Genomic DNA, 57,671 nt, shown 5'->3' on the forward strand with positions numbered 1-57,671 from the left:
ATGGCAGGTAGGGAGTGGGGGTGCCTGCTCGCTGCTATAAGCTATTGACCATTAACCATGAACCATTAACATGCAGGGCATCATCCACATAGAACAATTGCGCAAGAGCTATTTTATGGGCCAACAGCAGCTCCAGGTGCTGAAAGGCGTGTCCCTCGACATCTTTAAAAATGAGTATGTGTCGCTCATGGGGCCTTCAGGTAGCGGCAAAAGCACGCTGATGAATATACTCGGCTGCCTCGACAGCCCTACAGCAGGCCGGTATGTTTTGAACGGACAGGACGTGAGCAAAATGACAGACAACTCATTAGCAGAAGTGAGAAATAAAGAGATCGGATTCGTGTTTCAGCAGTTCAACCTGCTTCCCCGGCTCACAGCCCTGGAGAATGTGGCCCTGCCGCTCATCTATGCAGGTATATCTAAAAGCCAGCGCAATGAAAAAGCAATGCATGTGCTGGAGAAAGTGAGTCTCACAGATCGCAGCCATCACAAGCCTAACGAGCTAAGCGGAGGTCAATGTCAGCGTGTCGCCATCGCCAGAGCCCTGGTGAACGATCCCTCCCTGATCCTTGCTGATGAGCCTACCGGAAACCTGGACACAAAGACGTCCTATGAGATCATGGATATCTTTGGTAAGATACATGCCAGCGGCAATACCGTCGTGCTGGTCACCCACGAAGAAGATATTGCGCGTCACTCCCATCGTATCGTGCGCTTGAGAGATGGCGTGATCGAAACAGATGAGAAAGTGGAGTCACCTACGATAGCTGGTGGGTGAGGAAAACAAGTCCGGGGTCGGAGGTCGGAAGTCCGGGGTCGGGGATGGAGGTCGAGGGTTGGAAGTGTGACTAAAAGATCATGCCGTTTAAGTGGCCCATTGATTGATCCGGACCATACCATGATCAGACCGGATCAAAAGTTCAAATGTAAAATCTCAAATCCGATGTCCTTCAAAATTTATACTAAAACCGGTGATAAAGGAGCCACGTCTCTGATCGGGGGCGTCAAAGTGTCAAAGGCGGACCTTCGCATTGAAGCTTACGGAACCGTGGACGAATTGAATGCGCATATCGGTTTGTGTAAAGATCTGCTGACCGACGAACATTCGCAGCAGACGCTGCTGACTATACAAGACCGGTTGTTTACCATCGGGGCTTTGCTGGCATTGAGCCCCGGAAAAGAAACGAAGATGTCCATCCCGGAGCTGGAAGACAAGGATGCCTTATTGCTTGAGGAGGAAATCGATCGCATGGATGCAACGCTTGAGCCCATGAAGTCTTTTATTTTACCGGGAGGCCACGCTACTATTTCCCATCTTCATATTGCCCGTTGTGTCTGCCGCCGTGCAGAACGTTGCTGTGTCCGCCTATCTGATATAGAACCTGTCGAAGACGCCATCATCATCTACCTGAACCGGCTCAGCGACTATTTATTCGTCCTGGCCAGGTACACGGGCGACTTATTGAAAGTGAAAGATATTCCCTGGAAGCCGAGAGTTGGGGAATAGTGAGTAATGAATAATAAGTGCGTGCGTATGCTTGATGCCCTATGTTGTACAGCACAAGAGTGTGACACAAGAGCGATGCCCTATATTCATCAGCTGGTTTCATTATTTACATTTTCTTAAAGCAAACGATTGCATAATCGGTGGGTAAATAATAAATAGTTCACTATATTAGCTTTTTTAAAACTATTTGCGATGTCATATCCTTTTCAGATAAAATCATTAGAGCAATATCACAAAGATTATAAGCGAAGCCTGGAAGATCCCGAAGGTTTTTGGAGCGAGGTTGCGGACCATTTTGAGTGGAAAAAGAAACAGCCATTCAGTAAGAAAGCGCTGGAGTGGAACTTTAAAGAACCTTCTGTAAAGTGGTTTGAAGGGGCGAAACTGAACATTACGGAAAATTGCCTGGACCGGCACCTGGAGGAAATCGGCGACCGCCCGGCGATCGTATGGGAACCCAACGATCCCAACGAAAAAACAAGAACACTAACTTACAAGATCCTGCATCGCAAAGTATGCGAGTTTGCACAGGTACTGCGCAATAACGGCGTTAAAAAAGGCGACCGCGTTTGTATTTACATGGGGATGATCCCTGAATTGCCGATCGCTGTGCTGGCCTGCGCCAGGATAGGCGCTATCCATTCAGTTATTTTCGGAGGGTTTTCAGCCCAAAGTATTGCCGACCGCCTGTATGATGCAGCAGCGGAATACATTATTACCTGTGACGGTGCGTATCGCGGCGCTAAAGATATCCCGCTGAAATCGATCATTGATGATGCGTTGATCGGCAACCGCACCGTTAAAAAAGTGATCGTCCATACACGCACGCGAACGCCGGTGAGTATGATCAAAGGGCGCGATGTGTGGTGGAGAGATGAGGTGGAGGAAGTGATCGAGAATATGAACGAAGAAGCGATGAAGGCGCCGGCCGAAGAAATGGACGCGGAAGATCCATTGTTCATTCTCTACACATCAGGAAGCACGGGCAAACCAAAAGGTGTTGTACACACCACCGCGGGCTACATGCTTTGGACCACCTACTCTTTTGTAAACGTATTCCAGTATCACCCGGGCGATGTATTTTTCTGTACAGCCGACATCGGCTGGATCACAGGGCACAGCTATATCGTGTACGGGCCTTTGCTGGCAGGCGCCACCTGTCTTATGTTTGAAGGCATCCCTACCTGGCCTGATGCCGGCCGTTTCTGGGATATCGTGGATAAACACAAGGTAAACACTTTGTATACCGCACCCACGGCGATCCGTTCTTTAATGAGTTACGGATTGGATCCATTGAGAGGTAAAGATCTTTCCTCTTTGAAAGTATTGGGCACCGTGGGTGAACCGATCAATGAAGAGGCATGGCATTGGTATGACGAACACATCGGTAAGAAAAAATGTCCGATTGTAGATACCTGGTGGCAGACAGAAACCGGAGGCATCCTGATATCCAATCTTGCGGGCATCACGCCAGCAAAACCAAGCTGGGCAACGCTTCCGCTACCAGGTGTGAAACCAATGCTCGTGGATGAAAAGGGTAATGAGGTAACAGAACTTACGGACACGCACTACTCGGGCAATCTTTGCCTGACGATGCCCTGGCCCGGCATCCTGCGTACAACCTGGGGCGATCACGAGCGTTGCCGCCAGACCTACTTCAGCACTTACGAAGACAAATATTTCACGGGCGACGGCGCTTTCAGGGATGAGGAAGGCAACTTCCGGATCACCGGCCGGGTGGACGATGTATTGAATGTAAGCGGCCACCGGTTGGGAACCGCAGAGGTGGAAAACGCTATTAACATGATGGCGGGCGTGGTAGAAAGCGCTGTAGTAGGCTATCCGCACGAATTGAAAGGACAGGGCATCTACGCTTATGTGGTGATGGACAGCAAGCACCATCGCGAAGAGGATGACCAATTGACCAAGCAGGATCTGCTGGCCACAGTTTCGCGCATCATCGGGCCGATCGCCAAACCTGATAAAATTCAATTTGTAAGCGCTTTACCGAAGACACGCAGTGGCAAGATCATGCGGCGTATCCTGCGGAAAGTTGCCGAAGGAGAGCTGGAAAATCTCGGCGATACCACCACCTTATTAGATCCAGCAGTAGTAGACGAGATCAAGGAAGGAAGATTGTAAGGTTTACTTACGCAGACATTTTGAAGGAACTATATATAAAAGTTTGATGAACGCGCTTCATCAAACTTTTTTTTTGGAAAAAGCGAAACAATGTATTAAAAATAAAATTAATTAGATAAAAACCTTACCTTCATCTCAACCAAACCTCATTACTAAATTTTTAAAACACCACAGTTATGAAAAAAATTCTTTATGGAGGTCTGCTCCTTTTATTAGCTGCATGTAACGACAATTCTGAAATGGAAAAAAAGCTCAGCGAAGAACACGCCGTGTTAGAGATAGAGCACCAGCAACTGGAGACGGAACATCAGAACGCAAAACAATTTCATGAACAGTTGGTTACCGAGCACCAGTCACTCGCGCCAGATGCATCCGCAGACAGTGAACACACAGCGATGGAGCAAAAGCACACGGAATGGATTGCGCAACACGACGAAATGATCAGGCAACATTCAGCGCTTATAGAAGAGCATAACAAGCTGGAAGAAGCGCATAAAAGCGGAGCGGACAAGGCCAGGCTGGAAGCGGATCACAAGAAATTCGCGGAAGACCATCAGAAAATGCGCGAGGAGCATGATCAAATGATGAGCCAACATCGTGAAATCGAGGAAGACCATAAAAAGATGAAAGAGGATCATAGTCAGAATTAATATCCGTGGCAATGCCCGCTTACCTAACAAAGATGCCCCGCTTTCGCTGGGGCATCTTCTATTCCTCTTAACCGACTTTACTAATAATCATCATTGAGCGCAAACACAGGCTTGCGGTACATCCACTCACCCCCTGTGAAATCCGGGAACTCGACCGTTTCGTTTCCAAGAGCGATCGATTGTTCGCTAAGCGGTGTAATCGCGCTCCAGGCGGCCGCGTCATACACGTCCATCTGTGTGGGCTTGTTCCTTTTTGCAGATTCAATGAAAGAGTTGATAACAAACCAGTCCATGCCGCCATGGCCCGCTCCTGCCGCATCATTGCCGTACTTTTTCCAAAGCGGGTGATCGTATTCGTCTAACCATTTTTTAGCATCATCCCATTTATGGGCTTCCGACTTTCCTTCGATATGAATGCCTTTGGCCACATCCATCCAGATGCCGTTGGTCCCCTGCACTCTAAAGCCTAGGGAGTACGGCCTCGGCAGGTTGGTATCATGTTGCAACAAGATCGTTTCTCCGTTCGCGCAGGCAATTTGCGTAGTCACTACATCGCCGAGCTTGAAACCCACTTTTGCGTTTTTGTGATTTTCTCCTCCTACTTCAACGATATAGTCGTGCAGACCGCGTGCTTTCGATGAGAAAGAGTTTAAAGAAATAAAACGGTTGCCGCGGTTCACGTTGATATAATGTGCAACCGGGCCGATGCCGTGCGTCGGATATAGATCACCATTGCGATGCACGGAATGATCCGTTCTCCAACGAGACTCTGAATAGCCGTCTTCATGGCCAAACTCGGCACCCTTGCCATAAGCGCTCTTGCCATCATTGAATTTAACACCGCGCAGATCATGCTGGTAGCCTCCCTGCAGGTGAATCAGCTCCCCGAACAGTCCCTGGCGCACCATGTTCAACACCGCCATCACATCTCTTCTGTAACAAACATTTTCCAGCATCATGACATGCGCCTGGTATCTTTCGGCCGCTTTAACCACATCCCAATGATCCTGCAGGTTGATGCCTAAAATCACTTCGGTCCCTACATATTTGATACCCGCTTCGAGTGAACCGATGATCATCGGCTTGTGCAGCTCCCAGGGAGTGGAAATAATGATCGCTTTTGTATCTTTTCTTTCCAACAGTTTCTTCCACGCGTCAGCTCCTTCACTATAGTATTGAGGTTGTTTCTTGCCTGCATCAGCAAACAGCTTTTTGGCGTCGTTAATCGTGCGCGGATCAATATCACAAATCGCATGCACTTCCACATCTTTTCTTCTGAGCAGCAATTTGAGGTGCTCAATACCTCTTGCGCCGATACCTATCATCGCCACTTTCAGCAGATCGGCCGTTGTCGGATTGCTGCTAAAAATCTGCTCTGTGGGAAATACCGACAAGCCTGCAACGGCCAGTCCTGTATTTTTTACAAACTCTTTTCTTTTCATTATCGTATGGAAAATTTGATCGTTGTATTTCTGAACTAATGTGGAAACACCACGAAAATATAAACTATGACTATTCAATCACGATACAAACGATTGCGCAAATTAATCGCCCCTTTGTAGCACACAGTTACAAGGGTCTGATCCAATAGCTGTAGCGGTACTGTCCGGGAGTGATCCAATATTTTTTCATCGGCATCGCGCCCCAGCTATCGATTCCCTGAACGCCCAACTGCAACAAGTCAATGTGCATAAAGATCTGATCCCTTTCGTTCAACTCACCGGAGTGAAACTGATGTTTCTCCGGCGCCGGATCGAGGTCATCAATATTATAAGGTAACGCAGATGCAGAAAGCAGGCTATCTGCAAAATCGATCCTGATGCCCTTGCCTCTTTTATCCGTCAGCGTCATCCAGCGTACATCTGTTTTATTGCCGCTTTCCTGGGGACGTGCATAAGGGAAGTACTGATCTGATAAAGTTTGTTTGTATACGCCCACTTCGCTGGCATACTTCCTGTCCCAATAGTTCTCCCACGGGCCACGGCCATACCATTGTATGTTATTGAACTGTTTGTTGACCTGCAGATTATTACCGATCCTCATTACGGTCCGGATATCCGCTTTGACGTTGAAGTCATTACTTACATAGATGCTGCCGTCGTTGTATAAGGTAAACACCTGGCTGGTTTGAGCCTTGCCACCTAAAATATTCCTGGTAAAGCTGACCTGGTAAGCCCCGTTATCGAGCTGCTGGCTTTTCATATCCACTGCGGCACTGCTTTCATACGCTTTGCGCCATTCCCTGAGGGATCTGTTAAGTCCGGCTCCGATATCGTTGTCGGTCGGCGCGCGATAGAATGATGGCCGGGGACCTTCTTCCAGCAGCGTTGTGCTGCCTGATTTATAACTGCTTAATACACCTTTCTGTGTGTCAAAAACAGCGGTGAAATTTTTACCGGTAAGTGTCAGGCTGTTGCCTGACTGATGAGCTTTGACTGTTCCCGAAGCGCCGCGGATACCGGCAGCTACAGGGGCTCCTGCAAAGGCGATCTGTTCATAAGCGATTTCATACCCTTTTTCTAAAAACGGCTCTTCTGATTTAAAACGATAGTGAACATTCAGAAAATATTCTTTTCCGTTTTGGGGCTTCGTCCGGATCGGCAAAGTGATATCGGCCGATGCGCGGGGCGCAACGTTCAACTCATTAATCGTTCCCTTTTCAATTATTTTCCCGTCTTCCATGATATCCCATGCCAGCATCATATTGCTGATATCACGGAAAAAATAGGTATTGGAAACCGTGATCACGTTGGAACCTTTGTAAGCCGTTTTGATAAACTGATGCACTTTCTTCAGCTGAACAGCCATGGGGGTTAGCTCCCTGTAAGCGGTCACTACGCCCTTCACGCAAAAATTATTATCGCTGAAGTCCTCATTTACCGGGCCTGTCAGCGGAAAATCGCCTCCGTAAGCCATGATATGACGACCGTTCTTCACTGTATCAAAAGCCTGATCGATCCATTCCCAAACATAGCCACCCTGCGCCCCTGGCGTAGACTCGATCGCGTCCCAATAATCCTTGAAGTTGCCCAGGCTATTGCCCATGATGTGGGCATATTCGCTCATGATCAACGGACGTGGGTCTTTCGAACTACCCCAACGCGCCACCCAATCGGGAGAAGGGTATTGCGGACAAAGTACATCCGTGTTATAATCCCTTTCCGCACGTTCATATTGAACCGGCCGGCTATCATTTTGTTTCAGCCAATCATAAGCTTCATACATATTGACACCGTTGCCGGCCTCGTTTCCTAATGACCAGGTGATAATGGAAGGATAGTTCTTATCGCGCTCATACATTCTGAAGATGCGCTCCAGATGCGCCCTACGCCAGTCTTTATCATTAGCAAACGTATACTCCAGGTCATAGCCGCGACCGTGAGACTCAATGTTGGCCTCATCAATCACATACAAGCCATACTCGTCGCAAAGCTCCATCCAGTATGGATCGGGGGGATAATGAGAGTGACGTACAGCATTTACATTCAGCTTCTTCATCATCTCCATATCCTTCCGCATATCTTCTTTGGTAAGCGTATGCCCGGTTTTCGGATTATGCTCATGCCGGTTTACGCCTTTGAAGAAAACGCGTTGACCATTGACCAACATATCACGTCCTTTGATTTCTACAGTTCTGAAACCTACACGAACGGGCACTACTTCCAACACTGCGCCGGTCTTGTCTTTCAGCGTCAGGTACAGTGTATATAAATAGGGCGTCTCCGCCGACCAGGCGTTGACATCAGCAAGTTGTTTTTCAAAGCGGATATCCGTTTTATAACGGCCCAGCACGGTCTGCACGCCGGTAGTGCGCTCCTGGTATACTTCTTTTCCTTTAGCATCGACCAACTGAACCTCTACTGAAAAGGTATCCGGACGGGAGTGCATGGTTTTAGTATCCATCTTATAGCTGTTCACTTCGACATCTATCTTCAACTGACCATCTTTATAATCGTTGGTAAGAAGGCTTTGCACTTTAAAATCGCGGAGGTCCAGTTTGGGAGTGGCATACAAATACACATCTCTTTCGATTCCTGAAATACGCCACATATCCTGGCATTCGAGATAGCTGGCATCGCTCCAGCGATACACCTGCAAAGCGATCAGGTTTTCACCCGGCTTTACATAGTCAGTGATGTCAAACTCTGCAGCCAGTTTACTGTCTTCGCTATAGCCCACTTTCTTTCCGTTTACCCAGATAAAGAACGCAGACTTCACAGCCCCCAGGTGAATAAAGACCTGGCTGCCGTCCCAATCGGAAGGAATGACTACTTTCTTACGGTAGGACCCCACAGGGTTGTTATCAACAGGTATATCAAACGGGGGATTTAATCTTCCTCCTCTGAACTTTGCGCCGGCAAATTCATAAGGCTGATTTACGTAGATGGGAAGACCGTAACCATTCAGTTCCCAGTTGGCCGGCACCGGAAAATATTTCCAGCTGCGGTCATCAAAATCTGTTTTGTAAAAATCCATCGGCCGGTCGGCAGGATCCTGCACCCAGTTGAATTTCCAGTTACCATTGAGTGATAAAAAACGCCCCGACTTTTCTTTACTTCTTTTCTCGGCAAGGCTCTTGTTTTCGAAAGCAAAACCATGAGCACGCATCGGCATCCGGTTCACGGAAACGATATCCGGTGTGAGGAGTTCTGATGGTAAATGCTGAGCGTTAACACTTGTAATGGCAATGGCAATAAAGGCAAACAGCCCGGTAAGAAACTTCATAAACTTTATAGTTAATGGTGTTTAAATACAAAGTTCAAAGAAACACCGAAAGTTCTTAACCGCAAAGTTTTTGTGCAAACGATTGTTCTTTAGCAGCCTTTTAAGGAGAACAATCATAACCTGTTATATTTGATATAATTACTTAATGCGCTTTCAATCGCCTGATTTCACCCTGAAGATCTTCCACTTTCTGCAGCAGGTGACTAATGGCTTCCAATCCTTCCATGTTGATCTCCAGATCATAGTGGAGGTGCATGTATTTTTCCAGTGCTCCCAGCTGGTCATGGCTGATAAAGTAAGATTCGTTGGTATACTCCAGCTCGACCAGACCCTGATCGTTGAGTGTTCTTACAAAAGAGGTTTCTATATGATAATACCTGCAACAATCCTCTATCAAAATTTTGTCTTCCTGTATCATAACTTATTTTTTAGAGGCTTCATCCGCCAGTTGTCGAAATAATTCTTTTTCTTTTTCGCTCAGATTCTTAGGTAGTTGTACCTGCCAGGTAATGTACAGGTCACCGAATTGTTGTTCGCTTTTGTATACCGGAAAACCTTTTCCTCTGAGCCGGATCCTGGTACCATTCTGCGTTTCAGGGGCCACGGTAAGTTTTACTTTTCCATCTAATGTTTCGATCGTCTCATCACCTCCTAAAACGGCCTTATACAAGCTTAGCGGCACATCCATGTACAGATCGTTCCCCTTGCGAATAAAGGCGGTGTCGTTAACAATTGAAAAAGTGATGAACAAGTCGCCGTCAGGCCCACCATTAACGCCGGGCCCGCCGTATCCCTTGATCTTAATTTCCTGTCCGTCTTCGATACCGGCTTGTACCGTGATCCGGATATTGCGGCCATTAACGGTAAAGGTCTGCTGATGGGTTTTATAAGCTTCTGTCAGCCGGAGTTTCACCTCAGCGCGGTAGTCTTGTCCCTTGTATTTTACGTTGGCCTGCGACCTGCCCCCGGCGGCGCCAAACATCTGCGAGAAGAAATCAGAAAAATCGCCTTCATTACTGTAAGAGAAATATTCTCCTCCTCCGAACGGATTTTGCTGTCCGCTCTCCTGGCTTCTTTGCTGTCGTGCCTGTTCAAACTGTTCCGCATGTTTCCAGTCGGCGCCGTATTGGTCATATTTTTTCCGCTTCTCCGGATCGCTCAACACTTCATGCGCTTCATTGATCTGTTGAAAGGTCTTGACCGCTTCCTGGTCGTTAGGATTCAGATCCGGGTGATGTTTGCGCGCGAGTTTACGATAAGCCTTTTTAATATCATCAGCGGATGCATTCTTTTCAACGCCCAATACTTTGTAATAATCTATATAATCCATCTTAGGTAAATGATTACAGCAATTTAATATTTTTTTAGAGAACAAGGCCATTGGCCGTGGATTGACGCCAGGGAAACTGCATCTTAAAGAAATCAACTTACGTGTTGGCAGCCCGCGTTAATCCCATATAGCGGCTGGAACCGGGTTAAATAGGCCGTGTCTACGGCACTCAACGATGATGAGACTGTTTTGACCGCGCTGAGCCATGGCCTTACTAAATCAAAATGAAGCTACGGCTTTGTCTATCCCTGTTGCTTTAAAAGCCGATTGTAAGACGCATGATCCGTCTTCAGACAAGGTTCTTTTCGACAGGCATGATCGCAGCAATCAACCACCCATTGGCGTATTAATGGCGTCCGTCTCAGGTTGTTACTTTTCCGATGCGTCGCTACCCGAGCATCGCAAATCGGCTGCTGGCTGCCATCGCCTGCATATTGATGCTTTGTTCCCCGATCCACGAACTATAAACTATTCCCGTCCTACTTCCGACCCCGGACTTCCCTCTTCTCCGACCCCCGACTTCGGACCTCCGACTTTACCTTTCACCCAAAAGCCTTATGTTTGAACTTTAATGAGTGGCCAATGAATGTACAAATAGAACCTTCCTGGAAAGAAGAATTGAAGGCTGAATTTGACAAGCCTTATTTCTCCAATATTGTCAATCATCTCAAAGCAGAAAAGCAACTTAATAAGACGATTTATCCGCCGGGATCGATGATCTTTAACGCGTTTAACTCCACACCGTTTGACAAGGTGAAAGTGTTGATCCTCGGCCAGGATCCGTATCATGGACCGCGCCAGGCGCATGGGCTCTGCTTTTCTGTTCAAAAAGGCGTGCCGCCGCCACCATCGCTGGTCAATATTTTTAAAGAGCTTCATACGGATATCGGCATGACGAAGCCCTCTCACGGGGACCTGAGCCAATGGGCCGCGGAAGGCGTTTTTTTATTGAATGCTTCGCTCACGGTCAGGGCCGCTGAGCCGATGAGCCATGCCAAGATCGGCTGGGCACAGTTTACGGACGCCGTGATCCAGACAATTGCCCAAAAGAAAGAGCACATTGTGTTTTTGCTATGGGGAAAATTCGCGCAGGAGAAAGCCTCTTTTATCGACGAGTCCAAGCACCTGGTGCTGAAAGCGGCGCATCCGTCGCCATTGTCTGCCCACAATGGATTCCTCGGCTGCCGCCATTTTTCAAAAACAAATGAATACCTGGTGCAACAGGGCTTAGCGCCGATCAATTGGCAACTGGACTAATTCTTATTAAGAATATTATAAACAAAGCAAGATGCTGCTTAAAAATATAAAGCTGGAACATAACCAGGTGTTGCTGCGGTCGATGGAAGAGATTGACTTCGAAGCCTTTCATCAACTGGCGATCCAGGACGAAAATATGTGGGAATTTTTTTCACTCAACCTGAGCGACGAAAACCAATTGAATCAATGGATGGAGGACGCTTTTGCTGACAATATCAAAAACACGAGAATACCTTTTACCATCATCGATAAAAAATCCGGAGCTATTGCCGGCAGCAGCAGCATCGGAAATATAGCCTGGCACGACAAGCGACTGGAGATCGGCTGGAGCTGGCTGGGACCGCGGTTCAGAAGCACGGGCATCAACCGGCAGGCTAAATACCTGATGATGCGTTACGCTTTTGAAGACATGGAGTTTGAACGCGTTGAATTCAAAACGGGTGTCCTGAACATCAGGGCAAGAAAAGGCCTGGAAAAAATAGGCGGTATCGAAGAAGGGACTTTGCGCAGTCATTCACTGTTATGGAACGGGTTGCGGCGTACCTCTGTTTTTTACAGTGTATTGCGGGATGAATGGCCGAAGTTGAAATCTACTATTTTTGCTGATCTTGGATAAGGATCCGGATACAATAAGTGAAGCCAGGAGTGGATCAGCAGCAAGGTAATGTCAGACTATCAATGAATATCTTTAAAGAAATAGCGGGACGCGTTTGGGCTGCCTGGGGACTCATTTCCTTTGTAGCAACTTTTTTAATCGTGTTGCCCATCTCACTGATCTCCTATCTGATCCCTGAGCCGGGAGGCACTGCTTATCTTATTCGCGTATCCAGGGTATGGATGCGCGTATGGATGTTCCTTATTGCCTGCCCGATACGGATCAAAGGAGCAGCACATTTTGAAAAGGGCAAAAGCTATATCGTTACCTGCAATCACAACTCTTTGCTGGACATACCGCTCTCTTCTCCGTTCATACCCGGGCCCAATAAAACCATTGCTAAAGTAAGCTTTGCAAAAGTCCCGTTGTTCGGTCTTTACTATGCCAAAGGATCGGTGCTGGTCGATCGTAAAAGTGAAAAAAGCCGCAAGGAAAGTTTCGATAAAATGAAGTGGGTTTTAAGAACGGGCATGCATATGTGCATCTACCCTGAAGGCACTCGCAACCGGACCAACGAGCCGCTGAAACCCTTTTACAACGGCGCTTTCAAACTGGCCTGCGAGACGAAGACCGATATTATTCCTACGATCATTTCAGGTACCAAAGAGGCCGTGCCTTTACATAAAACCTTCTTTTTTCTCCCGCGCAGGCTCGAAATTCAATTTCTTGAACCCATTTCTTCAGCCGGCCTTACAGCGGCTGCTTTAAAGGCCAAAGTGTACGAGACAATGGAACAGTTCATCATCAGCAAAAGAAAAGCGTAATCTTTATCTCGGATTGGTAACAAAAGAGCGCGTTCTGTTGATCTTCAGATCTTGGAGGATGCCCGCTTTCGGACTGATAGTGAAGTTGAAGAAACGATACAGACCGATAGGTGTCACGTTGATGGACATCTGCCAGCAGTGTAAATCGCGGGATATCGCCATTGAGAAGGTTTGTATCTGAGCAGTGGTGAAGTCATAATATCCGTTCACACTGAAGTTCCACTTCGGTGTCAGGTTGAAGCTACCATTAAAGTTGACACTGGACGTCACCGGGCTGGTCGTACTTTGTAAGGTCTGTATATTACGGCCGCGGCGGGCATAGCTCAACGAATACGACAGGCTGACGGACCATGGCGTGTTGAAGTCAACGAATTCAGCGGGGTTTTGACGGGCATATTCCAGCAAACGCTGCTGTTCATCCATCAACATCGGATCGTTCAATCGCTCGTTGATCGCCTTCTCTCTGGCTTTCGCCTTCTCCGGATCCTTAGGCTTACTTTGGAAACTGGTACTTAAAGAAACGTTGGCATTGGTCACCGTTCCGATCTTTCCGCCGCCATTGGCCCAGGCGTATTGAGAAGTGGCATAGCCGTAGTCATTCAGCTTATAAGGCACGAGCGTTGCGGAAGCATTGATATTGATCTTTTCAAATAAGTTGGTACGGAAATACATACTGATGGGCGACAGCTTCATACTATCGGCCAAAAAGTTATAGGAGCCATTGAATCCAAAACCGTCGATCAGCTTGATCTTCTTGATGCCATCTTCTGCATCCTCTTTCGACGTGTTGGCATATGTATCTAATGTACCTTCCAGGCCATCGCTTTCGTCATCCTCTTCTCCTTCCTCCTTTTTCTTTTTCGGCTTGGCCTTCACTTTCATCTCTAAGTTATTATCAATACCGAAATTGATCCCTCCCGATCGCCGGCTCACAAACTGGTTGACGGGCTGCGAATAAAGCCCGTCCAACTGATTATAGACCGCTTTCGTACCCAGGCTGTCGATCACCACTGTTTTCCAGAACTGCCGCGTCAGGTCGGGTGTGTAGCTCAATCCGAAGGTAGGACGGATCACGTGGCGGATGGCTTTCACCTTCTCGCCTTTGAATTGGTAATTACCGTACAAAGCCGTGTTGAAGGAGATACCGAAAGAAGCTTGTTGCTTGATCTTAAATCCGCGTTGGAGGCTAACATTGATGGTGTCTTTGGTGTAAGCGCTATCGCCCCCACCTACTTTACCTGTATAAAATGTTCTTGGCCCCCACTCCATCGTACTAACCCCATCTACCCATTCCTGGGAATAAGACACCGAAGGAGCGATCACCAGGGCGCCGCCTGCGATCGGCGGCAGGGATAATGTGATCGGGATATTATGATTAGCGCTCCAGCGAGCCGTATCTAATAAGAAATTATATATCCTCCTGTTACCGATCAGGTCATTGCTTTTAGAATACGCTACGGTATCATAAAAGTTGAAATCATTTCTGAAACTACCGGTATACCCGATCCCCAGCTGTTCGTACCATTTCCTGGAAGAGCCGACGCTTTCCTTTTTTTGAAACGGATACACTGTCGTTACTGCAAAGTTGGCTGTTGGGAAGTTGATGGTCATCAACCTGGACGAGTTGTTCTGGCTATGGTTCATCGCCAGCGTCAGGTTGAAAGGTTTATCCTGCCACTGTTTGGAATAGGTGATGGAGGAGTTCAGTACGTTATTATACGGCGCCATCGGAATATTGGAAAGGTTCCGGTTATAGCCGGTGGAGCTCCAGTTCACGTTGCCCGAAAAGCTGACACCCGGCCTGGAACGTGTATCCGAGCTGTGAGACCATCCCAGCGAGTATGTGTTACTTTTATAAAAATCCGGATCGCCTTTTGTATTTCGTCTCGTGCTTTGAATACCGATGTTCAGGTTGCCCTGGTACTTATAGATCTTCCGGTAAGTCGGGTTTGCATTCAACCTCCAGGTACCCCAGGAATAAATATCTCCATAAAACTGCACATCCCAGTAATCACTGATCCCGAGGTAATATCCTAAACCGGATAACCCCACCCCTTCCTGGTCGTTGGTCTCAAAGCTGGGCGCCATCACACCCGAATGCCGGCCCTGATACAACGGGTAAAAACCGAATGGTAAATAAACCGGCACCGGTACTGAATCAAATTCGGGACGCACGGCCCCGGTTACCGCCAGCTTCTTGTTCACGATCTTGGCCTTGTTCGCACGAAAGCCAAAATGCGGATGGTCGAGGTTACAGGTCGTAAAAAAGTTACCCGTAGCGTATACGGTGTTCTCATTCACCTTTTTTGCAATCTGCGAATGCACAAACATCTCTCCCTGCTGCGAAATCGTTCCCTGGATGATCCCCCGCTGGGTTTGGAAATTATAATTTAAACTATCCGATTGGTATTCACTCTGACCGTCATTCATCTTCACATACTCACTGATCGCACCGGTACTGTCCTTGCCGGAACGTGCGGTAACGATGCCCGTCGCCTGGTTGAGCTTCAGATAAGGTGCCTCCAGCGAACTTGATTCGTATTCTGTCTTGGCCTTACCATACAACTCGATGGTCTTGCCCTGAACGAGGCCGATCGCCGAGTCCTGCGCCGTGTAAGTCACAGGCGCTGATAAAGTATCTTTAGATATTTTTAGGGTAAAAGTATCCACCCTTGGCTTCTGAGTCGTATCTATAATAGTGGAGTCGTTCAATAAGGAGGAATCCCTTACTAAAGGAATAGTGTCCGTCGGAATCGTATCGTTCGGAATGGTGTCTCTGAGAGATAGGAAGTTACCGGTGGCAACCTGACCGACCAGCTTCGAAGTCCAGAAATTGATAGCGCCAATTTGTTTACTAACCGTTAAAAGGAAGATAACAGTAAGTAGAAGTACGGCATGGTAAATTCTTTTAAATTTGCGCATTGGTTTTCAAAGTTCGCAAACGTACAGTAATTTTTTCATTCTAATTTGATGACCATGGGTGAAAAAACGGTGTACGTGATCGCTTCAGTCAATTTTTTTAAATAAATAAGTCAATTGTCGTCGCACTTTGCAAATATGGAACTAGAAATCATATCTTCAAAGCATTTGATTTAAATTAACAATGTTCTAAATACAAACTGTTAAAGCTTTATATAACTTTTTTTGATTAATGATCCGATACGCACTTCTTTTTGCTCTTGTCTTTCCACCTATTTTTGCTCTTAGTCAACAGGGCGCCCCTTCAGTAGCCACTATCATTGTAGATGCCGGTCACGGCGGCGCCGATATCGGTGCCCGCGGAACGGAGACGAATGAGGCAACGATTACGCTGGCTGTGGCGCAAAAGCTCGCCAGGGTGCTTAGAGATTCGTTTCCCAATATCAAGATCCTGGAGACCCGTCCGGCCTATCCCCTGCCGGGAAACCATACCAATGCCAACGCCGCCAATCGTTATCGTGCGGAGTTTGCCAATCAAAATCATGGTGATCTCTTTATTTCACTGCACTGCAACGCAGCCGGCAGACGCCCGGGCGGCTGGTATACTAAAAAGGTAGTAGGACGCAGCGCCAGAACCCGCTACGTCAAAAGAGGTGGCAAAAAAGTCAAACAAACTTATTACGTCAACCGGTATGAAGATGTGTGGGTAGAAAACACGGCAAAAGGAACGGAAACCTATATCTGGGCCGTGAACAAAAATGATCAGAAACTCTCTTCGTTAAGGGACAACCTGCCAGAGGAAGATGAAGATTATTACAGCGAAGAAGGCGAAGAAAACGATGCAGACAGTCTGAAACTTCCTGACCTGAATGATCCGGCGGAAAAAGCCCGCATGCTGATCTACGCGCAGCATTACTTCAGGAAAAGCTATGCATTGGCTACCCTGGTGGAAAAAGAGTTTGTAGCGAGCGGCCGTACCAGCCGTGGGGTACAACAGCGCAACCATAAGGGCATCTGGGTATTGCAGGCAACGGGTATGCCGAGCATCCTGGTAGAAATGGGCTTTATCAGCAATAATGATGACCAGGCCTACCTAATGAGCGAAAGCGGCCAGCAAACCATTGTGCAGAATATTGTTACAGCTGTCCGGATCTACCTGGAAAAATATGGATAGTACTGTTGGTTCAACTATTTTTACGGCATTTTGGTCACTGGCTAACAAAACAAATTCAGGCATATAATTTGTCTAATGACCTATATTGCGATATTTATCCGACTGACTATCAAATAAATGTCGTGTTCAATTACTAAAACCAGTGAAATAAATCGATTATTGATGAGTGATTTGAGAAAAATAAAACTAATTTTCAAGAGTGGAGCGTGTGCCGGCGCCGATCGTGATCAGTAGCCTTTTCAGGGTTGCAGGCCAGTGAAAGGCGGGCCGTCTATCAAAAAATTAAACGAACGAAAACCAATCAGGTACATTTACCGTTAATGCGATGTAACAGGATGAAATACCTGCCGGTCGGATACGACCCATCAAAAACTTAAAAAATACACGGATGAAAATTTCAAATGAAGTAAAAGTTGGAGCTATGGCACTTGTATCTATAGCCATACTGATCATTGGCTTTAGATTTTTAAAGGCAAAAGATATCTTCAACCATACGCCAAAACTGTACGCTGTTTTTAAATCAGTCGGAGGGCTGGAGAAATCCAACTTCGTAAAGATCAATGGTCTGACGGTAGGTACGGTATACTCGTTGGAGCCTGCCGATGAAAACGTTACAGCCGTAAAAGTAACCTTAAGCATTACAGAAGACGTCAATATTCCGTCCAACTCTGTGGCCTTTATTGAAGGCAGCCTGTTAGGGTCTTCCAATATCGTAATCGAAAGAGGAAGCGCTAAAACCACTTTAGGCGACGGCGACCGGATCGCAACGAAAGAAGAAGCCGGTCTGCTGGGCAACCTGACCTCCGAAGCGAAACCCTTGATGAACAAGGTGAAAACAGTGGCAGATTCAGTGACCCTGCTGCTGTCTAACTTCAACCACATTTTAAATGCCAATACGCAAAGGGATGTGCAGAACGCTATTGCCAACCTGAATTATTCAACCGCTGCGTTGAACTCTTTACTGAACGGTGTCAACAAACCGCTCGCGAAAACACTGGACAATGTAAGCGCCATCACGGACAACCTTAAAAATCAAAATGAGGCGATCGAAGGCATCTTAAATAATGCAAATACCTTTACCGGGAATTTAAAACAGTTGGAGTTTCAAAAGACCGTGGATAGCCTGAACAGGACCATCTCCAACCTGAACGCCGCTGTTAGTAATATTAACAATCCTAACGGAAGCCTGGGCGCGTTAATGAATGATCGTCAACTTTATAATAAACTTAACGACGTATTATTGAGCGCCGAAATATTATTGGACGATCTTCGTGTTCATCCAAAACGATACGTAAATATTTCCGTGTTTGGTAAAAAAAATAAGGCAGGTGAATTAACTGCTCCTGCTATAAAAGACTCGGTTCCCAAGTGATAAACAAGAAATCAAAAAAGCGTTTTTTATTTTTTCCAATAGCGGTACTGGTATTCGGCTGCCTGGTCTCTTTTAGCAGTACGAACCGTTTGCACAGGACGGCGACGCCGGCAAAGCCCGGGGCGCTTGCAATCAGGACGTTCCAGGATACGATAAAGATCATCAATGTAAAGTCGCTGACGCTGCAGCCCGACAGCAAACTTACCCTGCTTGAAGGCAATGTGATCCTGCAACAGGGGCGGACCGTCTTCAAAGCCGACAAAGCCATCAAGAATGACAGCCTCAATACCTTTGAGGCCTGGGGCCACGTACACATCAACGATGCGGATACCACTAATATTTATGCAGATCACCTGAAGTATTTTGGAACGCCGCAACTGGCTAAGCTCGACGGCAATGTGAAGCTTACCGACGGACAAGCTACGCTGACCGCGCCCAGCCTCGATTACAACATGACCACCAATATGGGCATTTATAAAGAGGGTGGTAAAGTCGTAAACGGTAAGACAGTGATCACGAGTAAAGAAGGCGAGTACTATTCCGATATCAAAGATGTGATCTTTAAGAAGAATGTCGTGGTGACGGATCCGGCTTATCATATTACTACGGATTCGCTGCAGTATAATACCGGCACGCGCATCGCCACGTTCATTGCAATGACACATATCAGGGACAGTGCAAGGAGAAGTATCGACACGAGGGAAGGTTATTACAATCTGGGAACAGGACAAGCCGAATTTGGACAACGCCCTTTCATTAACGATGATAATAAATCTACCCTGGAGGCGGATAACGTTTATTTAGATGATAATATCGCCCGAGCTGAGGGCAACGCCATAGCCGTCGATTCTACCCGCGGAACGATTATTATTGCGAACAGGATCTTTCAAAACAGGCTGAACGAAGCCATTCTCGCGACTCAGAAACCGGTGATGATCATCAAGCAGGACAACGATTCCATCTACGTCGCAGCAGACACGCTGTTCAGCGCCAAGCTCTCCGACCTCTTCGACCTCCCGCCCGCACAGGCGGCAGACTCAGCGGCTATCCCGGTGGTAATTTCCCCGGCAAAAGATAGTGTAGGAGCGCCGGGCCAGGAGCCGGATCCTGAAAATGACAGCATCGTCATAACCGGTGGCAATCCCGCGAATAACAACGCAGCACAACCGGTAGTCAAAAAAGATGCCCGGGCCATATCACAAGACACGATCAAAACGCAGTCAAAAACAGACAGCACTGACCGCTACTTTGAAGCCTTTCACAACGTGAGGATCTATTCCGACTCGATGCAGGCCGTATCGGACAGTCTCTTCTATTCCTTCAAAGACTCGACATTCAGATTGTATAAAGATCCGGTAGTCTGGGGCAAAGAAAGCCAGATCACGGGCGATACCATCTTGCTGCACACTAAAAATAAGCAGCCGCATTGGATGGAGGCCTTTAAAAACGGGTTCATGGTCAACTACGTCGGCAATGAAGCCTATAACCAGATCAAATCCTCGCGGATCGATGCTTACTTCTTAGACGGCGGCCTCGACTCTGTAAGGGCCAAAGGTTCTGCGGAATGCATTTACTACCTGCAGGATGATGACAGCGCCTTTACAGGCGTCAACCAATCCACCTGCGATATCATCGACTCTTATTTTGAAGAAAAGCAATTGCACAAAGTAGCTTTCCGGAATAACGTACAAGGCACGATTTACCCTATCCGGCAGAAAAAACCTTCTGAAATGAGGCTCGAAGGATTCACCTGGCGCGACGCCATCCGTCCAAAGAGTAAGTATGAGCTGTTTGAGTAAGTGGCTGACCGGCTGCGCCAACAACGCTTTGCATAGCCCACACAACGGACAATAGGATCAAAGAACGTCTCAAGGTAGGTCTGCATCGCGTCTTTGAAGTTCATTTGTAATGACTTTGTATTCGTATATGTAACCACTTGCATCATTCTATAAAAACTGCCAATGAGAACGAAAATTTTTCTATCCATCATTTTTATTCTGTTAATCACCATATCCAATGCTCAAACCAAAGCTTTAACAAAGCAACAGATAAAAGAAGACCTCGCCTCTTTAAGAAAGATCTTAAACGAGAATGCGTCTTATGTTTATCTGAATGGGTATGATTTCAATAAAGATCTTGATCATTACCAACAGAATTTAAAAGCCTCTACTCCGCTTGAAGATTTTGGTTGGTTTCTTACCAACGTGATTGGTAAAATCGGCGACAGACACTCATCAGTGAGAGGATATGAAACCAGAGACGCTCTTTACTTGCCCTATGTTTATGCACCTGTAAATAATAAGGTTGCCGTATTAACCCGGAACGCAGACCAAACCCTGGAACTGTCACATCCGACATTTCCCTATCTCACAAAAATTGACGGCATTTCCATCGATACTTTCCTGAAGAAAATACTTCCCAAAGAGATATCAGCACCTGAAGAGTCTTTTTTCACAAGGGCCGTAAGGGATATCCGGGACATTCAAAAAAATTATACAGTTCTGGGCAAACCTTTACCCGAAAAAATAAATATTACACTTTCAGATGCTACTCTGAAAAAAGATACGACGTTCGTCGTTTCGGTAATTGACAGATCAAAAAGATCGCGTCCCTGGGATGATCAACTTGAAACTCAATATGTGCTTGTAAAAGACGAAGCGTATAACAAACCTGAGATTTTCAATCAACTTTTAAGATCAGGAACCAGATAGCTTACATCCATTTTCCTGCAATGGTTAGCAAAGATGAGGCGCCACGCTTGTTTCAAAGCATCAGTTCTTTCATGACATCCATTCGAAACGAAAGCAAAGCCTTGATCATTGATGTCAGAAGCAATGGTGGCGGAACACGTGATTTAACGTATGAATTAGCGAAATATCTGGTTCATCCCGATTCAGTTTATGTGGTCAACGTCATAAGACAAAGAGGCCCGATTCCGCTCCCGGAAGAATATATTGGTAACTTACACAACAGGAACCTTTTTGCCTTTTCAGAACTGGACGGCAGAGAACAAAAAAGCGTGACGGAATTTTTGAAATCCTTTGACCCCATGTATCGGCTGGATGATAAAAAATACAGCGAATACTACTTCGGCCTGTTTAACGGAAAGAATCTCGCAAAAGGATCTTTTTATTACAACAAACCGGTGTACATATTGGCTAACGAAAAAAGCTTTAGTGCCGCGTCGGTTTTTGTCGCCCTTTTCAAAGGCCTTCCTAACATAAAGATTGCAGGAGTGACAACCGACGGCTCAAGCGGGAACAGCGACAAATTTAATTTGCCCCATTCAGGAATACGGGTGAAGATCAGTACGATGGTCTCCTTTCAAAAAGACGGAAAAATTCTGGACGGCTACGGAACAAAGCCCGACATCAAGATTGAACGAGACCTGGACCAGGTGCTGTGGAAGTCTGACACTCAGCTAGAAAAATTAATAGATTTTATAGAGGGCAAAAACTAAAACCCAGCAAAACAAGGCTGTAGAAAGGTAAAGCAAAACGGCTCCGGTCATGTGATCGGATAAGCCTCAAAGCCTGTCTTTCGTTTTAAATCATGCTAGTCCGTACCGTTGACGAGGCAGCGCCGTTTAGAGATCTATTTCCGAATTCAAACCGCGAACCAGCTTACAACTTATTAATAAAATCGATATAAGCGGGCACACTTTTTTCAATCCATTCTTTCGAACTATTCAGTTCTATTCCGTAATAAGCAAAGAAGCCTTTGTAATCGGCTTTGATATATTCGAAACTCAGCTCAAACGGTGCCAACAGTTGTTGAAGTGTGTATTTATAGATACCGTCAGCGGCATATTCCTTTTCGTCTACTCCTAGCGAAACCGCCAAAGCGATTTTTTTCCCGCCCATCTTGTATCCGCTTTTGCTTCCATAAGCCCAGCCATACGTCAGTACCTCGTCCAACCATTTTTTAAATAGAGGCGGGCAGTTGAACCAATAAAAAGGAAACTGAAAGATCACCTTGTCGTATTGCTCAATCAAACGCTGTTCTGCCAGGACGTCGATTTTCTCGTCAGGATAGTGTTGATATAACTGATGGACAGTAATCTGTTCGGGATATTTTTCCAGTTCTTCCACCCATCGCTTGTTGATCACTGAACTTTTCATATCGGGATGCACTACCACTACCAATGTTTTCATACATGTTCAATTTAAAACTCAGGACGAAAATACGCTTCAATACTTTCATTTTGTATATTCACTACCCAATGTAGGGTACTAACAAAAATGTAAGTAATGACCAAAATAAAAGAGAGCTCCACGCATTTCGAAAATAAGAGAACGTTAGAAAACGAATGTGACGAAGTGTACGCCGTAGGGATTATTGGCGGCCAGTGGGCATTGGCGATCTGCTGTTACCTGCTGGAGGGGAAACTGAGATTTGGGGAGCTTAAGCGGCGTCTTCCCAATATCACTGAACGCATGCTCACCCTGCAATTAAGAAAGCTGGAAGCCGCTAAAATTGTCAAAAGAACCGTGTACGCCGAAGTGCCTCCGCGCGTAGAATACGAACTTACGCCCGTGGGCTATAAACTCAGACCTATCGTTGATGAACTAAGCAAGTGGGGAAAATTGCATAAGAAAGCAGTTCGAATTTAAACCGCATGTATTTCCAAACGCTTCTTTCGAATCAGCTCGCTCGCCAGTTGAACGCTCACTTTTTTCTGATACATCGCTCCTTTGCACAGACCGATGCCCATTAATTCGTCGTCAATCCGCCATCCACAGCCAGTATTGCCCCGGTAATCCAACTGGCCTGATCAGATGCAAGAAAGGTTGCCGCCTTTCCAATATCGGCTGCACTTCCAATATTGCCTAATGGATAAATATTCTTTACCATCTCGTGAAATGTAGTTTGCTGATCATCGGACAGGCGCTGTAAATTCCTGTTGAACTGAGGCGTTAAAATACTTCCGGGAGCAATTCCATTGACACGAACTCCTAAATGTCCCATCTCAAAAGCTAATGATTTCGTAAAGGAATCTAATGCGCCTTTGGTTATTGAATAAGCTGTTGTGGTCCTTCCAGGCAGCATTTTGTGTGCAAAATAAGAAGATATATTAATGACGTTTCCTTTACATTCAACCAGGGACGGCAACAGCTGCTGTGTCAGCAAATACGGTGTTTTGATGTTCAGATTTAAATGCAATTCCAGCAAGGATATATCTGTTTCGGAAAACGGCAGAAACTTACCAATGCCCGCATTGTTCACCAGAACATCAACATTCGGGACTGTTTTCAAAATCTGTTCTGACAATGCTTTTATTTGGCTGATATCTGATAAATCGAATGATAAAAGATGAATGGCTACCTGGTATTCCGATAGTTCCTTTTTGGCATTTTCAAGTTTGTTCATATCCCTGCCTATCAGCAGTAAGTTGGCTCCATTGGCCGCAAAAGATCGGGCAATGCCCAGGCCGATGCCATCACTGCCACCGGTAATAACCGCATATTTGTTTGATAATAACATATTCCTGCTTTTTAAATCGTTACAATTACTTTTCCAACCACCCTGTTTGTCTCTACTTCCAAATGTGCCTTCCCCATTTCTTCAAATGAAAATGTTCTATGGATGTGTGGATGTAACGCCTCCTCCTGCAACAAACGAGCAATGGCTTCAATCGTTTGTTTTTTAGAAGCGACCATCATGAATGCTATATGAACCTGTTTCTTTGCTGCTTTATCTTTTACTTCCTGTGGAATTTCAGGCGAAGGAAGCGTCACGATGGTTCCACCGGGCCGGACAACATCGATCGATTGTAACAGGGTATCTCCCTGGATGGTGTCTAATACAAGATCTATGTTCTGAAGTTTTCCGGAAAATTTTTCTTTTACATAATCAATGTGTTCATCAGCGCCTAATGACAATACAAAATCTTTGTTCTTTAAAGAGGAAGTACCGGTTACGTAAGCGCCGAAGTGTTTTGCTATTTGAACGGCAAAATGCCCGACCCCGCCCGAAGCGCCGTGAATCAAGACCTTGTCACCTTTTTTGATTTTAGCGACATCTACCAATGCCTGATAGGCCGTCAAAGCCGACAAAGTAGCAGCCGCTGCTTCCTGATGTGTAACATTTTCGGGTTTTAAAGCCAGATGGGCTGCCGGCGAAGCGACATATTCGGCGTAACCTTTTCCAATTCCGAAGAAATTGACCATTCCAAACACCTGGTCGCCGACTTTAAAATCAGTTACATCACTACCTTTTTCCACAACCTGCCCCGAGATGTCCCAGCCTAAAGTGACGGGCCGTTCCGATCCGAATATCCATTCTAACACGCCGTCGTAAGCTCTTGCTTTAACGTCCACCGGATTAATGCTGATGGATGCCACTTTAACCAAAACTTCATCACTTTTTATGTTGGGTTTTGTCGATTCAACAAATTGAAGGTGTTCTATGCCTCCGGCGTCATGTAAGACAATTGTTTTCATTTTGTTTTTAATTATCAATTATTGTAAATAATCTACAATTGCAAATTAAAGGCTTTACTTTTATATTTGCAACATTCATTGTAAATAATTTACAAAATGGCAAAAAGTAAACCTGATAAGGATTTGTCTTTCGACTTTGATTTCCTGGAAAAATTAGTAGTCGGGATCGGTGAAGTAGCGCAGATCACGGACATCCCGACAAGACAGATACGGTATTGGGAAGAAAAGGGCATTATCGTAAGCCTGACTGAAGAAGAGGGCAAAAACCGGCGATACGACTACAGGAACATCAAAAAGATGTTGCTGATCAAGGAGCTGCTGGATGAAGGTTACACGTTGGACGCTTCGGCTGAAAAGGTTAAAAAGCGTTTCGAGATGATCGAAGACACGCTGAATAAATTGCAGCATAAAAAAAGTTAATGATCATACCCGCCACTCTTTCTCCGACTCTCCGTTAACCGTTTTTATAGATCAATGGTCGAACGCTATCCATTAAAATTAGTAGTGTCTATAACTTCGCTCACTGATTCTTATGCTCATTTTATGTGCTGCTTTTTTATTGCTTTTTTTGGCCACATAGAATAGCCTGAATAATCGCCCTTTCGGGTATGACATTTTTTCTTTTTATGTGATTTTTTACCGCGAAGTGCGCAAAGATTTGTTCGCAAAGAGCACGCAGAGTAGGAAGTTGTTGAACCTTTTGAATATTTTCAGCAGAACATTTCAAAATAATATCCTCATGCAAAGCCAACCGAAGCGCCCGCCCGTGCCGGGACGGACGGGAAGAAATCCCAGCTAACCCGGTCTGACGGTCTCCGTCTGACCGTTTCCGTCTGACCGTTTCCGTCCGCAAGCACCAATCAATCATCGGATCAGAAAGCGCTACCAGCGCCAGCAATGAGTGCGGGGGTCGCTGAAGCCATAAAGACCGGCATGAAATATCGCTCTTATTGACACACATGATCCGGCCCATCCTTTTCGCAGAATGAAAAAAGTTTAAACAAGGCCCAGGATAAAAATGTTATGCACCCGCCCTTTCGGGTATGACATTTTTCTATGGCTATTTCCTAACTTTATCTTCTTAAACAATCAGAGCAAGGAAAAAACAATAACAATTTCGCTCACGCAACGGGCACCGGTCAAATCAGCTACATGCTACGCCGCACATTAGAAATAATAGGAACCAGTTTTAAAATGGCACTGCAGGAGCTATTGAAAAACAAACTGCGCACTTTTTTAAGCTTGTTCGGTGTGACCATTGGTATCTTTTGTATCATCGGTGTGCTGGCTACGGTCAACAGCCTGCAGCGCAATATCCAGAACGAGATCAAGTCGATGGGAAACAATATCATCTTCATCGACAAATGGGTGTGGAGCGGCGGGCCCGATTATCCCTGGTGGAAGTTTGTCAACCGGCCCTATCCCAAATATTATGAGCTGAAACAAATTAAAGAGCGGTCGCCAAGTACCCAATATGCCGCGTTCTTTTACGACATTGCCGACAACATCGAATTCGGCGGATCCGTGCTCAGTGGCGTCAAGATCTATGGCGCCAGTGAAGAATACAATAACATTCAAAAACTCACTTTTCCTACCGGGCGTTATATTTCCGATGCAGAGTTTAATTACGGCACTAATGTGGCTGTAATTGGTGATGAAGTTGCCACCAAATTATTTATCCTGCCCGAGGCTGCTATTAATAAACAGATCAAGCTCAAAGGCCGGCAGGTAAAGGTGATCGGTGTTATCAAAAAACAGGGTAAGCAATTAACCGGCGGGTGGGATTACGACAAGAGCGTCATCATTCCTTACAACTTCGCCAAAACCATCTACCTCGAGCGATATTCCGATCCGAAGATCATGGTGAAGGGATATGATCATATCAGCAGCACCGCCCTCAAGGATGAGCTGGAAGGTGTCATGCGCAGCATACATCGCCTTAGCCCCACCAAAGAATCTGACTTCGCCTTAAACGACCTCAATGATATCAGCAAGGAGATTGAAGCGGCTTTTGTCGGATTGAATGTTGGCGGTGCCATCATCGGCGGGATCAGCCTGATCGTAGGTTTATTCGGCGTCGCCAATATCATGTTCGTAACGGTGAAAGAACGCACGCCACAGATCGGATTGAAAAAAGCCATTGGCGCCAAAAGACACATCATCCTCACCGAATTCCTGCTGGAAGCCGCCTTCCTTTGTATCATCGGCGGACTCATCGGGCTGGGATTAGTAGCCGGCCTGGCCTTGATCCTCAGCAAAGCCCTCGAGTTCCCTGTGTATGTATCCATTACCAACATGGTATGGACCTTTATTATCTGTATCCTCGTAGGGATCATCGCGGGCATCATTCCCGCTATGCAGGCAGCAAAGATGGACCCGGTCGTGGCGATCCGGAGTTGAGGGGACGCAGGTTACAAATTCCAGGTTTCAGGTTGTTGCCGGCAGGTTCAAAGGCGTCCGGACTAAAATAATACACAATCTTAATTTGATCTAAAAAACACCAAACTAATGAAAAGTTACAGGGATCTGACGATTTATTAGGAAGCTCATCAGCTTGCGATAGCAGTGCACCGACAAACCTTGTTACTTCCAAAATTTGAGCTTTACGAAGAAGGTAGTCAGATCAGGAAATCATCTAAAGCTGTATCCACGGCAATCGTGGAAGGTTATGGAAGAAGAGGTATAAAGCGGATTTTCTAAAATTTCTCACTTATGCGCACTCCGAATGCGATGAGACTATGGAGCACCTGGACTTTCTTTTTGAAACCGATTCTTTAGCAGATAAAAGCAAATATGAATACTTCAAGGCTGCATACACAAAATTAAGTAAGCAAATAAATACGTTTATCGATTGGGTGGAACACAACTGGAACGCGCCTCCATCTAAAAAGTGACCGATAACCGGGGACCTAAAACATGTAACACGTCCGCCTTTTACATTTTCAATTCTGCATTCCGTATTTTACCTTTGCCCAATGCCTACTATTTTAGCCATCGAATCGAGTTGTGACGAGACATCTGCCGCAATCTGCACAGATGGAGCTATCTTATCTAATAATATTGCGACACAGGCCATGCACGCGCAATACGGCGGTGTGGTGCCGGAACTCGCATCCCGCGCGCACCTGCAGAATATCGTGCCGGTGGTAGATACGGCGCTGCAAAAAGCCGGTGCTACGCTCGCCGATGTAGATGCGATCGCCTTCACGCAAGCCCCGGGCCTGATCGGTTCGCTGCTCGTCGGCGCCCAGTTCGCCAAGTCATTAGCACTCACGCTGGATAAGCCGCTGATCGCGGTCAATCATATGCAAGCCCATGTGTTAGCTAATCTTATCCCCGAAAAGAAGCCGTCCTTCCCTTTTTTATGTCTGACGGTGAGCGGTGGCCATACACAGATCGTGCTTTGCCATTCACCGACGAAGATGGAGATCATCGGAGAAACCATTGATGACGCAGCCGGCGAAGCTTTTGACAAATGTGCCAAACTATTAGGCCTGCCTTATCCCGGTGGGCCGCTTATCGACAAGTACGCCAAAGAAGGCAATCCTGACCGCTTTCAATTCCCCGAACCCAGGATTCCCGGGTATAACTTTAGTTTTAGCGGATTAAAGACCGCGATCCTTTATTTCCTGATAAACGCGGGTAAAAGCCAGGTGTACAAGGAAGCGTTTGCCGCGTCGGATGAAGAGAAGAAACAATTTATTGACAGTAACCTGGCAGATATCTGCGCTTCCGTACAGAAAAGAATCATTACCATATTACTTAACAAATTCAGCAAAGCAGCTACCGAATTAAAGATCAGAGATATTTGTATCGCCGGTGGTGTGTCCGCCAACAGTGGCCTGCGCAAAGCCTTTACGGAGCTGGGCGAAAAAAATGGCTGGAACACCTTCATCCCGGAGTTTCAATATTGTACCGACAATGCAGGTATGATCGCCATCACGGCCTATTACAAACTGCTCGAAAAAGATTTTACCCCGTTGACCGTACAACCCGCTGCGCGCGGATTTGAATAGCATTTTTGAAAATAGTTGAAGATCGTTAAACGTGGTTGGGCAGGATTATACCTGATTGACATCCTTCAACAACATTCATCAACATTCAATCCTTCAACCCTTCAACTAATTACTCCCGCATGCCGAACCCCTATTTCCAGTTTAAACAGTTTACGGTGCTTCATGACCAATGCAGCATGAAGGTCACCACCGACTCCTGCCTGTTCGGTGCTTGGGTGGCTGTGCAAACGGAAAGCCTTGCAAGCGACGCGACCATCCTGGATGTGGGTAGCGGCAGCGGTTTGCTCAGCCTGATGTTGGCACAGAAGACTAGCGCCCTGATTGAAGGGATCGAGCTGCAGCACAGCGACTACAATCAAAGCCTCGACAACATTGCTGCTGCGGGAAAGTCACAACAGATACGCATCTCCCAGGGCGACGCACGCGCTTTTGATTACGATAAAAAGTATGATGTAATTGTTAGCAATCCTCCTTTCTACGAGAATGATTTGAAGGGCAACGTGACAGGTAACAATATTGCCCATCATGATTCAGGATTGCGACTGGAAGAGCTGATCCATCTTATTCGACAGCAGCTCAATAATAACGGAACCTTTTTCCTGCTATTGCCGGCCCGGAGAGAAGATGAGGCAGAACGGCTGCTGACAAATGCCGGATTTTATGTGTCAGAACGAATGCTGGTGCGCCAGACCGAAAAACACCCACCCTTCCGCGTCATGCTCAGGGGATCGCTCAGCCCGACCCAAACGATCCGGCGCGAGATGCTTATTAAGCAGGAACAGGAATACACACCAACATTCAGGGATTTGCTAAAAGATTATTATTTGCACTTGTAACGGATGAAGCATGCACCGCTGATGAACGGAGCGTCGCAAGACCGTTCATAGCAGCACCGGCGATGACTCACCCAAAAAATGTTTACCCGATCGATACTTTTTTACCGGTGGCAACTGCCTTGTATATCGCTTCAATGATCCTGAGGTCGCGCAGTCCCTCCTCGCCATCGACGGGCACTACAGACTCTTTGCCGTCAAAGATGATCGCCGCCATTTCATCCATTTGAACCGTCTGGTGTACTACGACCGGCGCCTCTATCGGGCCTTTATGGGTTCTTCCTTTGATCGGTCCGTAACCTGTGGAGGGTAACATTTCAGCAAAACCTTTTTCGCCGTTGAGAAAGAACCGGTCGAGGTTGTTCATACTGTAAGAAGAAAGGCAGGAAGCGGTGGCGCCGCTTTTGAAGCCGAATTGAAACATGATCGTTTCATCCACACCTTCTTTGAATTTTACAGGATCTGTTTTCGTTTCCTGCGCGGTCACCCAAACGGGCTCCTCGCCTACCATGTAGCGGCAGCCATTGATCGCGTAAATACCAATATCCATCAGCGATCCGCCGCCCGCGAGTTGTTTGCTCAATCGCCATTGTGTCGGGTCACCGATCCTGAATCCGCATAGGCCCTGGAAAAATTTTATATTACCAAAGCCGCCATCCTGGCGCATACGCACCACTTCCAATGTATGCGGCTCAAAATGCATGCGATACCCCACCAGCAACTTCACGTTGGCCTTTTTGCAGGCCGCGATCATCGCTTCCCCTTCCCGGGCATTGATGGCCATAGGCTTTTCACAGATCACATGTTTGCCGGCTCTTGCTGCGCCAATCACATGATCATGATGCAGGGCATTGGGCGTGATAACATAGACGGCGTCTATCTCCGGGTTGTTTTTGACATCGCCGTAATTCTGGTAATTGTACCGGCTGTTTTCAGGCACGTTATATTTATCGCCCCAGGTTTTCAGCTTGTCCGGCGTCCCGCTGATCAGTCCGGTGACCTTCACCCTCTTGCATTGCTGGATAGACTCTGCGACGCGGTTGGCATAGCCGCCCAATCCCATCAGCGCCACGCGCAGGGTCTTTCCCTCCGGGGCCAGGCGCTGGCTCATGCCGGCAGCACTGATACTTAGAAAAGGAATACTGGCAGACGCCATGGTAAGCTCCTTCAAAAAAGAACGCCTGGTCTTCATATGTTATATTTTACGGTATACAAATTTGAAACCATCCATCGTAACCGGTTGTTGCGCCTAAATCCGGATCAGCTCAGGGCTTCATGGGCCAATCCTAATACTTTCTGTAACTGTTCTTCAGGCGTAAGGTTCGTGTTATCAATTTCAATGGCATCTTCAGCCTTACGCAGAGGGCTTATTTCACGATTGGCGTCGATATAATCGCGCATCTCAATATTATGGGCAACTTCTTCAATAGTGATATTGGGGTTTTTCTGGTAAAGCTCTTTAAACCTGCGTTCGACGCGCACGGCGTTATCGGCAGTCATAAAAAGTTTCAGCTCTGCAGCAGGAAAAACAACGGTTCCTATATCGCGGCCATCCATGATGACCCCTTTTTTCTTCCCCATTTTTTGCTGCTGCTTCACAGCGTACTCGCGCACATCGGCCAGTGCTGCCACTTCGCTTACCTTTTCTGCGACCAGCATTTCGCGGATCAGGTACTCCACATTTTCATCGTTCAGGAATATTTCTACCTGTTTGCTTTGGTCGTTGAACCGGAAATCCAGCTCGATTTCGCTGAGCGCTTCCCGTACCTGCTCCACGTTGGACAGATCCACATTGTTCCTTAAAAAATACAAGGTAATGGCCCTGTACATCGCGCCGCTGTCCACATAAATATAGTTCAACTTCTGGGCCAGCTGTTTTGCAACCGTACTCTTTCCACAGCTGGACATCCCATCAATTGCAATTATGATCTTTTTATTGTTCATCAGGGCAAAGGAACTTTTTTTATAAAGGTAAAAATTATATGCTGAATGATTAATTTTATTCTGATTTAAAAGCTAAAATACTTCATCTTTAATTTCCATTCGCGGCATTGTTTTAGCAGCTGAATCAAACCATCAAGTCAATTTTCGTATATCCTTAGCAGGAATTTCATATAACTATTAAATAACAAAAATCAAATGAAAAAAAATCCCTTTTTATTTATTGCAGTCATTGCATGCCTGTCAACTATCATGGCCTGTAATTCCGGTACTACAGACAGTAAGGACGGCGCGGCCGATAGCCTTGCGACGCCTTCGTCCACCGCTGATTCCTCTGCCGTTACAGCGGTCGCGGTTGACTATACCGGCGATGGCCAGCACTTTAAAAGCTTTGCTGCCTACAAAGCAGACGCCAAAAACTTACCGGTAGTACTGGTCGTACCTGAATGGTGGGGCGTGACTGACTACATTAAAAACAGGGTCAAACAACTGGCGGACCTGGGCTACTTCGCGATGGCAGTGGACATGTATGGTAATGGAAAAACAGTAACTACGCCTGACAGCGCCGGCGCGCTCGCCGAGCCTTTTTACGCAGATGCGTCAATGGCGAAAAAACATTTCGATGCAGCGCTGGCAAAAGCTAAAACTTTTGAGCAGGCAGACAGTTCTAAAATAGCAGCAATCGGCTACTGCTTCGGCGGAGGCATGGTATTGAATATGGCGCGAATGGGCAGTCCGCTCAAAGGTGTTGTGAGCTTTCACGGAAGCCTGAACGGCAACCTGCCACCAGCCGCAAAGAACTCGATCCAACCCGCTATATTAGTGCTGCATGGCAATGTCGATTCGATGGTACCGGAAAAAGATGTAAAGGCTTTTAAAGACGAAATGGACCAGGCCGGAGCAAAATATACTTTCATCGGGTATGACAACGCGAAACATGCTTTCACTAATCCCGGGGCAACCGCTGTGGGTGAGCAATACAAAATAGATATCGCCTACAATGAAGCAGCAGACAAAGCTTCATGGGAAGAGATGAAGAAGTTCCTCGGCGGACTATTTTAATGCTACTTTTTCATGCGAAGAGCGTGGCCGGTAACACATCAGATGTTCCTAAGCAGGCCGCGCTCTTTGTAGGGTGCATAACATTTTTATCCTGGGCGTTGTTTCAACTTTTTTCATGCTGCGAAAGGGATGGAGTCTGATCATGTGCCAATAAGAGCGATATTTCATGCCGGTTTTTATGGCTTCAGCGGCCCCGCACTCATTGCTGTCGCCGGTAGCGCTTTCTGATCCGATGATTGGATTGGTACTTGCGTACAGAAACGGTCAGACGGAGACCGTCTGACCGGGTTAGGTGGGATTTCTTCCCGTCCGTCCCGGCACGGGCGGGCGCTTCGGTTCGCTTTGAATGAGGATACTGTTTTGAAATGTTCTGCTGAACAATATTCAAAAGGTTCAACAACTTCCTACTCTGCGTGCTTTGCCAACAAATCTTTGCGTACTTCGCGTTAAAAAATCACATAGAAGAAAAAATGTTACGCACACTCTTTGCATGATTTTTTATGCGAGGTAAGCGCCGGTAATCTCCTCACCGTTCACTTCAACAATGATATGTTCCTGTAAAGTAGTAGCCAGCGAAAAGCCTTTGTAGTTGGCGTTGATAGGAAACTGTGTATGCGATCTTTCGACCAGCACCAGCGTCTGTATCTTTTTAGGATGATATTCCAGAAATGGCTTTAGCGCATAAAGCAGCGTGCGACCACTGTTCGTTACATCATCCACGATGATGATCACTTTACCATCGAAGTTGATATCCGTTTTTAGCTCAATCCGCTCCGGTTTGGCTTTGTCAAAACTCATCGTGAGCAGTTCCACTTTCAGGTTCGCCGACGCAGTCACCAGGGCCTGTAGCTTTTTAGCCACGATCACCCCGCTGGGTTCAATCCCCACCAACACTAACTCTTCCTCCCCGATATTATTTTCAATAATTTCCAGGGCCAGTCGATTCAGCTTTTTCTCTATAATATCCTGCTTTAGTATATAACGTTTTTCTTTTGTCATGTTCTACCATTTATATGCATGCGTACATTTCCGAAACAGCATCATCATTATGTTAACGCGCATCAACAAAAATAAAAATACTCGTTAACATCGCGTAAATTAGCACTTATAACGGATCCGTATGCAAATGGTACAACAAATTTTATTCGCTTTACTCACAACAGCAGCCATTGTTCTTTTTTCGAAGAACATCATGCGCATCAGTCGCAATATACGACTGGGCAGGCAGGAGGATATCAGTGACCATAAGGCGGAACGATGGAATAACGTACTGTTGCTGGCGTTGGGCCAGAAGAAAATGTTTCGCAACCCGCTGGTGGGTATCTTGCACTTTCTCGTGTACGCGGGCTTCATCATCATCAATATTGAGATCTTAGAAATAATACTGGACGGCTTGTTGGGCACCCACCGGTTGTTTGCATCCGCTTTGGGAGGATTTTATAATTTCCTGATCAATGCATTCGAAGTACTGGCTTTACTCGTGATCATTGCCTGCGCCATTTTCCTGGCCAGGAGAAACCTGGTGAAAGTAAAAAGGCTGGCGGGCAAAGACCTGAAGGGCTGGCCGCACAGTGATGCTAATTATATCCTGATCACCGAGATCATCCTGATGGGATTGTTTTTAACCATGAATGCTTCCGACACGATGCTGCAGGCACGTAACGTGGGGCATTATGCCGATGCACAAACAGGATCGTTCGTCGTGTCTCAATTCCTGCAGCCTTTGCTGGCCGGCCTCTCCGACCCGGCGCTGATCGTCATAGAGAGAACCTGCTGGTGGCTGCATATAGCCGGCATCTTTGCATTTTTGAATTACCTCCCCTATTCCAAGCATCTGCATATCATACTCGCTTTCCCGAATGCTTATTACAGCAAGTTGGAACCCATGGGTAAGATGGAAAATATGCCGGCGATTCAGAATGAAGTGTTGTATGCCATGCAGCCAGAGCTGGCACCGGCCGATGCCGCGCCGCCAGGTAAATTCGGAGCAAAAGACGTAATGGACCTGAGCTGGAAAAACCTGCTCGACGCCTATTCCTGTACAGAATGCGGACGTTGCTCCGCCGCCTGCCCGGCCAACATGACCGGCAAAAAGCTGTCGCCAAGAAAAATCATGATGGACACCCGTGACCGTGCTGAAGAAGTAGGTCAGCTTATCGGTAATAACAAAGAATTCCAGGACGATGGCAAGACGCTGCTACACGACTATATTTCCGTAGAAGAGCTCAGGGCCTGCACTACGTGCAATGCGTGCGTCCAGGAATGTCCCGTCAGCATCAATCCGCTGGACATCATATTGCAGCTACGCCGGCAGTTGGTCATGGAAGAAAGTAATGCGCCGCAGGAGTGGAACATGATGTTCAGCAATGTCGAAAACAATTTTGCACCGTGGAAATTCAGCCCTGATGACAGGGATCAATGGATCGGTAATTAACGGGTCGAAAGGTTGACGACGCGAGTGGATTCAATCTACCGTCAATAATGGCGATTGTCTTTTCAACTTTTCAACCGTTTAACTCTTATACTATTTACCCTGCTTCACTTCATCTATCTTATCGGCGACGTCTTTCTTTTGAACAAACATCCGCCAGCCCTGTATCAGCGCAGTCACAACGAAAATACCGGCAATCACATAATTGAGCACCGATTGGTTGTCCTGTATCTTAGAAGCGATCAATCGTCCGCCGAATATAAAGAGGCAGAACCCCATCCCGGTACCCAGACCGATACCAACCGTATAAAAGTTATAATGATGTTTATTGGGTAATAAGACCTTTTTGGAAAGCAAGACCGTGCTCCATCCAAACCAGAAGGGAATTTGCATGGGATTGACCGCTCCCATGGTCAGGCCCAGCACGTAGGAGGGCAGGTTATTATTGAGAATCACATTTTTATTTTCGCTGGGATGCGCCGCCGCAATAAAACTGGCCACAGCCAGCGCAACGATAATGATCAGCGTAAGCCATTCCAGCAATTTAAAGATCTTCTTTTGCTTGCGTACCCAATCCATGGCGACGATCGAGATCCGTACATAGACCATCTCAGCAGTGAGGGCTCCCAACGAAAAAAGCATCGCACTTTTCAAAGACTGGGCGATAGCGATCTGCATGGCCGCGATATTCAAGGTTCCCAGGGGCAAGGTCCCCAGGAAGCTTACCAGCATGCCCGTGAAAAAAATGCGGATGGTACCCTTCATAATTCAAATTACGCATTCCTGCCCTGCAGCATGGGCACAAACGAAAAATTATCAAAATATTCGATATCCATCCCGCTTTCCAACTTCGTTACCCGTCGCATCTGTTGCGCGTCTCCCGCATCAACAGGGATCACCATTTTAGCCCCGACCTTCATCTGCTCGATCAGTTTTGGTGGAATTTCGGGAGCCGCTGCGGTTACAATCACTTTGTCGAACGGCGCATAAGTGGGCAGGCCCAGGAACCCGTCGCCATAGAAAAACTTAATAGAAGGATACTGTTTCAGGTAGTTAAATAATTTATTCTCATCAAACAGCTTTTTCTGGCGCTCGATGGTAAAGACCTTGGCTCCCAGCGCCGCCAGTACCACCGCCTGGTAAGCACTTCCGGTGCCAATCTCCAGCACCTTGTCTCCTTTCTGAACGTCCAGCAGCTCGGACTGATACGCCACGGTATAAGGTTGTGAAATGGTCTGACCCTCACCGATGGGGAATGCTTTATCTACATAAGCCACATCATCAAAGGCAGAATCCAGGAAGTAATGCCGGGGCACCTGGAGAATCGCTTCCAATACCCGTTCATCTTTAATGCCCTTGGTCCTTACAATATCCACTAATTTTTTTCTCAGACCTTTATGCCGGTAAGTATCTTCTAAGCTGCGCCTCATGCCGCAAATGTAATTGATTAGTCGATATGTTGATGGGGCAGCAGCAGGGCACAACTCTTTATTTACCCACACAAGCGACGGATCATAACAGGTGTTCCCGTTTTACGCTTGTGCCCTTTGCCGATAAAGAAAGCACGGTTTTATTTAAAACACCTGGCTACGCCAATGCGGCTTCCCTTTGCGCGATCATGCTGTCTCCTCCGGGCCTACACTGAAAAAAGCCGATTTTAGCAATGGCTAAGTTTCTATCGCTGCTTAGAGGCACATCGATCACTCCAGCACCAATTTTAACGGGCAACTTACTGACCCTGTTGGCCGATCAACTATATTTGTCGCCAGATGGCTAAAGTAATCATCATAGGACCGGCCCATCCTTTAAGAGGAGGACTGGCAACATTCAATCATCGCCTGGCGAAAGAGTTCGTCGCGATGGGTCATGATTGCACGATCTGGTCTTTTAGTCTGCAATACCCTTCCCTTTTATTTCCGGGAAAAACACAATACACAGAGGAACCTGCGCCGGAAGGTATCCGCATACATACCCTGATCAATTCCGTCAACCCGTTTAACTGGTGGCGCATCGGACGGAAGCTTCGAAAAGAACGGCCAGACATCGTGGTAGTTCGCTATTGGCTGCCTTTTATGGGACCGGCGTTAGGCACGCTGCTCCGGCAGGTAAAGATCAACCGGCACAGCAGGGTCATCTGTATTGCGGACAATATTATTCCCCACGAAAAACGACCAGGGGATGATGCATTCACCCGGTATTTTATCAAAGCCTGTGATGGCTTTATCACGATGAGTGAAAAAGTATTAAAGGACCTGAGAACATTCACTCAAAAACCAGCATCGCTGGTACAGCATCCGCTCTATGATAATTTCGGGGCCATCATTTCCATGGAAGCGGCCCGTCAACATCTTGGCATCTCATCGGACGACCGGGTGTTGCTTTTCTTTGGTTTTATACGTAAATATAAAGGGCTGGACTTGTTGCTCAAGGCGTTTGCCTTTCTCAAAAACGACATTCCCGGCGTTAAATTGCTCGTTGCTGGTGAGTTTTATGAAGATGAGGCGCCCTACCGGCAACTGATCGATGAACTGGGTATCGGTGATCAGCTGATCCTTAAAACAGCATTCATCGCAGACAGTGAAGTAAAATATTATTTATGTGCTGCAGATGTATTGATCCAGCCCTATAAAAATGCGACGCAAAGTGGAGTAACACCCCTGGCTTATTATTTTGAAAAGCCGATGGTTGTCACCAACGTGGGAGGATTGCCAGACCTGGTACCCGACGGGAAATGTGGCCTTGTGGCCGAGCCAGAACCCGCCGCCATAGCCACCGCCATCAGGAGGTTCTATGAATTAGGTGAAAATCATTTTATTCCACATCTTCGCAGCGAAAAAGAAAAATATAGCTGGGCAAATATTGTGAATGCCATCACGTCGATCCGTGAGGGGGAAAGATAGAGGTGCTCCGGCTTTTCAATGATCAAATAAAAAGTATGATTCACAGAAGTAAAGCACCATTAAGAATAGGTTTGGCCGGCGGGGGCACCGATGTAAGCCCCTACTGCGATGAATACGGAGGTGCGATCCTGAACACCACCATATCGCTAAGCGCCTACGCCACGATTGAAACCCTGGAGGAAGATACCATAATACTGGAAGCCTTTGACCGTTGTGAAACAGAGACTTTTGAATGGGCGCCGGAACTGCCGGTAAATGGCCATCTGGACCTGTTGAAAGGCGTATACAACCGCATTCAAAAAGATTACCCCTTCGATAAAAAAGGATTCAAGCTCAGCACTTTTGTAGACGCTCCGGCAGGATCAGGGCTGGGAACTTCTTCCACACTGGTTGTGGCTATTGTTGGCGCTTTCACAGAAATGCTCCAGTTGCCGCTGGGCGAATATGACATAGCGCATTATGCTTATGATATTGAGCGGCAGGACCTGAAACTGGCCGGCGGCCGGCAGGATCAGTATGCGGCCACGTTTGGCGGCGTGAATTTTATGGAATTTTATGATGATGATAAAGTCATTGTAAACCCTTTGAGAATCCGCCAGCGATACCTGGATGAATTGGAAAACAACCTGCTGTTGTATTATACATCCACCAGCAGGGAATCAGCCAAGATCATCGAAGAGCAGAGCAAAAATGTAACCGAAAAGAAACAAACCTCCATTGAAGCGATGCACCAGCTGAAACAGCAGGCCCAGATGATGAAGGAAGCCTTACTGAAAGGGCAGCTGCACGAAATCGGGCATATCCTGGACATTGGCTTTGAGCAAAAAAGAAAGATGGCCCAGGGCATTAACAACCAGATGATCGACGACCTGTACAAGGCCGCTAAAGAAGCAGGCGCTACCGGAGGAAAGATCAGCGGCGCAGGTGGTGGCGGATTTATGATCTTTTATTGCCCGGGAAACAGCAAATACAAAGTCGGTAAGGCGCTGGAGCAATTTGGCGGCATCAACCGGAATTACCAATTTACTAAACATGGTTTAAAAACCTGGAGCGTATAAATTATGAACAATCAGATTAAAGAATTGATCCAATCCTCTATTAACACCAAACAACAGGTATTGGAAAATAAAGCCTTACTTGAATTGGTCAACACGGTAACGGATCTTATAGTGGCGGCTTTCAAAAAAGGCAATAGCGTATATTTTTGTGGCAATGGCGGCAGTGCAGCCGACGCCCAGCATCTGGCGGCAGAATTCAGCGGCCGTTTTTATAAAGACCGCAAAGCATTACCTGCAGAGGCCTTACACTGCAACACTTCCTACCTGACCGCAGTAGCGAACGATTACAGCTTTGACCTGATCTACGCCCGACTGATCCAGGGCCTGGGCAAATCGGGCGATGTACTGATCGGCTTAAGCACCTCCGGTAATTCCAAAAATATTGTCCAGGCGTTTGATACCGCACGAGAGAAAGGAATGACAACGGTGGGCTTTACCGGGCAGACCGGCGGCAGTATGAAAGTTTCCAGTGATCACCTGATCAATATCCCGTCGACTGACACACCCAGGATCCAGGAATGCCACATGCTACTGGGCCACATTATCTGTCAGCTGGTAGAAGAAAAATATTTTGAAGACGAAGCATGAGTGATGCGTAAAGCGCTTTCACAGCCAGACCGTCCTATTTCAATACCTACATGAATATCCAACAAGAATTAAAAGCGGCTGAAGGCCTGATTTCTTTAGATCAAAATAAAAAAGGAACCATTGCTTCTTCAGGGATAACGAACGGAACTACCGCCATTGTGCTCGCTGGCGGATTAGGCACACGTCTCCGCTCGGCTGTGCCAGACCTCCCTAAATGTATGGCCCCGGTTGCGGGCAGACCCTTCCTGTATTATGTGATCAACACACTGCGGATGCAGGGGATTGATCATATCGTATTTAGCCTTGGATATATGCACGAGGTGATCCTGGAATGGCTGCAGCAGGAGTTTCCAACGCTGGATTATGATTATGTGATCGAAGAAGAGCCGTTGGGCACAGGCGGCGCCATACAGTTTGCTTTATCAAAGGCGCGCTCGGAGCAGGTTTTTGTCGCCAACGGCGACACGCTTTTCAGCCTGAACGCCAGCGCCCAGATGGAGCAGCACCTGCACAGCCAGGCGGAATGCACGCTGGCATTGAAACCCATGCAGGATTTTGACCGTTATGGCGTGGTCGAGATCAACGCAGACCACCGGATCACCAGTTTCCGCGAAAAACAATACTATGAATCCGGCCTGATCAATGCCGGGTTATACCTGATCAATAAAGCAGCGTTCTTAAAAAGATCTTTCCCTAAAAAGTTTTCTTTTGAAAAAGACTACCTGGAGCAGCTGGTTGCGGAAGGACTGTTTTCCGGACTACCCGCAGATGTTTACTTTATCGACATCGGTATTCCCGAAGATTACCACCGCGCGCAAGAGGAATGTGCCCGGCCGCAGCTGAACTTGTCTGCCATCAACAAAGAATGGACGCTATTCCTCGATAGGGATGGCGTGATCAATCATGATAATCCGGGCGGGTATATTACGACGCCTGAAGCATTTGAGTTTACCGAAGGCCTGCCGCAATCGTTCAGCACGCTCAATGCGTTGTTTAATAAAGTGGTGGTGGTTACCAACCAGCGTGGTGTAGGGCGCGGCATCATCCAACATACTGACTTGCTGGCCATGAACGAAAAAATGCTGCAAGGCGTCAACAACGCAGGCGGCCGCATCGACCGGATCTATTACTGTACCGACATCGAAGGCTCCTCTTTTTTCCGGAAACCCAATCCTGGTATGGCTTTCCGGGCGCTACAGGATTTTCCGGACATTAATTTATCCCGATCCATTATTGTAGGTAATAGTCTGAGCGATATGAAATTTGGTCGCTATGCCGGTATGCACACGGTGTTCATCACGTCTACCAATAAAACGGTAAGCCTGCCCCACCGGGATATTGACCTGATTTTTGACAGTTTGCATACCTTTATTGAAGCGCTGCAACAGCGCAGATCCTAAATATCAAACACTAACTTCGTACATCTTAAATCGTATACGAAAAATGGTTATCCTTTTACAATGCAGTGACCGCGTAGGGCTGGTGGCGGACATCTCCGTGATCATGGCAGCGGCAAACCTGAACATCATCTCGATGAAGGAATTTGTAAATGTAGATGAAAACCGCTTCTATATCAGGCTGGAGGTGCAGGGAACGACTGACCTGGAAGCCCTTCCTTTACAGATCAAAGCCAAACTACCGGCGGATACGGAGATCAGCATCCGGCCTTATGCCAAAAAGAAAGTGGCCATCCTCGTGACCAAGGAACACCATTGCCTGGGCGACATTTTACTTCGGCATTATTTCAATACACTGGGTGCAGATGTGCAATGCGTGATCGGAAATTATGAAGCCCTTCAGGCGATTACAGAAAAGTTTGGCATTCCCTTTCATTACGTGCCACACGAAGGCAAGGAAAAACACGTGTTTGAATCGGACCTGCTCGAAGCGCTGGCCGGTTATGAATTTGATTATATCATCCTGGCCAAGTTCATGCGGATCCTTTCCCCGGAATTTATGTCAAAATATCCTTCGCGGATCATCAATATCCACCATTCTTTTCTGCCTGCATTCGTCGGTGCACATCCTTACAAGCAGGCTCATGAACGCGGCGTGAAGCTTATTGGTGCTACCGCGCATTTTGTAACCAACGTGCTGGACGACGGCCCGATCATTGCCCAGCAAACGATCTCTGTCAATCATACGCACTCCGTAAAAGATATGGTACGCCTCGGCCGGGAGATCGAAAAGTCTGTGTTGGCCAATGCCCTGCAACTGGTATTGCAGGATAAGGTACTGGTATATCACAACAAGACGATCGTGTTTGAAAACTAATCGCCTCCTTTCCATACTTGCATAAAAAAGCGCAGCTTTAAGCTGCGCCTGGTGTCCCCGCAGAGACTCGAACTCTGGGCCCGCTGATTAAGAGTCAGCTGCTCTACCAACTGAGCTACGGAGACAGTATTGATTATGGAGTGGCGGTTGTATCGCCGGATGCAAAATCGATCTTTTGTTTGGTTTCTCCACAGTTAAGCATGGTAGCACCGTACTTGGGATCTTTCTTACCTAAATAAGGATTGACAACAGCTTCCTGATCGCTTAACCAGTTGGCTGCATTTCCTTCGCCGAAAGCCATCGGGCACTCCTGCCAGTACAAGGGAGCGGCATCGTATTTCACCGTGATCAGGAAATTCCGTAAGTTATCAGAAAGGTCGCGCAGGGCATATCTTTTTGCCGTCCAATCCTTTTCATCCCGGATTGCCGTAGCGTTACTTTTCAGGTTTTCTACGGGGAACAACGCCGTTTGATAGATGATCGAATCTTTTTTAAGATCTTCCAGATCCAATTGATTCACTAATTCCAGCACTGCCGCTGCACTGCTATTCACCGCCATCGAATCCCAGTTCACAAAACCATCGGTCATCGCAAAATATTGTTTCAGCAAATTACCTACTGAAGCGTTGAAGGCTTCACTATGAGCGCTGACCGCCAAAGCCACCGGCTTATCCTCCTTAGGCTCATCCTTTTTGAACGCGTATTTATAGATCAAAAAAGCAGCAATTAACAGTACAACAATCAATAATAGTTTCTTCATAATAAGGTTTAATATTACCACCTGCTATTGTTAATTTTGCAGGTTTATTAAACCCAAAAATAGTAAAAATAAATATCATGTTGGCAGGCTTACAAAATGTGACATTTGAATTTGGCGCGAGAACGATCGTAAAAGATGCAACCTGGCATATCCAACCCAATGAGCGGATCGGGCTGATCGGTTACAACGGTACAGGTAAATCTACGTTACTGAAACTGCTCACCGGCGGCTACTCCCCTTCCGCCGGCACGGTTGAAAAAGGACGCGAAACATCGATCGGGTACCTGCACCAGGATCTGCTGAGCTTTGATACCAACGAATCCATCCTGCAAGTGGCTCTGGGCGCTTTTGAAAGAGTGCTGCAATTGGAAAAGGAAATTGAAACGTTGGGCATCGAACTGGAAAAAACGGGCGATGAAAAAACGCTGCATGAATATTCTGACAGACTGCACGAATTAGACACATTAGGCGGTTATGATATTCACCATCAAACCGAAGAGGTGCTACAGGGGCTTGGCTTTGAAAACGCCGACCTGCAAAGACCTTACAAAGAGTTCAGCGGGGGCTGGCGCATGCGCGTATTACTGGCTAAAATGATCTTAGCCAAACCGGATCTGCTGCTTTTGGATGAGCCGACGAACCACCTGGATCTTCCATCTATTGAATGGCTGGAAAAATATTTACAACATTACCAGGGTGCCGTGGTAATTGTAAGCCACGATAAATATTTCCTGAACCGGATGGTGACCAAGATCGTAGAGCTCTACCAGAAAGAGCTTCACTTTTATAACGGCAACTACGAGTTTTACGAAACTGAAAAAGCCGTCCGCATTGAAATGCAGCAAAAGGCTTACGAAAACCAGCAGGATTATATCCGGCAGAATGAAAGACTGGTAGAACGGTTCCGCGCGAAAGCCAGTAAAGCTGCGATGGCGCAAAGCATTATGAAAAAGCTGGACAAGCTGGAGCGCATTGAAGACGTGGCTGTTGAAAGACCGAATATAAAGATCAATTTCCGGGTAGATAAGACACCGGGTAAAGTGCTGGTAGAGTTAGACGATATATCCAAGTCTTTTGGCTCCAACGTGATCCTGGATCATGCCAAAGCGGAGATAGAACGTGGCGATAAGATTGCGCTGATCGGGGCGAACGGAAAAGGTAAATCTACGCTGTTGCGGATCATCGCAGGTATCGAACCGATCGACGGTGAGAGAAAATGGGGACACAATGTAGAAGAGAGCTTCTATGCACAGCACCAGCTGGAATCGCTCGACCTCAACAATACCATCCTCGATGAAATGCGCAGCTGTGGCGCCCAAATGACGGACGTTGAACTGAGAACGCTTTTGGGATGCTTTTTATTCAGCGGTGACGATGCAGACAAAAAGATCAGGGTGTTGAGCGGAGGTGAAAAGGCCCGTGTAGCGTTGGCCAAAACGATCATCAGTAAAGCCAATTTCCTGATGCTGGATGAGCCAACGAACCACCTGGACATGCACAGTTGCGACCTGCTCATCGATTCATTAAAAAAATATGAAGGCAGCCTGGTGCTCGTGAGTCACGACCGGTATTTCATTTCTAAAACGGCTAATAAGATCTGGGAGATTGTGGATCATCAGATCAAGGAATTCAAAGGCACCTACGACGAATGGGTGGCCTGGAACGAACGCATGTCGGCCCGTACCACCAAATCGGAGGACGCAAAGCCCAACGCCACTTCAAAAAAGGAAGAGGCTAAACCGGTTGTTGAAGAGAAGAAACCAGATGCTCCGGTAAAAAATCAGGCGATCAATAAAGAGCAGAAGAAAGAACTTCAGAGGCAGCAAAAACAATTTGAGCAAACCGAGCAGGCGCTTAGTAAAAACAAAAGCCTGTTGCTCAACCTGCAGGCTCAACTGGCGGATCCGGCTATTTACGCTGATAAGGACAAGTTTCTTGCTGTTGAACAGGAATATAAAAAAGCCAGCGATGAAAATACACGCCTGGAAAAAAAATATGAAGAGATCTTCGCATTGTTGATGGAACTGGAGGGTTAGTTCAGTGCAAAGGCGATTAAGGCCATATTTAGCCGGGTATTGAATAACCAACCGCTGTTCAAGTACCGTCCAATACTTTTAGCTTGCTTAATGTCTCATTCCCCTGGCCACTTTAAACAGGTGCAACACATAAGGGAACAGGGCATCCATCGTTTCTTCGGCGCCGCGGGTAGAGCCGGGCAATGTGATAACAAGTGTATTGCCGATAAAGCCCGCAATGCCGCGTGAAAGCATGGCATAAGGCGTACGCTGCTGGCCATAGTTACGCACCGCTTCCATAATGCCGGGAATCTGCCTGTCCAGCAGCGGAGCAACAGCATCGGGCGTTACATCGCGCGGTGATAAACCGGTACCGCCCGTAAAGAGAATTAAATGATAATTTTCTTCCACCAGTGTTTTCGTTCGCTCCTGAATCATCATAAAGTCGTCTGCTATCACTTCATAAGCCGTAGCGGATAGGTTGAGCGTCTTCAATTTGTTAAGTATCGCCCTGCCACTACGATCTTCTTTTTGTCCCGCCGCCACACTGTCGGAGCAAACCACAACAGCACAACGGATATCATCCGCAGATCCTTTAAAATCAGCTTTTCCGCCGCTCTTCTCCACCAGTTTTATATGAGCAATCAAAATATCCTTATCAATAGGCTTTAACATATCATACATGGTTAAAGCCACGATAGACGCACCGTGCATGGCCTCCACTTCCACACCCGTTTTATAAATAGTATGCACTTCGACGTTAATTACTACGTCCAGGCCATTGATCAAGTAAGTGATACCGGCATATTCTATAGGCAGCGGGTGACAATCAGGAATAACATCACTTGTCTTTTTTATCGCTAAAAGGCCGGCGGCCCGTGCAAATTCAAAAACGTCGCCTTTAGGTACAAGCTTGTTTTGTATTGCGCTTATCGTCTCCGGCCCGGACACGGTAACTGTTGCGCTGGCAATGGCCTTTCTTAAACTGTTCGTTTTATGTGTAATGTCTACCATGTTACTGATTCTCTTTCCATTGATGTGTTTCGTCCTCAAAAATCTCTCTTCCCCACACCGGCAATTCCTGCTTAACCCGCTCCACCACTTCATTACAGGCATCGATGGCAGCGCGTCTGTGCGCAGATGAAGTAAAAATAAAAAGACATATTTCACCTGCTTTTACGCGGCCGAGGCTGTGATGTACATGCATACAGGTGAGCTGATATTTTGAAAAAATCACTTCCCGTATCTCCTGCATCTTTTCCAATGCCATTTTTTCATACGCCGTGTATTCAATAGCCGCCACACGTTTGTCATCGATCAGATCCGCCCGTACCTGGCCTAAAAAGATGCTGTGCGCACCGATATCTCTCTTTGATGCATGCTTTGCAATACTATCAGTAATAAAGGTCTCCTCTATAGCGCCTTCTGTAAAAATATTTTTGATCTTTTTTTCACTCATGCTTTTGTTTGATCGATCATATACACTTCGCCGGTCAGAAGGTTTGCCACCCTTCTTTCAATCCACCTCTCAGGCTATATACATTAGGTTTCTTAAGCAGCTCCTTTAATTTCCAGGCAGCACTTAAGCTTCGCTTTCCGGACCAACAAAATAAAATAATATTGTCTTCCCTGAGCTCATGGGCTCGCGCTTCAATTTCATCGAAAGGGATATTCCTGTGCTGAAAACCTGTAACAACGGGCATTTCACCGGGATTGCGCACGTCTACAAACTCCACGCTCTTCTTTTGCATCCATTCTGCAAATTCGTCCGGGTCTATTTCTATGCCGATATTGTCGGCGGGGCAACTGTCTTTATAAACCGTTTGCAAAAATGCGGCTTCCGTTGCGGGCAAGGCGGCATCTGCGGCTGGATTCAGCGCCACAGAGAGCTTGTACAACCGGTTATTTAACGCATTGTAGGTTAAAAAAGTATTGCTTTGCACTTCTCCGATTCCGGCTATCATTTTGATCACTTCTGTGGCCATCATGGTTCCGATCATGCCAGGCAATACCCCCAGCACGCCGGCTTCGTTACAGTCCGGCACCTCCGCATCGGAAGGACATTCCGGAAAAATATCACGATAGTTGACAGCTCTTTTACTTCCTTCAGCTGCCTTCCCGTCAAACACCGCCATTTGTCCTTCATACATCATGATGGCCCCAAACACCAGTGGTTTGCGTAAAAGTGCGCAGGCATCATTCACCAAATAGCGTGTCGCAAAGTTGTCGGTACCATCTACCACCACATCGTAACCCTCTATCATCTTCAATGCATTATGCACCGCCAGGCGTTGGTTGCAGGTACTGATCAATACATGGGGATTCATCTGTCTTAACCTATCGGCAGCTACCAGCACCTTCGGCCTGCCAACGTCTGCAGTGCGATACAAAACCTGCCGGTGAAGATTAGATAATGAAACGATATCATCATCAATAATCCCCAACATGCCAATACCGGCTGCGCACAGGTATTGTAACACCGGGCAGCCAAGTCCGCCGGCGCCCACCACCAACACACGGGCGTTTTGGAGCGACTGTTGTCCGGACACGCCAAATCCTTTTAATGCCGTTTGCCTTTGATATCTTGTATGTAGGTCCTTTTGATTCATTAAATCCATTTTTCATTAACCGCCTGAAAACGGAGGTAAAAAAGCGACAATAGAACCGTCTTCCAGATCCATATTTCCAGGCACCACTTTTTCATTAACAGACAAAGCATATTTTTTTCCTTTTAATAAAGGGAACCTTTCCAGCAACACATGTTCAAGTTCACGCAACGTTGTTGCTACGGACATTTCCGTTGATGCACCTGCAATTTCTGCAAGTGGTCCGAAGAATAAAACCTTTACCGCCATGATCAAATTTAGTGAACTTTATTTACCTGTCATCCTTTGCGCTCCTTTACATAACACTTCCTGTAGCCTGCTCTATAAGCAATAGTAACGCAATCCGATTTTTCATGTTTTCAATTTCACACCTTTCAGAACCCGGCGAATAAACAAAGCGATTGCGTTTCCGTAAACGCCCGGCATTCATTCACCTAAACAAACAACAGTTTATATACAGCAACTAATAAAACCGTTGACAATATGTATTTCAGCACCTCTTGCCTGAATTTGATGGAGCCGTAATAAGCACCTAACAGCCCCCCGGCAAAGGCTATCACTACATATAGGTACATATCATGGGTAAACTGCACTCCTTTGGTGAGCTGGCCCGCCAGGCCCGATAACGAGTTGACAAAAATGAACAAAGCACTGATAGCTGCAGATTCCTTCATATTGGCCCAGCGCAGGAGCAACAGCACGGGTGATAAGATGATACCGCCGCCAATGCCGATCAAACCTGACAAAAATCCTATGCCAGCGCCTATAAGCACCGCCCATCCTACGTTATATCTTTTGATATCGACGTTGCTAATATTCCTGAAAAACAGAAAGCGGGCAATGGACACCAGCAAAAGCAAACCCAATATTTTTTTGTAGAAGGATGCGTCTACCGTTATAAGCCCGCCCAAAAATGCAAAAGGCACAGAGGCCAATGCAAAAGGAAGAAATAGTTTAAGCTTAAAATACCCGCCACGATAGAATTGGACATACGAAACGAGCGACACAAACAGGTTGAGCAGGAGTGCAGTTGGCTTCATCACATGAGTGGCTACTCCAAATATAGCCATTAAAGCGAGGTAACCGCTGGCGCCGCCGTGCCCTACTGACGCATACAAAAAGGCAACTACAAAAAGAATCAGGTAAAACAGATAAGAGATATCCATTGAAACAACTGTTTTTAAAAGGGTAGTTTATAAAACGATACGGTTTCACCCGGCTGAAAGGCTCTCGCTTCTTCGCCCAGCTCCACCAGGCAATTGGCTTTGGCAAAGGAGCGCAGCCTGTACGATTCCTGCGCTTCTAGTATTTCAACGGCATGGCCATCATCATAGCCTTTTAAAAAATGCACCAATTGGTGACTTTTTACATACGGGTTCTTTAAAACCGATTGTTCTTTTTTAAGTTGTAACGGCTGTCGCGTTAGCTGCTCCAGAACGGGTAACACGTACTGATAAAAACAGGTGAGCACCGACGAAGGGTTGCCCGGAAGACCGAATACCAGCGCGGCGTTCCGCCTGCCAAAAAACAAAGGTTTGCCTGGCCGCTGCTTTACTTTATGAAAGAGGGTTTCAACGCGGCACGCTGCAGCTGCTTTTATTACAAAATCATAGTCGCCCACACTTACCCCTCCCGTCAGCAATACCATATCCGACGTATCAAGCGCTTGCCCTAAAACACTTATTAATTCTTCTAAATGATCATCGGCATAAAAAACGGATACGCCACTCATACCAGCTTTAGATAAAGCAGCCTCCACCGTAAACGAGTTGGACTCGTACACTTGTCCGTACTCCAAAGTTTTCCCAGGCCTCTGCAATTCTTTGCCCGTAATAATTAAACTGATTTTCGGTTGCGGATATACAGCTACCGAATCAACGCCGATGCCAGCCAGCAAACCCATAGCAGCGGGCGTCAACAGGGAACCGGCTTCTAACGCCAGTTCGCCTCTTTTAATTTCAGAGCCGGCGGGCCTTACATTGCCACCTTCGCGAAGCTTATCATCCTCAATCATAATCGTCCCTGCATTAACAGTAACCCTCTCTTGCATGACCACGGTATCTGCGCCCACAGGCAACGGCGCACCCGTAAAAATCCGGGCGGCTTCTCCTTTGCCAATGGCGAGCGCCTTCTCAACACCTGCCTGCACTTCGCCAGCGATGCGCAGCGGACCTCCTGCCTTCCATTCATTATATGCAAAAGCATAGCCATCCATTGCAGACTGTGCAAAAAAGGGTATATCAATAGAAGACACTACATCTTCAGCCAGTACTTTACCGGCCGCATCTTTCAAACCGAGCCTGACCGGCTGCAATGCGGCTGTGTTGCCGATGATCTTATCTTTTGCTTCTTCAACGCTGATCATACTATAAAAAATCCCGTTTATTTATTCGCGGTCCTATTATCCTCCGATAGCGACCATACTTCTGTTAGACAAATCTTCACTATTGAGGGCGTCAAAATTTTTGCCGAACTGCCCGCCCAGTTCCCTGGCTTTGCTGTGGATATTATTTTTTATTAAATGAACCACATCCTGGCCGTTTCTCAAAGCGGATAAAAGATCCGTTTCATTTTTGGCGAACAGGCAGTTCTTTAACTTCCCGTCTGCCGTAAGCCTCAAACGGTTGCAGGAGCTGCAAAACGGCGCACTCATGGTACTGATAACCGAAAAGGTTCCGGCATGCCCCGGCACCATGTATCCTTTCGCGGTGTCGTGCTCCCCGTTGGTCAACGGCAGAAAGGAATACGATTCAGATACGCTTTCCAATATCTGCTGCCAGGTAAATACCTTGTTACTCGTCCAACGGTTGCCCGCGAAAGGCATGAACTCTATAAATCTCACATGCAGCGGCAACTCTTTTGTCCATTCCACGAAGTCAGCAATTTCATTGTCGTTCAGGCCGGCCATGATGACAACGTTGATCTTTACATGAAAGCCCCGCTTCAGCATCAGTCGAATGTTTTGCATGACAGCTTGAAAACTATCGCGCCGTGTGATCAACAAAAACTTATCGCGCTGCAATGTGTCCAGGCTTATATTAACAGAGTTGATGCCTGCCTCCTCAAACGTATCAACAAAGTCGTGTAACCGGACACCGTTAGTGGTGAGCGTAAGGTTTACAGGTAGTTTCGCCAATGTTGTGATAATGGCCGCGGCATCTTTGCGAATCAGCGGCTCGCCACCGGTCAGGCGGATCTTACTCACGCCCAGGTCTACAAATACTTTCGCCAGCCGCTCAATTTCCTGAGGCTGCATTAGCCCGGCATGTGGCGTGAAGGAGTAATTTTCCTCGGGCATGCAATAGAAGCAACGAAAGTTGCAGTTATCTGTTAAGGAGATCCTCAGATAATTATGAACCCTTTTATATTGATCAATTAACATTTTTGATTATACTTCAAACAAATGCGGCTGACGTTTGAGGACGTGCAACGGTGCACCCTCGTGAATTTGTCCTGTCCTGTCAAATAAAATATTCTGTCCAAAGCAGATACGCTTATTCACCGTTCGATAAGCGGCCAGCGTTTGGAGCGGTTCTTTGGAACGCTGCGCTGTTTCCTGGTCGATGGTTGTCATCACACATCTGGCGCAGGATTTTACGGCATAAAACCGTATGTCATTTATTTCAAACTCCTTCATCGTATCTTCTTCAAAAGGTGCTCCGCCGGAAAAGACGATATTGGGCCTGAATCGATTCATCGGAAGCGGAAGCCCCAGCCTGCTGTTCAAATCTTCGAGCGAAGCGGTGCCGATCATCAATACAGGATATCCGTCGGAGAAACTGGTGATGTCGTCATTCACAGCGTAATCGGGATCTACCGGTCGCTTTGCTTCATCCGGCATATATACCAGCCGGCAAGGCGTCTCCAGCTTTTTTGAGAACCATTGATCCGCCTGCTTGCTGACCAGCACCGCGTCGGTACTGTCTTTAAAAAGTTCCACCCGGAGCGCATCGCCCGAAACTGGCTCCAGGTCCAACTGCAGCACATCGTCACCCTTCCCCTTTTCAAACACCAATAATTGGTCACCGGAAACAACCGGTTGCAGTAAAGCCATCTTGGGATATTCTCTTTGAGAAATAAACCGGTTGGACGCATCTACCAGCATGAAGCGCCTGTCGTGCCGGAACCCTCTGTCTGTCAGCGTCACCTTTTCTACCCGTATACCACCCAGCGATTTTATCGGATAGATGTATAATTGACTTACATAAAGCATGGCATGAAAGTACGGCTTTTCTACAGTTGATCTGCTGACAAGGTGACAAGGATTTATTTACCTTTCCAACCGTTAAACTTACTAACTTCAAGCTCTGTAAAGTTTCAAATAATGACTGGTATTATACTTTGTGGCGGACAAAGTACCCGGATGGGCAGCGATAAAGGCCTCTTGAAAGCGGATACAAACAGCTGGGCTTTGAACGCTTTCAAAAAGCTTGATGCATTAGGATTGCCGGTCAAGGCATCTGTCAATGTGATGCAGCAGGATGCGTATGCGGATGCCTTGCCGAATATCGAACTGATTACGGATAACGCGGCTCTCCCTGTGAAAGGACCGCTGCTGGGTCTTTTAAGCGCACATATTGCTTACCCCGCAGAAGATCTTTTTGCCTTTGCCTGCGATATGCCGGCCATGGATAGTCATTTACTCAAAGAACTTTTGGATCACTCACTGAAACGCGAGGCGGATGTTTTTTTATTTCTGAACGAAGGAGAGCCCGAACCTCTTTGCGCTATCTATACCGCTGCCGCTCTGCATCAGACCATGGTGATGCTACAGCAAGGCCGTCTTAAAAAATTCAGTATGAAATTCGTGCTCGATCATCTCAATGTATTTACACTCCCTGTTAAGGAGGCTGATAAAAAATGTTTCCAAAACTGCAATGCTCATGCCGACCTGAACGGTCTATGATACAAGCGGCGGCACTGCGCTGGCGACCAGGATCCTGAATTCTTCCTTTGCTGCATCGCAGGTCGGACAGCAGTAGCTTGAAGGCAGGTGTGCGAAAGCCGTTCCCGGCGCGATATTGTTTTCAGGTTCTCCATACGTACTATCGTATACAGTAAAACAATGCAGGCACTGGTAAACGGATGCCACCTTTAGCGGCCTTTCGGCAGCCCTTGATGCCTCGGGCTGCACTATTGTCATCGCCTCCTCATTTCTTTTTTTATAAAACCAAAGTATACATTTCTGCAGCTCCGAAACCAGGTACAACCTGGTGATATTAGCAATAAATACATCGCCGGTTCGTTCGTTGGGATTAAAGTCCCTGGCGCATAAAATATCGTACACATGAAAAAATCCTTTTCCCAACAGCCGGAATAATGGCTTGCGCCTGATCAGAATAGAGCTGAATATTTCGGTTTTGGTTTTTGTTTTAATACCAATGCAAATACCAAATGTGCGGGCGTCCATGGCGTTCAGCTTTCGAACCAGGTAATTCTTGAGTCTCCTGCCTGCCACGTCATTATCCTGTACCTGGAAATTTAATTCATTAGCAGCATGACGCATATTGATCTGATGCTCATCCAGCAAGCTGCTCCACTGCCCTTTGTCTTTTTCTTCAATTCCTTTTATGATCACTGATTTCCAGGGCGTTGAACATAGCTGGCCTATTTTTGTAGCAAGGCACAGTTTACAAAGAGATATGAGAAAGGACACCGGAAACATTTCGCTGCGCCTGTATATACCCAGCCAGTATTTATTATTGTGCCTGTTAAAACCTTCGTAATAGGGCAGGTTGAAGGCAGGCAGTTTCATGGGCTCGCTCACAGGCCTGGTAATGTAAAGGTCTTTATTGATCAAATGAAACAGGCGATTACCGTCTGTCACTTCCTTATCGACAAACTGATCGGCGTGATTACAAATGATCTGTTCTATATCTTTGGAAAGCCGCGCCACGTCATTGGTATACACCATTTCCTGCCATTCAAAGACGCTGTTTGTTTTAGGGAACCGGACAAAAAGATGCCAGAAATGGGAAGCCCGGGCTGAAGCTACCCAGTTAATATTCCCGGTAAGTAGTGGCGTAAAGCTCTGATTACTGTCCGATATATTGATCTTGAACCTGGGTTTATGATCCAGTTCATCAAGTATATCTTTGTATACACCTTCCCCTAACCACGTATCGTTAATAAACACTTCTTCTGCGGGATAAGAGCTCATAATATTGGGATGATCGTCCGCATCCACTTCATAAGGAATATTTAAAATACCTAATTGCTCCGTAAGCCTGGGAGCCAGACCTTCTTCTACATCGATCAGCAATTGCTGGCGCAGTCCAAAACTCGCCTGCTTAACACCAGACAAAGCAGCGGCGCTTAATATTTCCAGCAGCTCGCCCGGCGAAATAATGCCGCCTTTGAAATTGACTTTTATGGTATAATATCCTTTCACCCTTGTTTCTGATTAATTTATTCGCTGCGATTTTCTCCGGCCATTGCCCGCACACTGCAGCATCGGTAAGCTTTTTAAGCGTTTGCCGTTTCCGGCTCTTTATTTTCTTTCGGCAAAAGCCCCAAAGTCCTTTCCAGTATATTTTTTACTTCGGGGCGGCAACTACCACAGCCCATACCGGCCCCGCTTAGCTGACACAACTGTAATGCATCTCTGGAACCTTCATTTATTTTTTTAATAAGATTGCCTTCCCCTACATTGTTGCAACTGCATACCAGCTTGCCCAGTACAGGTTCGGCTGCTTTTCCTGACCTGAGCAACTGCAATCTTTTCTCGCTTAATTCAATTTTATTTTCGATCAGGTTGCGATACTCAAGAAATTCATTTTTATCGCCTATGAGAATAGCGCCTATCAACCGGTCATTGTGAATGATGCACTTTTTATAATACCGCTTCGCTTTATCAATAAACACCACTTCCTCGTAAGCCGGATCAGCCGGGCATTCTACCTCACCTAAAGAACAAAGGTCTGCACCATGTATCTTTAAGATGTTCATCAATAGCGTTCCATTGTAATACCGGGAAATATCCCCGTTTAAATACTGCGTTACAATTTCGGCCTGCTGTTCGGCTGCTGCGGTAATGCCGTAAAGTGTCCCTTTAAACTCGGCTATTTCGCCTATTGCAAAAACTGAGCGATCGCTCGTTTGCAAATACTCATTCACTACTACGCCGCGCTTGCATTGAAGTCCTGCAGCTTTGGCTATTTCAACGTTAGGCGTAGTGCCAATAGCGATTACCACTGTTGCGCATTCGATCGTTAACCCGCTTTTTAGTTTCACGCCTGCTACACGGTCGGCTCCTAAAAATCTTTCGATCTCATCGTTATAATAAATATCAATGCCCTTGTCGGTAAGTTCCTCGTGCAGTAAGTGACTGCCTAAAGGATCGAGCTGCCGGTTCATTAAACGCGATGTCCTCTGGATCACGGTAGATGCCACATTTATTTCGCGTAAGGAGGCTGCTAGTTCTATCCCCAACAATCCACCGCCAACTATTACCACGCGCCCACCGCTTTGATTGATATGTTGCAAGAAATGATCGGCATCCGTCCTGTTGCGCATCGTGAACAAACCGGGCAAGGACGGCAGATCTTTAAGCATGGCAGACCTGCTGCCGGTAGCCAGTATCAGCAGATCATAATGATGTTGTATACCGTTGCTGTCTGTTACGATCTTACAATCCCTGTCGATTTTATCAATACTTATGCCGCGATGAAGTTTGATATTGTATTCGTACTCTTCCTCATCCGTCATTTTTACCAGGTGGTCCCATTGCAGCGAACCGGTAATGTAGTCGGGAAGCAGCACGCGGTTATAAAAGGGAAAAGCTTCTTTGCTAAACACTTCAATCTCGTCTTCACTGTTAATGGCGCGATATGATTTCACAAAGCCGCAGGCCCCGGCACCGGCGCCTACTACAATTATTTTCTGTTTTGGTTTTTTGTAGAGCACCACCTGCACAGCAGCATATTTATAATCAGGCTCTTTACTTTTGGGATCCAGCAAAGGACTGGTAACATTGTTGGCCCGGTTGAGATCACTGTTCAATATTTTACCCCAATGCATGGGCAGAAAGACCACGCCTTTTTTTATGTCGGTTGTTATTTTTGCCTTCACCTGCACCTGCCCGCGGCCGCTGTTTACCACGACCAGCGCGTCTTCTGTAATGCCCCGTTGCAGGGCATCTTCCGGATGTATTTCCAGGAAGGAACGGGCAATGTGTTGCCTGAGCTTATTCACTTTTCCGGTTTTGCTCATGGTATGCCACTGATCCCGTATGCGTCCGGTGGTGAGTATTAAAGGATAATCAGGGCTTAATGCTTCGGAGTGATTATCATCACCAAAGGAGTGAATGATGGCTTTTTGAGATGACGTATAAAATTTCTTATCGGTGAACAAGCGCTTTGTGCCGGCTGACATTTCAGCATCGTCTGTATTATTATGCTTATCTGTGTAAGGCCATTGAACGGTGAGCTTCTCCCGAAGTACCTGGTAATTCAATGCACTCACGTCCACATGGGTTCCCCGGGTAAGCGCTGCATGTTCTGCAAAGATCCCGGCCGGGCTTTTGTAATAAAAGCCTTGATAGCCCATATGCTGCGCGAAACGGCAAATAATTTCTGAGTCGGGCAGCGCTTCGCCGGGTGCATCAGTTATTTTATTCAGATGGCTGATGCGACGCTCGGCATTGGTCATCGTGCCTTCTTTCTCTGTCCAGGCGGCGGCAGGCAGCACCACATCGGCATACTGCAAAGTCTCCGGCTTGTTACTTATCTCCTGCACCACCACGAACTTTGCTTTTTTTAAAGCGGCTTCTGCCCTTCTTACATCGGGCAGGCTGATCAGCGGGTTGGTGCAAAGTATCCATATCGCTTTCAGTTGCCCGGTTTCCAGGGCTTCAAACATTTCGGTTGCCGTAAGCCCTGGCTTTGCCGGTATGGTGCCGGCGGGAACGTTCCAAAAAGCTTCAACTTCGGCGCGATGCGCTTCATTGCTAAGATCCCGATGCGCCGGAAGCAGGTTGGACAAACCCCCTACCTCACGACCGCCCATGGCATTAGGCTGCCCTGTCAGCGACAACGGGCCCGAACCCGGTTTGCCGATGTGACCGGTGATAAGATTGAGGTTGATGAGCGATAAGTTTTTGTTGACGCCTATGACACTTTGGTTCAGCCCCATTGTCCACATAGTAATAAAACCTTTGGCGTTGCCTATGCAGGCAGCGGCTTTCCGGATCAGCTGCTCTTCAACGCCGCAGATGATGGCAGCTTCCGCAATGGTTCGTTCAAAAACGACGCTCCGATACTGCTCAAAGCCTTCGGTATGATGTTCTATGAAGGCCGGATCAATATCACCGTTTTCAATAAGGGCGCGACCGATGGCATGGTGCAACGTGATATCAGTACCGGGATTCAACTGTAAATGCACGTCCGCCGCGGAACAGGTCTGCGTTTTCCGGGGATCGCTCACAATGATTTTCAGATCAGGATTTTTCTCCCTTGCTGCCTCTACCCTTCGCCATAAAATGGGATGGCACCATGCAGGATTAGCGCCCGCAACAAAGATCACATCGGCTAACTCAAGATCATCGTAGCTTACAGGGACACTGTCTTCGCCAAGGCTCATTTTGTACCCTACGACGGCACTGCTCATGCACAACCTGGAATTAGTATCGATATTATTGCTGCCTATGTAGCCTTTGACCAGCTTGTTCACCACATAATACTCTTCTGTAAGGCATTGGCCGGATGCATAGAAGGCTACGGAATCAGGCCCGTACTTCTGAATGAAAGTTTTGAAGACAGCTGCGGTACGCTCCAGCGCTTCATTCCAGGAAACCCTTCGCCGGGGCTGACTTTTGGCATTTCGCATTTCGGGATAAAGCAGGCGGTCACTGTTGTCGTTGACGGTGTAATGAAGATTCATGCCTTTGCTGCACAGCATGCCCTTGTTAACAGGATGTTCGTCATTGCCCTCCACGTGGATGCGGCCGAGCTTGTATTTGCTTACCCTAATACCGCAGCCTACGCCACAATAACAGCAAGTGGTGGTTTGAAAATTATTACTTTCCAAAGAAGATGTGGCGCTATGATGATTATTGTGACTCACTGGACATTTGTTTGAAAAACAGGCAATCGTCAGAGGTCGGTTAATATTACTATTGGGTAACCGGCTCAAAAGCAACAGCAGCTTCTGCGGCAGCCTTTGTTTTGCCAAAGCGTGTAAGCAGCACGATCAAAGACACCACCATTACGATGATCCCGATATAGCTGAACGCTTCGGCATAGGTAATCGA

55 protein-coding genes and 1 tRNA gene (2 of these 56 cut by a window edge) are annotated in these 57,671 nt (G+C 46.8%); 30 read left to right on the forward strand and 26 right to left on the reverse strand.

Annotation, left to right across the window (positions count from 1 at the left end; translation table 11 throughout):
• The 5 genes from gatC to ACU37H_RS05635 form a co-directional block, all read left to right on the forward strand.
• Window position 1, forward strand: partial view of an Asp-tRNA(Asn)/Glu-tRNA(Gln) amidotransferase subunit GatC gene (gene gatC / locus ACU37H_RS05615; RefSeq protein ID WP_472705787.1) — a 1-nt sliver only. It extends 299 nt beyond the left edge of the window; a 1-nt sliver of its 300-nt coding sequence is all that appears in the window; its start codon lies beyond the left edge, outside the window; its stop codon straddles the left edge of the window (only 1 of its three bases is visible, at window position 1).
• Window positions 2-70: 69 nt separating this feature from the next.
• The gene (locus tag ACU37H_RS05620) at window positions 71-778 is read left to right on the forward strand and encodes an ABC transporter ATP-binding protein (RefSeq protein ID WP_472705785.1); all 708 of its coding nucleotides are present in this window, start codon (window positions 71-73) and stop codon (window positions 776-778) included.
• Between the two features lie 165 nt (window positions 779-943).
• A complete protein-coding gene (locus ACU37H_RS05625) occupies window positions 944-1,507 on the forward strand; it encodes a cob(I)yrinic acid a,c-diamide adenosyltransferase (RefSeq protein WP_472705783.1) in 564 nt (187 codons plus the stop codon).
• A gap of 192 nt (window positions 1,508-1,699) precedes the next feature.
• Window positions 1,700-3,649: an acetate--CoA ligase gene (gene acs, locus ACU37H_RS05630; RefSeq protein WP_472705781.1), complete on the forward strand. Its 1,950-nt coding sequence runs from the start codon at window positions 1,700-1,702 to the stop codon at window positions 3,647-3,649.
• Window positions 3,650-3,825: 176 nt separating this feature from the next.
• Window positions 3,826-4,299, forward strand: a complete 474-nt coding sequence (locus ACU37H_RS05635) for a hypothetical protein (protein ID WP_472705779.1) — start codon at window positions 3,826-3,828, stop codon at window positions 4,297-4,299.
• An 80-nt stretch (window positions 4,300-4,379) separates the two neighbouring features.
• Here the strand turns inward: ACU37H_RS05635 and ACU37H_RS05640 are convergent, their stop codons facing one another.
• From ACU37H_RS05640 to ACU37H_RS05655, 4 genes are all read right to left on the reverse strand, one after another.
• Window positions 4,380-5,741: a Gfo/Idh/MocA family protein gene (locus ACU37H_RS05640; protein ID WP_472705777.1), complete on the reverse strand. Its 1,362-nt coding sequence runs from the start codon at window positions 5,739-5,741 to the stop codon at window positions 4,380-4,382.
• 127 nt (window positions 5,742-5,868) lie between these two features.
• A complete protein-coding gene (gene lacZ, locus ACU37H_RS05645; protein ID WP_472705775.1) occupies window positions 5,869-9,024 on the reverse strand; it encodes a beta-galactosidase, LacZ type in 3,156 nt (1,051 codons plus the stop codon).
• A gap of 142 nt (window positions 9,025-9,166) precedes the next feature.
• Window positions 9,167-9,442 (reverse strand): chaperone modulator CbpM, encoded by a 276-nt coding sequence (locus ACU37H_RS05650; RefSeq protein WP_472705773.1) that lies wholly within the window; start codon window positions 9,440-9,442, stop codon window positions 9,167-9,169.
• A 3-nt stretch (window positions 9,443-9,445) separates the two neighbouring features.
• Window positions 9,446-10,354, reverse strand: coding sequence for a DnaJ C-terminal domain-containing protein (locus ACU37H_RS05655; RefSeq protein ID WP_472705771.1), 909 nt, complete (start codon window positions 10,352-10,354; stop codon window positions 9,446-9,448).
• 205 nt (window positions 10,355-10,559) lie between these two features.
• Between ACU37H_RS05655 and ACU37H_RS05660 the strand changes: the two genes are divergently transcribed.
• From ACU37H_RS05660 to ACU37H_RS05675, 4 genes are all read left to right on the forward strand, one after another.
• Window positions 10,560-10,919, forward strand: coding sequence for a hypothetical protein (locus ACU37H_RS05660; protein ID WP_472705769.1), 360 nt, complete (start codon window positions 10,560-10,562; stop codon window positions 10,917-10,919).
• Window positions 10,920-10,936: 17 nt separating this feature from the next.
• Window positions 10,937-11,611, forward strand: a complete 675-nt coding sequence (gene ung, locus ACU37H_RS05665; protein ID WP_472705768.1) for a uracil-DNA glycosylase — start codon at window positions 10,937-10,939, stop codon at window positions 11,609-11,611.
• Window positions 11,612-11,642: 31 nt separating this feature from the next.
• Complete coding sequence (locus tag ACU37H_RS05670; protein ID WP_472705766.1) at window positions 11,643-12,227, forward strand: GNAT family N-acetyltransferase; 585 nt, start codon at window positions 11,643-11,645, stop codon at window positions 12,225-12,227.
• Window positions 12,228-12,289: 62 nt separating this feature from the next.
• Window positions 12,290-13,030 carry a lysophospholipid acyltransferase family protein gene (locus ACU37H_RS05675; RefSeq protein ID WP_472705764.1) on the forward strand — a complete coding sequence of 247 codons (741 nt, stop codon included), beginning with the start codon at window positions 12,290-12,292 and terminating at the stop codon, window positions 13,028-13,030.
• A gap of 3 nt (window positions 13,031-13,033) precedes the next feature.
• Here ACU37H_RS05675 and ACU37H_RS05680 read toward each other — a convergent pair whose 3' ends face one another.
• Complete coding sequence (locus ACU37H_RS05680) at window positions 13,034-15,952, reverse strand: putative LPS assembly protein LptD (protein ID WP_472705762.1); 2,919 nt, start codon at window positions 15,950-15,952, stop codon at window positions 13,034-13,036.
• 229 nt (window positions 15,953-16,181) lie between these two features.
• Between ACU37H_RS05680 and ACU37H_RS05685 the strand changes: the two genes are divergently transcribed.
• From ACU37H_RS05685 to ACU37H_RS05705, 5 genes are all read left to right on the forward strand, one after another.
• Window positions 16,182-17,123, forward strand: a complete 942-nt coding sequence (locus ACU37H_RS05685; RefSeq protein ID WP_472705760.1) for an N-acetylmuramoyl-L-alanine amidase family protein — start codon at window positions 16,182-16,184, stop codon at window positions 17,121-17,123.
• 388 nt (window positions 17,124-17,511) lie between these two features.
• On the forward strand, window positions 17,512-18,495 hold the full coding sequence (locus ACU37H_RS05690) for an MlaD family protein (RefSeq protein ID WP_472705758.1): 984 nt from the start codon (window positions 17,512-17,514) through the stop codon (window positions 18,493-18,495).
• Window positions 18,492-20,294 (forward strand): OstA-like protein, encoded by a 1,803-nt coding sequence (locus ACU37H_RS05695; RefSeq protein ID WP_472705756.1) that lies wholly within the window; start codon window positions 18,492-18,494, stop codon window positions 20,292-20,294. Before ACU37H_RS05690 ends, ACU37H_RS05695 begins: the two co-directional genes overlap by 4 nt.
• A gap of 162 nt (window positions 20,295-20,456) precedes the next feature.
• The gene (locus tag ACU37H_RS05700) at window positions 20,457-21,206 is read left to right on the forward strand and encodes a hypothetical protein (RefSeq protein WP_472705754.1); all 750 of its coding nucleotides are present in this window, start codon (window positions 20,457-20,459) and stop codon (window positions 21,204-21,206) included.
• Between the two features lie 20 nt (window positions 21,207-21,226).
• Complete coding sequence (locus tag ACU37H_RS05705; RefSeq protein WP_472705752.1) at window positions 21,227-21,955, forward strand: S41 family peptidase; 729 nt, start codon at window positions 21,227-21,229, stop codon at window positions 21,953-21,955.
• Window positions 21,956-22,118: 163 nt separating this feature from the next.
• Here ACU37H_RS05705 and ACU37H_RS05710 read toward each other — a convergent pair whose 3' ends face one another.
• Entirely contained in the window at window positions 22,119-22,649 is a 531-nt protein-coding gene (locus tag ACU37H_RS05710) for an NAD(P)H-dependent oxidoreductase (protein WP_472705750.1), read from the reverse strand.
• Between the two features lie 96 nt (window positions 22,650-22,745).
• Here ACU37H_RS05710 and ACU37H_RS05715 point away from each other — a divergent pair, with 96 nt between their 5' ends.
• Window positions 22,746-23,108: a winged helix-turn-helix transcriptional regulator gene (locus ACU37H_RS05715; RefSeq protein ID WP_472705748.1), complete on the forward strand. Its 363-nt coding sequence runs from the start codon at window positions 22,746-22,748 to the stop codon at window positions 23,106-23,108.
• Window positions 23,109-23,208: 100 nt separating this feature from the next.
• Here ACU37H_RS05715 and ACU37H_RS05720 read toward each other — a convergent pair whose 3' ends face one another.
• The gene (locus tag ACU37H_RS05720; RefSeq protein WP_472705746.1) at window positions 23,209-23,979 is read right to left on the reverse strand and encodes an SDR family NAD(P)-dependent oxidoreductase; all 771 of its coding nucleotides are present in this window, start codon (window positions 23,977-23,979) and stop codon (window positions 23,209-23,211) included.
• A gap of 11 nt (window positions 23,980-23,990) precedes the next feature.
• Window positions 23,991-24,938, reverse strand: coding sequence for an NADP-dependent oxidoreductase (locus ACU37H_RS05725; RefSeq protein WP_472705744.1), 948 nt, complete (start codon window positions 24,936-24,938; stop codon window positions 23,991-23,993).
• Window positions 24,939-25,034: 96 nt separating this feature from the next.
• Here ACU37H_RS05725 and ACU37H_RS05730 point away from each other — a divergent pair, with 96 nt between their 5' ends.
• The 6 genes from ACU37H_RS05730 to ACU37H_RS05755 all read left to right on the forward strand — a co-directional run bounded on the left by ACU37H_RS05730 (window position 25,035) and on the right by ACU37H_RS05755 (window position 29,790).
• On the forward strand, window positions 25,035-25,358 hold the full coding sequence (locus ACU37H_RS05730) for a MerR family transcriptional regulator (RefSeq protein WP_472705742.1): 324 nt from the start codon (window positions 25,035-25,037) through the stop codon (window positions 25,356-25,358).
• Window positions 25,359-26,090: 732 nt separating this feature from the next.
• The gene (locus tag ACU37H_RS05735; RefSeq protein WP_472705740.1) at window positions 26,091-27,338 is read left to right on the forward strand and encodes an ABC transporter permease; all 1,248 of its coding nucleotides are present in this window, start codon (window positions 26,091-26,093) and stop codon (window positions 27,336-27,338) included.
• Between the two features lie 165 nt (window positions 27,339-27,503).
• Entirely contained in the window at window positions 27,504-27,638 is a 135-nt protein-coding gene (locus ACU37H_RS05740) for a four helix bundle protein (protein WP_472705739.1), read from the forward strand.
• Window positions 27,584-27,832: a four helix bundle protein gene (locus tag ACU37H_RS05745; protein ID WP_494407605.1), complete on the forward strand. Its 249-nt coding sequence runs from the start codon at window positions 27,584-27,586 to the stop codon at window positions 27,830-27,832. Before ACU37H_RS05740 ends, ACU37H_RS05745 begins: the two co-directional genes overlap by 55 nt.
• A gap of 81 nt (window positions 27,833-27,913) precedes the next feature.
• On the forward strand, window positions 27,914-28,954 hold the full coding sequence (gene tsaD, locus ACU37H_RS05750; protein ID WP_472705735.1) for a tRNA (adenosine(37)-N6)-threonylcarbamoyltransferase complex transferase subunit TsaD: 1,041 nt from the start codon (window positions 27,914-27,916) through the stop codon (window positions 28,952-28,954).
• A 119-nt stretch (window positions 28,955-29,073) separates the two neighbouring features.
• Window positions 29,074-29,790 carry a tRNA1(Val) (adenine(37)-N6)-methyltransferase gene (locus ACU37H_RS05755; protein WP_472705733.1) on the forward strand — a complete coding sequence of 239 codons (717 nt, stop codon included), beginning with the start codon at window positions 29,074-29,076 and terminating at the stop codon, window positions 29,788-29,790.
• 82 nt (window positions 29,791-29,872) lie between these two features.
• Here the strand turns inward: ACU37H_RS05755 and ACU37H_RS05760 are convergent, their stop codons facing one another.
• Together ACU37H_RS05760 and cmk are read right to left on the reverse strand one after the other, a co-directional pair.
• On the reverse strand, window positions 29,873-30,979 hold the full coding sequence (locus ACU37H_RS05760; RefSeq protein ID WP_472705731.1) for a Gfo/Idh/MocA family protein: 1,107 nt from the start codon (window positions 30,977-30,979) through the stop codon (window positions 29,873-29,875).
• Window positions 30,980-31,047: 68 nt separating this feature from the next.
• Window positions 31,048-31,731 (reverse strand): (d)CMP kinase, encoded by a 684-nt coding sequence (gene cmk / locus ACU37H_RS05765; protein ID WP_472705729.1) that lies wholly within the window; start codon window positions 31,729-31,731, stop codon window positions 31,048-31,050.
• Window positions 31,732-31,926: 195 nt separating this feature from the next.
• Between cmk and ACU37H_RS05770 the strand changes: the two genes are divergently transcribed.
• Window positions 31,927-32,790: a dienelactone hydrolase family protein gene (locus ACU37H_RS05770; RefSeq protein ID WP_472705727.1), complete on the forward strand. Its 864-nt coding sequence runs from the start codon at window positions 31,927-31,929 to the stop codon at window positions 32,788-32,790.
• A gap of 498 nt (window positions 32,791-33,288) precedes the next feature.
• Here the strand turns inward: ACU37H_RS05770 and ACU37H_RS05775 are convergent, their stop codons facing one another.
• Entirely contained in the window at window positions 33,289-33,789 is a 501-nt protein-coding gene (locus ACU37H_RS05775; RefSeq protein WP_472705725.1) for a phosphoribosyltransferase family protein, read from the reverse strand.
• 127 nt (window positions 33,790-33,916) lie between these two features.
• On the opposite strand from ACU37H_RS05775, the gene ACU37H_RS05780 reads away from it, so the two are divergent.
• Window positions 33,917-35,224 carry a 4Fe-4S dicluster domain-containing protein gene (locus tag ACU37H_RS05780; RefSeq protein ID WP_472705723.1) on the forward strand — a complete coding sequence of 436 codons (1,308 nt, stop codon included), beginning with the start codon at window positions 33,917-33,919 and terminating at the stop codon, window positions 35,222-35,224.
• A 90-nt stretch (window positions 35,225-35,314) separates the two neighbouring features.
• On the opposite strand, the gene ACU37H_RS05785 is transcribed toward ACU37H_RS05780, so the two are convergent.
• Together ACU37H_RS05785 and ACU37H_RS05790 are read right to left on the reverse strand one after the other, a co-directional pair.
• Window positions 35,315-35,986, reverse strand: a complete 672-nt coding sequence (locus ACU37H_RS05785) for a LysE family translocator (RefSeq protein WP_472705721.1) — start codon at window positions 35,984-35,986, stop codon at window positions 35,315-35,317.
• An 8-nt stretch (window positions 35,987-35,994) separates the two neighbouring features.
• Window positions 35,995-36,651, reverse strand: a complete 657-nt coding sequence (locus ACU37H_RS05790) for a protein-L-isoaspartate(D-aspartate) O-methyltransferase (RefSeq protein WP_472705719.1) — start codon at window positions 36,649-36,651, stop codon at window positions 35,995-35,997.
• A 339-nt stretch (window positions 36,652-36,990) separates the two neighbouring features.
• Here ACU37H_RS05790 and ACU37H_RS05795 point away from each other — a divergent pair, with 339 nt between their 5' ends.
• The 5 genes from ACU37H_RS05795 to purU are packed head-to-tail and all read left to right on the forward strand — an operon-like array spanning window position 36,991 to window position 42,041.
• The gene (locus ACU37H_RS05795) at window positions 36,991-38,121 is read left to right on the forward strand and encodes a glycosyltransferase (RefSeq protein WP_472705717.1); all 1,131 of its coding nucleotides are present in this window, start codon (window positions 36,991-36,993) and stop codon (window positions 38,119-38,121) included.
• A gap of 35 nt (window positions 38,122-38,156) precedes the next feature.
• Window positions 38,157-39,179, forward strand: coding sequence for a GHMP family kinase ATP-binding protein (locus ACU37H_RS05800; protein ID WP_472705715.1), 1,023 nt, complete (start codon window positions 38,157-38,159; stop codon window positions 39,177-39,179).
• Between the two features lie 3 nt (window positions 39,180-39,182).
• Window positions 39,183-39,767, forward strand: a complete 585-nt coding sequence (locus ACU37H_RS05805; RefSeq protein ID WP_472705713.1) for a D-sedoheptulose-7-phosphate isomerase — start codon at window positions 39,183-39,185, stop codon at window positions 39,765-39,767.
• A 50-nt stretch (window positions 39,768-39,817) separates the two neighbouring features.
• Entirely contained in the window at window positions 39,818-41,167 is a 1,350-nt protein-coding gene (locus ACU37H_RS05810) for an HAD-IIIA family hydrolase (protein ID WP_472705711.1), read from the forward strand.
• 43 nt (window positions 41,168-41,210) lie between these two features.
• Window positions 41,211-42,041: a formyltetrahydrofolate deformylase gene (gene purU, locus ACU37H_RS05815; protein WP_472705709.1), complete on the forward strand. Its 831-nt coding sequence runs from the start codon at window positions 41,211-41,213 to the stop codon at window positions 42,039-42,041.
• A gap of 49 nt (window positions 42,042-42,090) precedes the next feature.
• Here the strand turns inward: purU and ACU37H_RS05820 are convergent.
• A tRNA-Lys gene (locus tag ACU37H_RS05820) sits at window positions 42,091-42,166 on the reverse strand.
• Between the two features lie 8 nt (window positions 42,167-42,174).
• Entirely contained in the window at window positions 42,175-42,801 is a 627-nt protein-coding gene (locus tag ACU37H_RS05825) for a DUF3347 domain-containing protein (protein WP_472705707.1), read from the reverse strand.
• A 77-nt stretch (window positions 42,802-42,878) separates the two neighbouring features.
• Between ACU37H_RS05825 and ACU37H_RS05830 the strand changes: the two genes are divergently transcribed.
• The gene (locus ACU37H_RS05830) at window positions 42,879-44,837 is read left to right on the forward strand and encodes an ABC-F family ATP-binding cassette domain-containing protein (protein ID WP_472705705.1); all 1,959 of its coding nucleotides are present in this window, start codon (window positions 42,879-42,881) and stop codon (window positions 44,835-44,837) included.
• A gap of 87 nt (window positions 44,838-44,924) precedes the next feature.
• Here the strand turns inward: ACU37H_RS05830 and moaCB are convergent, their stop codons facing one another.
• The 8 genes from moaCB to ACU37H_RS05870 form a co-directional block, all read right to left on the reverse strand.
• Window positions 44,925-45,830 carry a bifunctional molybdenum cofactor biosynthesis protein MoaC/MoaB gene (moaCB, locus tag ACU37H_RS05835; RefSeq protein ID WP_472705703.1) on the reverse strand — a complete coding sequence of 302 codons (906 nt, stop codon included), beginning with the start codon at window positions 45,828-45,830 and terminating at the stop codon, window positions 44,925-44,927.
• A gap of 1 nt (window position 45,831) precedes the next feature.
• Window positions 45,832-46,275 carry a molybdenum cofactor biosynthesis protein MoaE gene (locus tag ACU37H_RS05840; protein ID WP_472705702.1) on the reverse strand — a complete coding sequence of 148 codons (444 nt, stop codon included), beginning with the start codon at window positions 46,273-46,275 and terminating at the stop codon, window positions 45,832-45,834.
• Between the two features lie 34 nt (window positions 46,276-46,309).
• Window positions 46,310-47,425 (reverse strand): molybdopterin-synthase adenylyltransferase MoeB, encoded by a 1,116-nt coding sequence (gene moeB / locus ACU37H_RS05845; RefSeq protein WP_472705700.1) that lies wholly within the window; start codon window positions 47,423-47,425, stop codon window positions 46,310-46,312.
• Between the two features lie 15 nt (window positions 47,426-47,440).
• A complete protein-coding gene (locus ACU37H_RS05850; RefSeq protein ID WP_472705698.1) occupies window positions 47,441-47,671 on the reverse strand; it encodes a MoaD/ThiS family protein in 231 nt (76 codons plus the stop codon).
• A 185-nt stretch (window positions 47,672-47,856) separates the two neighbouring features.
• Window positions 47,857-48,588 (reverse strand): sulfite exporter TauE/SafE family protein, encoded by a 732-nt coding sequence (locus tag ACU37H_RS05855; protein WP_472705696.1) that lies wholly within the window; start codon window positions 48,586-48,588, stop codon window positions 47,857-47,859.
• A gap of 14 nt (window positions 48,589-48,602) precedes the next feature.
• Window positions 48,603-49,787, reverse strand: a complete 1,185-nt coding sequence (locus ACU37H_RS05860; protein ID WP_472705694.1) for a molybdopterin molybdotransferase MoeA — start codon at window positions 49,785-49,787, stop codon at window positions 48,603-48,605.
• A 36-nt stretch (window positions 49,788-49,823) separates the two neighbouring features.
• Window positions 49,824-50,804 (reverse strand): GTP 3',8-cyclase MoaA, encoded by a 981-nt coding sequence (gene moaA, locus ACU37H_RS05865; RefSeq protein ID WP_472705692.1) that lies wholly within the window; start codon window positions 50,802-50,804, stop codon window positions 49,824-49,826.
• Between the two features lie 6 nt (window positions 50,805-50,810).
• Window positions 50,811-51,635 (reverse strand): MOSC domain-containing protein, encoded by an 825-nt coding sequence (locus tag ACU37H_RS05870; RefSeq protein WP_472705690.1) that lies wholly within the window; start codon window positions 51,633-51,635, stop codon window positions 50,811-50,813.
• A 111-nt stretch (window positions 51,636-51,746) separates the two neighbouring features.
• On the opposite strand from ACU37H_RS05870, the gene mobA reads away from it, so the two are divergent.
• Window positions 51,747-52,328, forward strand: coding sequence for a molybdenum cofactor guanylyltransferase (gene mobA / locus ACU37H_RS05875; protein WP_472705688.1), 582 nt, complete (start codon window positions 51,747-51,749; stop codon window positions 52,326-52,328).
• Here the strand turns inward: mobA and ACU37H_RS05880 are convergent.
• From ACU37H_RS05880 to ACU37H_RS05890, 3 genes are all read right to left on the reverse strand, one after another.
• Complete coding sequence (locus ACU37H_RS05880; protein WP_472705686.1) at window positions 52,323-53,813, reverse strand: rubredoxin; 1,491 nt, start codon at window positions 53,811-53,813, stop codon at window positions 52,323-52,325. The two genes, mobA and ACU37H_RS05880, sit on opposite strands and share 6 nt — an antisense overlap.
• Window positions 53,814-53,887: 74 nt before the next feature.
• Window positions 53,888-57,484, reverse strand: a complete 3,597-nt coding sequence (locus ACU37H_RS05885; RefSeq protein ID WP_472705684.1) for a molybdopterin-dependent oxidoreductase — start codon at window positions 57,482-57,484, stop codon at window positions 53,888-53,890.
• A 49-nt stretch (window positions 57,485-57,533) separates the two neighbouring features.
• Window positions 57,534-57,671, reverse strand: the final stretch of a protein-coding gene (locus tag ACU37H_RS05890; RefSeq protein ID WP_472705682.1) for a NarK family nitrate/nitrite MFS transporter. 1,104 nt of this gene lie beyond the right edge of the window; only the last 138 of its 1,242 coding nucleotides appear in the window; its start codon lies off the right edge, out of view — the gene reads right to left on this strand; its stop codon occupies window positions 57,534-57,536.

It is taken from the genome of Niabella sp. ZPM-14, from assembly GCF_055693045.2.

Bases quoted from the DNA above. Each gene is read 5' to 3' on its own strand.
- ACU37H_RS05620 (WP_472705785.1), top strand. From the start codon at position 71: ATGCAGGGCATCATCCACATAGAACAATTGCGCAAGAGCTATTTTATG.
- ACU37H_RS05625 (WP_472705783.1), top strand. From the start codon at position 944: ATGTCCTTCAAAATTTATACTAAAACCGGTGATAAAGGAGCCACGTCT.
- acs (WP_472705781.1), top strand. From the start codon at position 1,700: ATGTCATATCCTTTTCAGATAAAATCATTAGAGCAATATCACAAAGAT.
- ACU37H_RS05635 (WP_472705779.1), top strand. From the start codon at position 3,826: ATGAAAAAAATTCTTTATGGAGGTCTGCTCCTTTTATTAGCTGCATGT.
- ACU37H_RS05640 (WP_472705777.1), bottom strand. From the start codon at position 5,741: ATGAAAAGAAAAGAGTTTGTAAAAAATACAGGACTGGCCGTTGCAGGC.
- lacZ (WP_472705775.1), bottom strand. From the start codon at position 9,024: ATGAAGTTTCTTACCGGGCTGTTTGCCTTTATTGCCATTGCCATTACA.
- ACU37H_RS05650 (WP_472705773.1), bottom strand. From the start codon at position 9,442: ATGATACAGGAAGACAAAATTTTGATAGAGGATTGTTGCAGGTATTAT.
- ACU37H_RS05655 (WP_472705771.1), bottom strand. From the start codon at position 10,354: ATGGATTATATAGATTATTACAAAGTATTGGGCGTTGAAAAGAATGCA.
- ACU37H_RS05660 (WP_472705769.1), top strand. From the start codon at position 10,560: ATGGCCTTACTAAATCAAAATGAAGCTACGGCTTTGTCTATCCCTGTT.
- ung (WP_472705768.1), top strand. From the start codon at position 10,937: ATGAATGTACAAATAGAACCTTCCTGGAAAGAAGAATTGAAGGCTGAA.
- ACU37H_RS05670 (WP_472705766.1), top strand. From the start codon at position 11,643: ATGCTGCTTAAAAATATAAAGCTGGAACATAACCAGGTGTTGCTGCGG.
- ACU37H_RS05675 (WP_472705764.1), top strand. From the start codon at position 12,290: ATGAATATCTTTAAAGAAATAGCGGGACGCGTTTGGGCTGCCTGGGGA.
- ACU37H_RS05680 (WP_472705762.1), bottom strand. From the start codon at position 15,952: ATGCGCAAATTTAAAAGAATTTACCATGCCGTACTTCTACTTACTGTT.
- ACU37H_RS05685 (WP_472705760.1), top strand. From the start codon at position 16,182: ATGATCCGATACGCACTTCTTTTTGCTCTTGTCTTTCCACCTATTTTT.
- ACU37H_RS05690 (WP_472705758.1), top strand. From the start codon at position 17,512: ATGAAAATTTCAAATGAAGTAAAAGTTGGAGCTATGGCACTTGTATCT.
- ACU37H_RS05700 (WP_472705754.1), top strand. From the start codon at position 20,457: ATGAGAACGAAAATTTTTCTATCCATCATTTTTATTCTGTTAATCACC.
- ACU37H_RS05705 (WP_472705752.1), top strand. From the start codon at position 21,227: ATGGTTAGCAAAGATGAGGCGCCACGCTTGTTTCAAAGCATCAGTTCT.
- ACU37H_RS05710 (WP_472705750.1), bottom strand. From the start codon at position 22,649: ATGAAAACATTGGTAGTGGTAGTGCATCCCGATATGAAAAGTTCAGTG.
- ACU37H_RS05715 (WP_472705748.1), top strand. From the start codon at position 22,746: ATGACCAAAATAAAAGAGAGCTCCACGCATTTCGAAAATAAGAGAACG.
- ACU37H_RS05720 (WP_472705746.1), bottom strand. From the start codon at position 23,979: ATGTTATTATCAAACAAATATGCGGTTATTACCGGTGGCAGTGATGGC.
- ACU37H_RS05725 (WP_472705744.1), bottom strand. From the start codon at position 24,938: ATGAAAACAATTGTCTTACATGACGCCGGAGGCATAGAACACCTTCAA.
- ACU37H_RS05730 (WP_472705742.1), top strand. From the start codon at position 25,035: ATGGCAAAAAGTAAACCTGATAAGGATTTGTCTTTCGACTTTGATTTC.
- ACU37H_RS05735 (WP_472705740.1), top strand. From the start codon at position 26,091: ATGCTACGCCGCACATTAGAAATAATAGGAACCAGTTTTAAAATGGCA.
- tsaD (WP_472705735.1), top strand. From the start codon at position 27,914: ATGCCTACTATTTTAGCCATCGAATCGAGTTGTGACGAGACATCTGCC.
- ACU37H_RS05755 (WP_472705733.1), top strand. From the start codon at position 29,074: ATGCCGAACCCCTATTTCCAGTTTAAACAGTTTACGGTGCTTCATGAC.
- ACU37H_RS05760 (WP_472705731.1), bottom strand. From the start codon at position 30,979: ATGAAGACCAGGCGTTCTTTTTTGAAGGAGCTTACCATGGCGTCTGCC.
- cmk (WP_472705729.1), bottom strand. From the start codon at position 31,731: ATGAACAATAAAAAGATCATAATTGCAATTGATGGGATGTCCAGCTGT.
- ACU37H_RS05770 (WP_472705727.1), top strand. From the start codon at position 31,927: ATGAAAAAAAATCCCTTTTTATTTATTGCAGTCATTGCATGCCTGTCA.
- ACU37H_RS05775 (WP_472705725.1), bottom strand. From the start codon at position 33,789: ATGACAAAAGAAAAACGTTATATACTAAAGCAGGATATTATAGAGAAA.
- ACU37H_RS05780 (WP_472705723.1), top strand. From the start codon at position 33,917: ATGGTACAACAAATTTTATTCGCTTTACTCACAACAGCAGCCATTGTT.
- ACU37H_RS05785 (WP_472705721.1), bottom strand. From the start codon at position 35,986: ATGAAGGGTACCATCCGCATTTTTTTCACGGGCATGCTGGTAAGCTTC.
- ACU37H_RS05790 (WP_472705719.1), bottom strand. From the start codon at position 36,651: ATGAGGCGCAGCTTAGAAGATACTTACCGGCATAAAGGTCTGAGAAAA.
- ACU37H_RS05795 (WP_472705717.1), top strand. From the start codon at position 36,991: ATGGCTAAAGTAATCATCATAGGACCGGCCCATCCTTTAAGAGGAGGA.
- ACU37H_RS05800 (WP_472705715.1), top strand. From the start codon at position 38,157: ATGATTCACAGAAGTAAAGCACCATTAAGAATAGGTTTGGCCGGCGGG.
- ACU37H_RS05805 (WP_472705713.1), top strand. From the start codon at position 39,183: ATGAACAATCAGATTAAAGAATTGATCCAATCCTCTATTAACACCAAA.
- ACU37H_RS05810 (WP_472705711.1), top strand. From the start codon at position 39,818: ATGAATATCCAACAAGAATTAAAAGCGGCTGAAGGCCTGATTTCTTTA.
- purU (WP_472705709.1), top strand. From the start codon at position 41,211: ATGGTTATCCTTTTACAATGCAGTGACCGCGTAGGGCTGGTGGCGGAC.
- ACU37H_RS05825 (WP_472705707.1), bottom strand. From the start codon at position 42,801: ATGAAGAAACTATTATTGATTGTTGTACTGTTAATTGCTGCTTTTTTG.
- ACU37H_RS05830 (WP_472705705.1), top strand. From the start codon at position 42,879: ATGTTGGCAGGCTTACAAAATGTGACATTTGAATTTGGCGCGAGAACG.
- moaCB (WP_472705703.1), bottom strand. From the start codon at position 45,830: ATGGTAGACATTACACATAAAACGAACAGTTTAAGAAAGGCCATTGCC.
- ACU37H_RS05840 (WP_472705702.1), bottom strand. From the start codon at position 46,275: ATGAGTGAAAAAAAGATCAAAAATATTTTTACAGAAGGCGCTATAGAG.
- moeB (WP_472705700.1), bottom strand. From the start codon at position 47,425: ATGAATCAAAAGGACCTACATACAAGATATCAAAGGCAAACGGCATTA.
- ACU37H_RS05850 (WP_472705698.1), bottom strand. From the start codon at position 47,671: ATGGCGGTAAAGGTTTTATTCTTCGGACCACTTGCAGAAATTGCAGGT.
- ACU37H_RS05855 (WP_472705696.1), bottom strand. From the start codon at position 48,588: ATGGATATCTCTTATCTGTTTTACCTGATTCTTTTTGTAGTTGCCTTT.
- ACU37H_RS05860 (WP_472705694.1), bottom strand. From the start codon at position 49,787: ATGATCAGCGTTGAAGAAGCAAAAGATAAGATCATCGGCAACACAGCC.
- moaA (WP_472705692.1), bottom strand. From the start codon at position 50,804: ATGTTAATTGATCAATATAAAAGGGTTCATAATTATCTGAGGATCTCC.
- ACU37H_RS05870 (WP_472705690.1), bottom strand. From the start codon at position 51,635: ATGCTTTATGTAAGTCAATTATACATCTATCCGATAAAATCGCTGGGT.
- mobA (WP_472705688.1), top strand. From the start codon at position 51,747: ATGACTGGTATTATACTTTGTGGCGGACAAAGTACCCGGATGGGCAGC.